This is a genomic window from Salinisphaera sp. SWV1, assembly GCF_052044155.1.
Taxonomy (GTDB): Bacteria; Pseudomonadota; Gammaproteobacteria; order Nevskiales; family Salinisphaeraceae; genus Salinisphaera.
On record NZ_JBQDYE010000030.1, the window covers coordinates 1 to 56,090 of the forward strand.

The following is a 56,090-nucleotide window of genomic DNA, read 5'->3' on the forward strand; positions in this document are numbered from 1 at the left end:
CCGCCCGAGCGGGTGCGGTCGGCTGGGGCGCGCCACTCCTGGCGCCGCCGGGCGCGGGTGTTTTCCAACGCCCGCTGCCGGTGCCGGCCCAGGCCACGGGCGCGCTCGATGCCGCCGGTGTCCGTCATTATCAACTCGCCGCAAGACCCGGTGCGAGCGAACTGGTGGCCGGTGTGCAGACGCCGACCTGGAGCTACAACGGCGCCTGGCTGGGCCCGACGCTGCGTATTCCGCGCCACCGGCCGGTCGCGCTGCATGTGCACAACGGGCTCGATCAGCCCACGACCCTGCACTGGCACGGGGCGCAAGTGCCCGGGCGCATGGATGGCGGCCCGCACAGCGTGATCGCCCCGGGCCAGACCTGGACGGCCACCTATACGCTCACCCAGCCGGCCGCCGCCCTCTGGTATCACCCGCACCCGCACGCCTATACCGGGCCGCAGGTGTATGCCGGCATGGCCGGCATGCTCTGGATCGACGACGATACGGACGCGCGGCTGGCGTTGCCGCGCACCTACGGCATCGACGACCTGCCGGTCGCGATCCAGGATCGGCGCGTCCACGCTGACGGCACGCTCGCCTACATGACGGCCGCACGCGACGTGATGGGCATGAAGGGCGATCGGTTTCTTATCAACGGCGTGGAGCAGCCCTACGCCGAAGTGGCCGCGGGCTGGCTGCGCCTGCGCGTGCTGAATGCGTCGAACGCCCGAATCATTAATCTCGCCTTCGCTGACGGCCGGCGCTTCTACGTCATCGCGGGCGACGCTGGCCTGCTTGCCGAACCGGCGCCGGTCGATCAACTGCTACTGGCGCCGGCCGAACGGGCCCAGATTCTGGTCGATCTGCGCGGCGACGACGGACGGCGCGTGGTGCTCACGAGCGACTCCGGCGCGGTCGTGCCCGATCTGTATCGCACGCCGATGGCGGTCGATATCCACGATCGCCGGGGCTTCGATCTGCTCGAGCTGCGGGTCGGCCCCTCGCTAGGGCTCGGCACGCGTCTGCCGGAACGGCTCGTCGAGCAGCCGAGCCTGCACGCCGACGGGCCCACGCGACGCTTCGTCATGAACGGCATGATCGTCTCGGACGCATTCGCGCGCATGCAGGCCGGCCACGGCTACGCCCCGCGTGCGGCCAACGGGCCCGGCGGCATGAGTGCGGGCGTGGGGGGCCGCGACCTGTTCGCCATCAACGGTGAAACCATGGACATGCACAAGATCAATGTCCGCGTGAAGCTCGGCGCCACCGAAGTCTGGCAGGTCACCAACGTGAGCCTCATGGCGCACCCGTTCCACATGCACGGTACGTCGTTTCTCATCCGCTCGCGCGACGGCCGCCCGCCGGCGCCGCACGAGCGCAGCTGGAAGGATGTGGTGCTGGTGCGCGGCGGCGAGACCGTGGCGCTGATCGCGTCATTCGATCAGCCGGCCGATGCTGCGCATGCGTACATGTACCACTGTCATATCCTCGAGCACGAGGACAACGGCATGATGGGGCAATTCGTGGTTGCATAGCGGTGCGGTGGCAGTCGCGCCGAATGCGGCGCGGTACATATCGGTGACGCAATCGCTGCGCGTCGGTGCCGTCAGACGATGCCGCTGAGACGATGTCTCTGAGACGGATGAGTTGCCGCCTCAAGCTCAGGGGGCGATCCCCCGCACTGCGTGGCCGGTTGGATGGGTCGCACGCAAGAGATCGTCGACACGACGGAATGGCCTCCGTAATATCACCCACCCGGACACGCGTTGTACGCCTTATGGTCCGGGCTCAGCCCGCGGGCGGTCGCGGGCGCTGGGTGTTTCGAAATTTTCGGAGGCCATGATGCGCCGATTGACCGATATATTGACCGTGTCTTGTCCGAGTCGCAATTGTGGGCACACCATGGAACGCTCGGCATGGTGGCTTTTGCAAAGCAACAGTCGGGTCGCCTGCCCGGCCTGTGGTTGCGACCTGTCGAAAGCGATAGAAAGCCAGCGTCTGGCGCTGTGGCAGGAAGGCTACGACGCCAACGCCCGGCGGCAGGCCATGCGCGATAACCCGCCCGTGCCGGAAACCGGCGTGTCGGCCGCTTCCTGACCGCCTGACGCCTGTGGTCTGAGGTCATCATGTCATACCGGATGCAGCTCGAGGCCCCGGTAGCGGCGAATGTGCGCCGCGTACTCGGGCAGCAGATCGACCGGGCCCGCCGTGATTTGACGGCGCACAACGCGGCCGAGGCGGTGCATCGGTTCCGCAAGCGCTGCAAGAAGATACGCGCCCTGCTTCGGCTGGTGCGCCCGGCTCTCGGCAAGCAGTTCCGGGTCGAGAACGATCGATTCCGCGACATGGCGCGCCGTGTCGCAGCTGCCCGCGATGCCCAGGTTCTGGGCGAGACGTTTGACCGCCTGCTCGATGCCTACGACGACGAAATCGATCGGCGCCACTATGTGCCGGCGCGACCGCGGCTGTCTGCCGGCGGCGAGTCCGGGCCCGCGCGCCCCGAGTCGGCTGTATTCGACGAACTGGATGCGGAATTGGCGCAAGCCAGGGCGGCGTTGGCCGAGTATCGGTTTTCCGCCGACGGTTTCGAGGTGATCGCTGACGGTCTGGCCCGGAGCTACGATCGGGCGCGTACCGCCATGAAGCAGGCCTGCGCGAATCCCACCGCCGAGGCGTATCATGACTGGCGCAAACAGGTGAAATACCATCGCCATCATTGCGATCTGCTGCGTGATCTGTGGACGCGACCGATGAAGGCTCGCGCATCCGAATTGCAGCGGCTGGCCGATTGGCTTGGCGACGAGCACGACCTCGCGATTCTTGCTGCCCGAGTCGAGGCCGGCCGGCAGGCGAACCCCGACAATCGCAGCCAGCAGGCCGTGCTGACGCTGATTGACCGTCGACGAAGCGATCTCCAGCGGGCGTGCGAACCGCTCGGCCGTTGTCTGTTCGCCGAAAAACAGCGCGCCTTCCGCAAGCGCATGGTGCAGTACCGGAAAGCCCGGCGCCGCGCGTGAAACGGCGGCAGGGCCGCGCCCGCGACCTGTCGACGTTTGCTGCGATCGTGTGCCCGGCCGTCGTTCGCGGCCAGTTGCCATGTCGCGCCGACGCTGCGGCCGGATCGGCCTGAGCGCCGGCTTCCCGGTCGCGCGCATCGACTGACGCGAACCGCCGGGGTGGCGCAAACCGTGCCGGGCGGTAGTCAAGTCGGCGGCGTATGGGCCTCGCGCCCGGCCGACAGCGTCTCGTCGGATGCCGGCCGAATCGCCGTGTGTCGCCATGTTCTCGGCCCTGCGGCGCCTCGATACGTCTCGGGTTTGTGCGCACAGCGCCGCGCCCGCCCGACTCAGAGTGCGGAAGCAGCGCTGACGGTGTTGCCGTAATGCTTGGCTTGCTCCTTGAGCAGGGTGATGACGGAGAGAAACGCGTATTCCGAGCGGTCGCGCGTATGCCGGTCCACACTCAGCAGGGCGCTGCTGGCCGAGAGCAAGGGGAATTCGGTTCGGCGGCCGCGCCGGTCCAGCCCGACCAGATACCCGGCCTGGCGATCCCCTTCGCTATACAGGGATTCGGCACTGGAGCGGAAATCGTCGAGTACGTGGCGCGCGGTCTGGGCGATCACCGGATAGGGTTCGTCCTGTACCGCCACGAAGAAATCGTCGCCGCCGATATGCCCGATGAATGCGCCGAGCATCGCGAAATTCTTCTGCAGGATCTCGGCGAACATGCGCAGCACGCGATCGCCCAGGCGAAAGCCGTAGGCGTCGTTGAAGACCTTGAAATTATCGAGATCGAAATACAGCAGCGCGGTGCGACAGTCGCTGACCTTGAGCTCGTTGATGAAGCGCTCGATCGAGGGATTGCCGGGCAGCTTGGTCAGCGGATTCTGATCGCGCGCCAGTTCCAGATTGCGTTCCTGTACCGCCAGTACCAGCGCCTCGGCGCTGAGCACCCCCAGATAGGCGCCGTCGTCGGTGATCACCACGCCGTCGCGGCTCGGGGTCACCGAATATTGCTCGAGAATGAGGTCGATGGCGGTGTGAACGTCGGCAACCGGGCAGCGACGCACGAACAGTTCAAGATATTCCTCGCGCCGTTTTCGCGCCAGCAGGTCGCGACCGTAGGGCGAATAGATGTATTCCTTGAGTTCGGTTTCCCGGATGATGCCGATGGGATGGCGGTTCTCGCCGAGAAACGGAAAGAACGAGCGTTCCGGGTGGCGGCGGAAGGCATCCAGGATATCGACCATATTCATGCTCACATCGAGCGCGGGCGCATGGTCGAGCTGCTCGTGCACCGATGTCGCGGTTTCGTGTTTCTTGCGCCGGTCGGCCGCGTGCATTTCGAGCACGCTCGGATAGTCGGGCCTGAGTTCCGACAATTGCCGGGTGGGCCGCTGGATGAGATACCCCTGAGCCAGGTCGCACCCGATCTCGCGACAGGTATAGAGCTCGGCCGTGGTCTCCACCCCCTCGGCGACCACGCGGATTCCGAGCGTCTTGGCGAGGCTCACCACATGCGAGACGAACAGTTTCTTGCGGCGGTCCTTGTCGATGTTGGAAATGAAATAGCGATCGATCTTCACATATTCGGGGTTGGTATCGTAGAGCAGCGACAGGCCCGAAAAACCGGTGCCGAAATCGTCGAGCGCCATTTGCACCGTGCTGTCGCGGTACTTTTCGAGAACCTGGTAGGAGCCCGCCTCGCGGTTGAGGTGATTGCGTTCTGACACCTCGAGTACCACAGACGAGGGCTGGAGCTTGTAGCGTTCGAGCGCCCAGACCGTTCGTCTGGGATTGTAGGCCGCGCTGCTGAACAGCCGATTGTCGATATTGAAGAACAGGCGCAGATCGCGCCCGAACGGCAGTCTGCTGAATTTTTCGAACGCGGCGCGCTTGAGCAGGGCGTCGGTTTCGATCAGCAGGTCGTGTTCATGCGCGAAATCGAGCACCGCGTCGATGCTGTTGACCCCGGTGTCTTCCCACCCTCGCATGAGGGCTTCGACGCCGTAACAGCGTCCGCTGTTGATGCTGACGATCGGCTGGAAGGCGTAATCGATGTGACGCGCGAGCCGGTCGACAAAGTTGGCAGGGTTCGGTGGACCGGGCTCTGCGCGTGTCGTGTCCTTGAGTTCAGAGGCCATGGGGAATGCGGTCACGCGAAAATCCTCGATTCATGGGCTCACGGCTTCATTATCGACCGCCGGTCGGAAAAGGCGAGGTCAATGCGCGAAAATTCAACAAATATTAATATTCGCTAATCCGGCCGCAAGCGGCACCAACGATCCAAGCTACGACCTGAATATGGCAGTTTCGTGTCGCCGGCGGCAACGGCATATGGCGCGGCTCGTCCGGCGGTGCAGGCGCGCCGGACGATTCCGGCCGCGCCATGGCGCGGGGCCCGAGACGCGGCGGTCTGCCGATTGCGAACGCTGTCGTTACACTAGGGCCCTCGTGTTTGTCAGGGCATGTATGAAAATCGTAGCGATCGGCGCCGGCGCCTGGGGCAAGAACATCATCAACAATCTCGAGGCGCTGGGCGTGTTGTCGGGTATCGTCGAGGGCAATAACCGGCGCCTCAATGCCTATGCCGCGGCGCATCCCGAACTTGCCCTGTATGCCGACTGGCAGGCGGCGCTGGCCTCGGACTGCGATGCGGTGGCGATCGCCACGCCCACGCCGACGCATCACGAGATCGCGCTCGCCGCGGTCCGGGCCGGCAAGGATGTGTTCGTCGAAAAGCCGATGACCCATAGCTCGGACGATGCGCGCGAAGTGGCCCAGGCGGCCGAGGCCGGCGGGCGCATCCTCATGGTCGGCCACCTGTTGATGTACCAGCCGGCCATTGCCTGGATCAAGGCGTACGTCGAGGCCGGCGAGCTGGGCGAGCTGTTCTCGATCCGGCACGAGCGGCTCAATCTCGGGCGTGCCCGCAGCGCGGAGAACGTGATCTGGGATATCGGCGTGCACGATATGGCGATCATGCTCTATCTCACCGGCGAGGCGCCCGAGCGCGTGCGCGGCACTGGCCATCGCATGCTCGGGCTGGCGGTCGAGGACGAGGTCCATGTGCACCTGGAATTCCCCAGTGGCATGCGCGGCAATATCCATACCTCCTGGCTGTGGCCCGAGACCACGCGGCGCACCCTGCTGCGCGGCTCACGCGGCATGCTCGTCTACGACGAAGTGGCCCAGACCGTGACGCATCACCGCAAGTGGATCGACGCCGATCTGCAGAACCACGACGAAGGCAGCGAAGTCGTGCACCGCGGCGACGCACAGCCGTTGCGGCTGGAACTGGCGCACTTCCTGGATTGCGTTAAAACGCGCCAGCGTCCGCGTTCGGACGGCGCGAGCGCGGTCACGGTGATCGAAACACTGGAGCGCATCAACGCGGCCGTCGCCCAATCGAGCCGTTACTGAGAGCCTGTTGGAATAGGCGCTTAAACGATATCGAAAGTACCCACGACCGGCACGTGATCCGACGGGCGCTTGCGCCCACGTTCGCCGACGTGGGCGCGGCAATCGGTACAGGCTTGCGCCAACGCCGGCGAAGCCAGAATGTGATCGATACGCAGCCCCGCGTTGCGGGCCCAGCCGCCGTTGCGATAATCCCACCAGGTAAAGCGATGCCGGCCTTCCTTGTCGGCTTCGAAGGCCGTCCAGCAATCAGTGAGCCCGGTGTCGAGCAAGGCCTGCAACGCCGCACGCTCGGGCGGTGAGCACAGGATACGGCCTTCCCACTTGTCGGCGTCGTAGGTGTCCTCGGGGCGGGGCGCGACGTTGAAGTCGCCGGTGAGCACGAGTTGGTCGTGGCTTTCGAGTTCGCGCGCGAGCCACAGGCGCAGGGCTTCGAACCAGGCCAGCTTGTAGTCATAGCTCGGGTTGTCCAGATCCTTGCCGTTCGGGCAGTACACCCCGATCACGCGCACGCCGTCCACGGTGCCCGCGATCACGCGCTTGTGGTCATCCTCGAAGTCCGGCAAAGCCGTGATGACGTCGGTGGCCGGGGTTTTCGACAGCAGGGCCACGCCGTTGTAGGTCTTCTGGCCCGAGAAGACACTGTGATAGCCGGCTTCGGTGAGTGCCTCGACCGGAAACTTGTCGTCGGTGAGCTTGGTTTCCTGCAGGGCGAGCGCATCGACCGGATTTTTCTCCAGCCAGGCGGTAACATGCGGCAGGCGCACGTTGAGCGAGTTCACGTTCCAGGTCGCGATTTGCATGGGCGTCCGTGTCGGCAGCAGTGAATGGCGGTGAATGGAGGCGGCGGGTGTAGCATCGAAACTCTCGAACGCGACGAGCGAGCGCCATGTCCCGTGTATTCGACAAGCTGATCCACAGACCGACCGTTGTCGCCATTGTAATGGCCGCGGGCCTGGCTGGCTGCGCCGCCGGCCCGCCGCAGCGGTTCAGGGTGGACAACAGCCATTTCACCCCCTGTGCCCCCGCGCCGCATTGCGTATCGTCCCAGGCCGCGCCGGATGATTCGCACTACGTCATGCCGCTCGTCTACAAGGGGTCGGCCGGGCGGGCAAGGCAGGCCCTGCTCGCGGTGCTTGCCAGCCAGGGCAACGCCAGAATCGTCGCGGCCGAGGGTCGTTTCATTCATGCGACCTTCACCACCACGCTCGGCTTTGTGGACGATGTCACGTTCATCATCCAGCCCGCCGAATCGATCATCGACGTCAAATCATCCTCGCGCATCGGCTACTACGATTTCGGGGTGAACCGCGATCGGGTGGCACGGATCCGCAAGGCATTCGAGCCGCGTGTCGGTGCGGTGATGTGAAAGCGGGCGCCATCCGGCCTGGCACCCGCGTGCTTGCGATCAGGCCGCTTTCGGCCCGCCCAGCCCGCTGTGGCGCAGCAGCGCGTCGATCGAGGGCTCCCGGCCGCGAAAGGCGACGAAGCTGTCCATGGCATCGCGGGTGGCGCCGCGTTCCAGCACTTCGGTGAGAAAACGGCGCCCGGTTTCAGTATCGAACAGGTCGGTTTCCTCGAACGCCGAGAAGGCGTCGGCCGATAGCACTTCGGCCCATTTGTAGCTGTAGTAACCGGCCGCGTAGCCGCCCGCGAAGATGTGCATGAAGCTGTGCGGGAAGCGATTGAACTCGGGCGCGGGCAGCAGGGATACCTCGGCGCGCACCTGGTTGAGCGTGTCCATCACGGCGGCACCCTGCTCGGGGTCGAAGTCGCGATGCAGGCGCAGGTCGAACAGCGAGATCTCTACCTGGCGCAGCATCTGCCAGCCGGCCATGTGGTTGCGGGCCGCTGCGAGCTTGTCGAACAGCGCCTGCGGGACGGGCTCGCCGGTCTCGTAGTGAGCCGCGAACAGGTCGAGTGATTCGCGGTACCAGCACCAGTTCTCCATGAACTGGCTGGGCAGTTCGACCGCGTCCCATTCCACGCCGGAGATGCCGGCCAGCGACGGCCGCGCCACGCGCGTGAGCATGTGGTGGAGGCCGTGGCCGAACTCGTGGAACAGGGTGGTGACTTCGTCGTGGGTGAGCAGCGCCGGCTTGTCGCCGACCGGCGGCGAGAAGTTGCAGGTGAGAAACGCCAGCGGTTTCTGCACGCCGCCGTCGTCCATGACGCGCCGGTTCTGGAATGGATGCATCCAGGCGCCGCCGCGCTTGCCTTCGCGGGCATACGGGTCGAGATAGAACACCCCCCGCGAGGTGCCGTCGGCATCGGTGATCTCGTAGACGGTCACGTCGGGGTGATAGACGGGCACGTCGTCACGGGCGTGGATATTCACGTCGTACAGGCGCTGGGTGACCTTGAACAGGCCGTCGATCACGGCCGGGGCGGGGAAGTAGGGCCGTAGGTCCTCGTCGGAGAAGTCGTAGCGGGCCTCCTTGAGTTTTTCGGCATAGTAGGCAATGTCCCAGGCGGCCAGTTCGTCGATGCCGTCCTCGGCGGCCAGGCCCCGCAGCGCGGCCAGTTCCTCGCGGGCGGGCGCGAAGCTGCGCTCGGCCAGATCGAGCAGGAAGGCTTCGATCTGGGCCGGCGATTCGGCCATCTTGCGGGCCAGTGAGCGCTCGGCGTAGTTGTCGAATCCGAGCAGGCCGGCGGCTTCGTGCCGTAGCGCGAGGATCTCGTCCATGACCGGCGAGTTGTCGTATTCGCCGGCATGCGGGCCGGCATCGGAAGCGCGGGTGGCGAAGGCTTCGTACACGGCATGCCGCAGCGCCCGATCCTCGGCATAGGTGAGCACGGCGAGGAAGCTGGGCGCGTCGAGGGTGATCAGCCAGCCGTCCATGTCCTTGTGGGCCGCGTTCTGTGCCAGCAGATCGAGCGCGGATTGGGGCAGGCCCTCCAGCGCGGCATGGTCGGTGATGTGCCGCTGCCAGATCTGGGTGGCATCCAGCACATTCTGTTCAAAGGTGGTGGAGAGCGCCGACAGGCGCTGCGCGATCTCCTTGTAGCGCGCCTTGGCGTCTTCGGACAGGGCCACGCCGGCCAGTTCGAAGTCGCGCAGGCGATCGGTGATTACGCGCTGCCGGGTCGCATCCAGCCTGGCGAACTCGTCGCCATCGCGAAGCGCCTTGATAGCTTCATAAAGCGCCGTGTTCTGGCCCACCTCCGAGGAGAAGGCGGTCAGTTTGGGCAAACAGGTCTGGTAGGCCTCGCGCCATTCCGGCGAGTCCATCACCGCGTGCATGTGTGCGACCGGGGAGAAGGCGCGTTCGAGGCGGTCTTCGGCGTCCTCGACCGGAGCGATGAGGCCGGCCCAGCCGCTGGCCGTGGCATCGGTCGTGCAGCGCTCGATCGCCGCCTGCGCCTCGGCGATCAGGGTATCGATCGCCGGCTCCGCATGTTCGGGCGACAGCTGTTCGAAGTCCGGCAGTTCGCCGGTTGCCAGCATATCGAGGAGCGGATTGTCGGCGGCTTCAGTCACTGCACTCATTTATCGCCTCGCGGGCCATTGTCGGTAATTGCATGATGATGCGGTGCAACCCGCTGCAATCAAGGGCGCGGTCGCGGCTGGCCGGGGCTGCGGCGGCGTGCCTACAATGCGGATATTCGATTGATTGATGGACCAAGGATCATGTCCGAGGCTTGTGACCTGCTCGTTATCGGCGGTGGCTCCGGTGGTATTGCCACCGCGCGTCGCGCCGCTGCCCACGGTGCGAAAGTCGTGCTCGTCGAGCGTGGGCGTCTGGGTGGCACCTGTGTGAACGTCGGCTGCGTGCCCAAGAAAGTGATGTGGCATGCCGCTGAATTCGCCATCCACGCGGCCCATGCCCACGACTACGGCTTCAACGCGGTGCCGCCCGATCACGACTGGTCGACGCTGGTGGCCAACCGCGAAACCTACATCAAACGCCTGAACGGCATCTACGACCGCAATCTCGACAAGAGCGTCGTGGAATACGTCGCGGGCGAGGCCCACTTCGTCGATACCCGGACGGTCGAGGTCGATGGTCGGCGGATCAGTGCGACGCATGTGCTGATCGCTACCGGCGGCAAGCCGCGCTGGCCCGAGATTCCGGGCGCCGCGCTCGGCACCGATTCGGACGGGTTTTTCACCTGGACGCAGCGCCCCGAGCGGGTAGCCATTGTCGGCAGCGGTTATATCGCCTGCGAACTGGCCGGCGTGCTGAACGCGCTCGGCAGCCGGGTCACGCTGCTGCTGCGCAAGGATCACGTGCTGGCGGGTTTCGACGCCATGCTCGGCGAGACGCTGATCGAGCGCATGCGCGCCGCCGGTATCGCGATCCACATGAAGCGCCCGGTAGCCGAGCTCGCCGAAGGCGACGGCGGTATCGTCGCGCGTTTCGAGGATGGCAGCACGATCGGCGGCTTCGACGAGCTGATCTGGGCCATCGGGCGCATACCCAACACCGAAGGCCTCGGGTTGGAAAACACCGGGCTGGAACTCCACGCCGACGGCACGGTGCCGGTCGACGAATGGCAGGACACGCCGGTCGAAGGCATACATGCCCTGGGCGACGTGACCGGCGCCGTCGAACTCACGCCGGTGGCCATCGCGGCCGGGCGGCGCCTCGCCGATCGTCTGTTCGGCGGCATGCCGGAGCGGCGGCTGAACTATCACAACATTCCGAGCGTGGTGTTCACCCATCCGCCGATCGGCACCGTCGGCCTGTCGGAAGCCGAGGCGCGCGCGGCCTATGGCGACGGCGCGGTGAAGATCTATACCAGTCACTACGTGGCGCTGTACCACGGCGTGCTCGATGAGAAGACACCGTCCGACATGAAGCTGGTCTGCGTGGGCGAAGACGAAAAAGTCGTGGGGGCGCATGTCATCGGTGACGGCGCCGACGAAATGACCCAGGGCTTTGCCGTGGCCGTGAAGATGGGCGCCACCAAGCGCGATTTCGACGACACCGTCGCCATTCATCCGACCAGTGCGGAAGAATTCGTGACCATGACGTGAGTCGGCCCGGCGCTGCCCTGTTCGGGCGCCTGGCGGCCATGGGCCTGCTGACCGGGCTGCGCGCCGCCTGTTCCGGCCAGTTCTGGATCAATGCCCTGGTACCGCGCTGGGGCTACGCCCGGCATTCGAACATCGCCTATGGCGATCAGCCGCGCCAGAAGCTCGATGTCTACGCACCGCGCAGGCCCGCCGCCGGCCGCCCGGTGGTGGTGTTTTTTTACGGAGGCAGCTGGCAGACCGGCAACAAGAACGGCTACCGCTTTGTCGGCGAGGCGTTGGCCTCGCGGGGCATTACGGCTGTCCTGCCCGATTACCGGTTGTACCCGAACGTCAGATTTCCGGCCTTCATCGATGACGGCGCCGCCGCCGTGGCCTGGACGAAACGGCACATCGGCGCCTACGGCGGCAACGCCTGCCATCTGTTCGTGGCCGGCCATTCGGCCGGCGCGCAGATCGCGGCGATGCTGGCCACGAATGCACGATACCTGGCCGATGCCGGTGCTTCGATCCACGATCTATCGGGCTTCATCGGCCTGTCCGGGCCGTACGATTTTCTGCCCATCACCGACCCCGTTCTGCAGAAGATATTCGCGCCGAAACTTAATGGGCCGAATACGCAGCCGATCCATTTCGTCAATGGCGACGAGCCGCCGATGCTGTTGCTGCACGGCGGGGCGGATACCACGGTGTTGCCGAAAAACACGACGAATATGGCCGCCCGGGTCAGGCAGGCGTGCGGATCGGCCGAAGTGAAAATTTATCCGGGTGTGAATCACGTGATGTTGATCGCGCCCCTGGCATGGGTGCTTCGCTTGGCCGGCGACGAGCTCGATCGCATCGCGGATTTCGTCAATCTTCATATCGCAGAAAGGCCCTGTTCAGCTTGACTGGGTAAAATCCCGCGCTCGAGAACAGCCGAGGGGCCGGATATGCGCCGAAAGGTATGCGCCGTTGCCTGTGCGGGCTTGCTGCTGCTGACGAGTTGTGGTGCGGCCAGTGCAGAATCCGTTGAGTGGAAAACGTTGAGCGTGGCGGCATCGGCCTACAACTCGGTGCCCGCCCAGACCACCCGGCACGACCCGTCGGTGGCGGCGTGGGGCGATGTGCTCAAGCCGGGAATGCACGCGATCGCGGTCTCGCGCGATCTGATCAAAAAGGGTCTCACCCACGGCACCAAGGTGAAAATCCAGGGGTTGCCCGGGGTGTATGTCGTGCGCGACAAGATGGCCGCGCGCTGGACCAACAAGATCGATATCTATATGGGTCACGATGTCGCTAAAGCCCGCGACTGGGGCATTCAGCACGATATTCACATTCTCTACGCCGACAACGGCAACAGCTGACCCGGCCCTCGCGCGATATTTGCGGCCGGGCCCCGGCCCGCTTGTGTCGGCGTCGCGGGCGCCGGCATGGGCGCGGCATTACCCGTGATGCTGCCAGTTAAGTTAATCTGCCCTCTCCGACGACAAGACAATCCAAGGAGAGGTCATGGCCGGCCAGCTGGTACTCCTGCGCCACGGACAGAGTCAGTGGAATCTGGAAAATCGCTTCACCGGATGGGTCGATGTCGACCTGACCGAGACGGGGCGCGACGAGGCAAAGCGGGCAGGCAGGCTGCTGGCGGACGAGAACATCCGCTTCGATATCGCCTTCACCTCCGTGCTGACCCGTGCGATCAAGACGTTATGGATCGCGCTCAGCGAAATGGAGCAGCCCTGGGTGGATGTCGAGCGCCACTGGCGGCTCAACGAGCGCCATTATGGCGGCCTGCAGGGGCTGGACAAATCGGAGACGGCCGAAAAGCACGGCGACGATCAGGTGCACATCTGGCGCCGCAGCTACGACACGCCGCCGCCCGAAATGGGCGTCGACGACCCGGGACACCCGCGCAACGATCCGCGCTATGCCAGGCTCGACGCCCGCGTGCTGCCGGGTACCGAATCCCTCAAGCTGACGCTCGAGCGCGTGCTGCCGTACTGGCACGATGCCATTGCGCCCCGTCTGAAAGCCGGCGACGACGTGCTGGTCGCCGCCCACGGCAACAGCCTGCGGGCGCTGGTGAAGTATCTCGACGGCATTGCCGACGATGAAATCACCGGTCTGAATATCCCCACCGGCATCCCGTTGCGCTACCAGCTCGACGACGAGCTGAACGTCATTGAATCGGGCTATCTCGGCGATGCCGACGCGGCCGAGAAAGCCGCCAAGGCCGTGGCCGATCAGGCCAAGGGCAAGTAGCCCCGGATCGTGTGAGAAGACGTAAACCGTCCGCAAATGAACGCGAATTAATGCAAATAAACGACAGCTAGAACGCGGACCAATAGCCACGCCATGGCCCGCCGGGATCACTGGTTTTGCTGGCTGTGTTATTTGCGTTCGCCGCTAGTTGCGGCGATTGCGTGAATTGGCGGACTGTTGTTTCCAGGCTACGGTGTGCCCAGCCGAGTCGAGCTCAGGCCTCGCGCAGGCCCGAGAGCAGTCGATCGGCGGCATCATCCAGCAAGCCCTGTGCGATCAGCCAGGCTCGCGCATCCTCGGCGTCGTCGGCAAACCAGGCGGCCGCGCTGCCGAGGCGGAAGGTATAGCCCCAGGCGTCCATGTCGGCGCACATCGTGGCCCGGTCCATGCCATCGATACGGTCGCAGATCATGATCTGCCAGTAGCACACGGCGTTTTCTTCGTCGTAGTCGCCGCCGGCATCAGTATCCAGTAAGGCCCGGCGTGCCGGGTCCATGCAGACGTAGTGACCGGCCTCGTGCAACGCGGAATGCAACGGGGTGTCGGGGCGCACCAGCAGCGTATCGCCCTGCAACCCGGCTTCGGCCTCGCCCCAGAAGCTGCCGGGGATCGGGGCGTCGAGCGGGACCTCGGTGACGCTGAGCTGAAAGTCGGCCAACAGCTGGCGCAGCGTCTCGGTCCCGATCCCGTCGACACGGGTGATATGGGCGGTCGGCGCCGGGCGTTCGCGTACAGTCTCGGGATTGTTCACGGCACGAGTCGCAAATGAAAGGGGCGCGCCGATGCTATCTCATCGGCTCATTGCTTGCGTTGGCGTTGGTTGTCGCAGGGTGCGCGTTGCATTCGGGGCGCACGGATCGGGCGGCCGCGCGGCATCTGGTGTCGGTGTATCAGGTCTCGGGACTGCTGGCCCAGGCCGCGCCCGCGGTGTCGGGGTCGCTCAATCGCAATCTGCCGCAGTCGGTTGCGCTGGGCCGGCGCCAGCAAGTGGATCGTCGGGTGAATCGGGCCTTTGCACCCTCGCCTTTGGTCGAACAGACCATCCGCCGCCTGGCGAAGTCGGCACGCGACCAGGGCCGGACTCGCGATCTCGCGCGGGCGGCCGAATGGCTGGACAAGCCGCTGGCGCGAAAGATGATCGCGCTCCGGCGCAAGGTGGGCCAGCCGGGATTCGCCCGCGGTTTCAAGCAATTCACGGACAAGCCGGCCGGTCATCAGCGAAAGCGGCGGTTGCGCCTCGTTGACCAACTCGCCGGCGACATGCGGCTGGCGGATCTGCAGACGCGCTTTAACGTGACCCTGCTGGGCGCCATGATCCGGGCGCGCAATCTCGCACTCGGCCCGTCCGGGCGGGTCGACGAAACACAAATTCAGCGTATCCTGTCGGATACGAGGAAAGGGCTCCGCCGCAAGTTGGAGCAGCGGCTGCCGCTGATGCTGCTCTATGTCTATCGCGATGTGGGCACCGATACGCTCGAGCGCTACGCCGCTCTCCAGCACCGACCCGCCATGGTCTGGGTCAACGCGACGCTCGTGCAGTGCATCGGAAAGACGCTCGAAGCGGCGGGCCGGAGTATTCCGGAGGCTTCAAAGACAAAGGATCAATAAGTGCCGATAATCACAGACGACGTCAGCATCCGAGAAATTCTGGCCCAGGCTCGTCGTATCGCCGTCGTCGGACTCTCGCCCGATCCGAGCCGTCCGTCGTACGCCGTGGCCAAGGGCATGATGGAAGCCGGTTACGAGATCATCCCGGTCAATCCGAACGCCGACCGCATTCTCGGGCTGAAGGCGTTTACCGATCTCAAATACGTTACCGATACCATCAATATGGTCACGGTGTTTCGCGATCCGCGGCATGTGCCGTCGATCGTGGAGTTGTGCATCGAGAAAGGCGTACGCAACCTGTGGCTACAGGAAGGCGTGGTGCATCACGAAGCAGCGCGCGAAGCGGCTGCACACGGCATCCACGTGATCATGGACCGGTGCATGTACAAGGAATTCAACCGGCTGCTCGGCTAGGGCCTGTTGCCGCTTCACGCAACGCCGCGTTGCGGCTCTGCCCCGTATTTCCTGATACGGTCCTCGAAGGCGCCTTGCCTGCCCGGCAATTACGCGCCATCCAGGCCCTCGCTTGCAACGAGGGCGCGGCATGGATGGGTGAGGGCATGATGGTTGGCCGCCGGCGTTGTTCGCCTGGCCCCGCGGCTTGTTGCACGAATCTTGCGTCGTGGATGCCTCGGCGGTGCGGCGGGCTGAGCCCGGCTGCGACTGTTGTCGCCTTGTCGGCGTTCAGCGAGCCGACCACTATGGTGTGGATAGTCCGAATTCGAAATCCCAGGAGATGCGCAATATGGCGAATCTGAGCCCGGTAGTCATGATCATCATTCTCGCCGTCTGCGTGGTCATCGCGCTGGTCATCGGCTATCTCGTCGGCAGCCGTGCCGGCAGCGACTACAACGAGGCCGCGGACAGGGAAAAGCAGAAGCACGATGATCTAAGGGCCGATGTGCGCGAGCATTTCCAGCAGACCTCGGCGATCATGTCGCGCATGGTCGACGACTACCGCGACATGTATCAACACATGTCGGAGGGCGCGCAGAAACTGGCGGACCTGAGCGACGAGAAGATGGTCGCACCGCCGCCTTCGCCGGAGAAGATCACCCAGAGCAGCGCGAGTGAAAAGAGCGCCGCCGCGCGTGGCGGCGACAAGGGCGACAAGCCGGCGGCCGGTGCCAACGATTCGAACACGGCGGGCAAGACGGCTGCGGCGGCGAGCAAACCCGCCGCTACATCGCCGTCCCAGTCGGGCGGTGCGGGGGGCCATGCCACGAAAAAGCCCAACGGCGCGAGCGCTGCCGCTGGCGGGGAACAGAAGCCGGCCGCCAACGCGGCCGATAGCAAGACCTCGACCGGCGGGGCCGGTGCTCGATCCGCGCCGGCCAACGGAGGAGGGCAGGCCGCCTCGTCCGCCGAGCCCAGGTCGGACCAGGCCCGGCATGTGCCCATCGGCAGCGCGAACAAGGGCAAATAGCCGGCCTCGAAATGGCCGGGCGGTTGCGCGAGCCCGGCCGGGTCAGGCGTCGCGATGGCGCATTCGATCGCTATCGGACACCATCGGGTCGCCTCAGGACGAGAGCCGATGCGCCGCCGAACGCTGGATCGTTTCCACCATGGAATACAGGCCGTTGCGGCGATTCATGGTGATGTGCTGCTCAAGGTTGAGATCGGCGAAGATCTGGTTGATATCGGTTTCGGCGATCTCGCGCGGCGTCTTGTCGGAATAGATCATCAACAGCACGCCGATCAGGCCGCGTACGATATGGGCATCCGAGTCACCGCGGAAATGCAGTTTGTCGTCATCGGCGTCGTCGGCCACCAGCCAGACCTGGCTCATGCAGCCACGCACCCGGGTCGCTTCGTTGCGTTCGGCGTCCTCGAGCGGCTCAAGCTTGCGCCCCAGGTCGATGATGTAGCGGTAACGCTCTTCCCAGTCCGGCAGCATCTCGAAAGTGGTCTTGAGCTGTTCGACGCGGTCATCCATGGCGTAATGTCGTTGACGAGAACTATCGCTACAAGGTTGGGCCGGAAAACCGGTCAGTCAAGCTTGAACCATGCATCTACGCCGCATTGCTAGACAATCGAAGGCCATGATCGGCCGGCTGGTGGTAGCGCTGTTGCGGGCGCCGATCCTGTTCTATCGCTATGCGATTTCGCCGTTGCTCGGCCCGCGCTGCCGGTTTGCGCCGACCTGCTCGGAATACGCGCTGACCGCGCTGTCGCGCCACGGCCCGATTCGCGGCAGTTGGCTGGCGATCCGCCGAGTCACGCGTTGTCATCCGCTCAACGAAGGCGGCTTCGATCCGGTTCCGCCGCGCGCCGGGCACGCGGGCCACGAGCATCACCACGGCGACGGTTGAGGCCCGGCAAGACGTCCGGCGATGCATGCGCGAGCGGCAGGGTTTATAGTGTCGCGCTCTGTAGGTTTTGGCGAGCGATGTTGGCCGGCACGGCCAGCGGCGCGTCCGATTTGAAATCAAGCGGTCGGGCCTTCGTGCGCCGCGCCCGTCTTTGTTCTCGTTTTCTACCAGTACGTTGAGCCATGAGCGGTTTTTCCGAGCACAAACCCCTGAACCTGCCGGCGGTCGAGACCGAGATCCGGCGCTGGTGGGAGGACGCCGGCGTATTCGAGGCCAGCACGGCCGCGCGCGCTAACGGCCCGACCTTCACTTTCTACGAAGGCCCGCCCACGGCCAACGGCCGGCCGGGTATTCACCACGTGCTCGGGCGCACCATCAAGGATGCGTTCTGCCGCTACAAGACCATGCGCGGCTATCGCGTGGATCGAAAGGCCGGCTGGGATACGCACGGCCTGCCGGTGGAGATCGAGGTCGAGAAGGAACTGGGGCTGTCCTCGCGCGAGGACATCGAGGCCTACGGCATCGACAAGTACAACGCCGCCTGTCGCGAGTCGGTGCTGCGCTACAAGAATCAGTGGGACGAACTCACCCGTCGGATCGGCTACTGGGTCGATCTCGATGCGCCGTATGTCACCTTCTCCAACGAATACATCGAATCGGTCTGGTGGCTGCTCAAGCAGCTGCATGACAAGGGCCTGCTCTACAAGGGCCACAAGATTCACTGGTACTCGCCGGGCTCGGGTACGGTGCTGTCCTCGCATGAGGTCAGCCTCGGCTACAAGGAAGTGCAGGACCCGTCGATCACGGTAAAGTTCTTCCTCGAGGACGAGCCGGATGTCGCGATCCTGGCCTGGACCACCACGCCCTGGACGATGCCGTCCAACGTAGCCCTGGCTGTGGGCCCGAACATCGAATATGCCAGGGCGCGCGCCGAGGACGGCTCGGTCTATATCCTGGCGAAGGCGTGCGTGGCCGCGACGCTCGGCGAGAACGCCGAGATCCTCGAGACGTTTGGCGCCGATGCGCTGATCGGCCGCCGTTACACCCCGCCCTACGATTGTTTCGCCGATCATCCCGAGGCGCACAACGCCTGGCGCGTGATCGCGGCCGACTTCATCACCACCGACGACGGCACTGGCATCGCGCACGAGGCGCCGGCCTTTGGTGCGGACGACTTCACCGTCACCGCGGCCGCCGGCATGCCGGTGTTCAACCCGATCGAGCGCGACGGGCGTTTCCGCGAGGATTTCCCGCTGGTTGGCGGGCTGTGGTTCAAGGATGCCGACAAGCCGATCGCGCGCGATCTCAAGCAGCGCGGCCTGCTTTTCAGTCAACAGGTCACGGTCCACAACTACCCGCACGACTGGCGCAAGGGCACGCCCTTGATGAACTACCCGGTCGAGTCCTGGTTCGTGGCGACCCAGAAACACAAGGACAAGCTGGTCGAGTACAACAACCGGATTCATTGGCATCCGCCGCATGTCGGTACCGGCCGCTTCGGCGACTGGCTGGCCAACAACGTCGACTGGGCGCTGTCCCGGCATCGTTACTGGGGCACGCCGCTGCCGATCTGGGTGAACGACAACAACCCGGACGATATCGTCGTGATCGGCTCGATAACCGAGCTGCGGAAATATGCGGGCGATCAGGTTGCCGACGACGACAGCCTCGATCTGCACAAGCCGCAAGTCGATCAAATCACCTGGACCGCCGCCGATGGCGGCACCATGCGGCGCGTGCCCGAAATCATCGACGTCTGGTTCGATTCGGGCGCCATGCCGTTCGCGCAGTGGCACTACCCGTTCGAAAACAAGGAAATCTTCGAGGCGAACTTCCCGGCCGACTTCATCTGCGAGGGCGTGGACCAGACCCGCGGCTGGTTCTACTCGTTGCATGCCATCGGCACGCTGATCCAGGACTCGCCGGCCTACAAGAACGTCATCGTCAACGGCCTGCTGCTGGACGCCAACGGCGAGAAGATGTCCAAGTCCAAGGGCAACACGGTCGATCCGTTCGAGGCCCTGGATACGCACGGCGCCGACGTCATCCGCTGGTACATGCTGTCCAACAGCCCGCCCTGGGACAACACCAAGTACGCCGACCGCGGCCTGCGCGAGACGCGCACCAAGGTGTTCGGCACGCTGGAGAATGTCTACTCGTTCTTTGCCACCTACGCCAACATCGACGGCTTCACGGCCGATACGCCGGCGCCGGCCGTGGCGGAGCGTCCCGAACTGGATCGCTGGATCCTGTCGCGACTGCAGTCCACCGCCGCGGAGGCCGCGGCCGCGCTCGACGACTACAACCCGACGCGGGCCGCGCGTGCGGTAGAGCGTTTCATCGATGCGCTGTCGAACTGGTACATCCGCCGCTCCCGGGCCCGTTTCTGGGCCGGCGCACGTGCCGATGCGAACGACAACGCCAGCGACGCCGCGGTGGCCGACAAGCGCGCCGCCTACCACACCACGCTGACCTGTCTGCGTGATACGGCCGCGATGATGGCGCCGATCGCGCCGTTCTTCGCCGACTGGCTGTACAGCCAGCTGGCCGCGCAGGAAGACGCGCGGGCCTCGGTGCATCTGGCCGATTTCCCGACGCCCGATCTGGCCGCGACCGACACCGATCTCGAACGACGCATGGCGCTGGCGCGAGCGATCGTGGCCAATACGCTGGCCCTGCGCAACGAGGCCGGGCTGAACGTGCGCCAGCCGGTGGCGCGGATTCTCGTGGTCGAGGAGCCGGGCGTGGCACGGGCCGACGTGGAAGCCGTGGCCGCCATCGTGCGCGACGAGGTCAACGTCGATGCCATCGAATATGTCGCCGGCGAAGGCGACCTGGTCAAGCGCCAGGCCAAGCCCAACTTCAAGCAGCTCGGCAAGCGCCTGGGCAAGAAGATGAAGGCGGTGGCCGCTGCCGTGGCCGAGCTGGACGACGACGCGATCGCGGCCTATCTGCGCGACAACGCACTGACCGTGACCGCCGACGGCGAGGCTGTGGCGCTGGGCGAGGGCGATCTGCTGGTTTCCGCCGAAGGCGTCGAAGGCTGGCTGGTCGGTCGCGAGGATGGCGTTACCGTGGCACTTGATAGTACACTTACCGATTCGCTGATCCAGCGTGGGCTGGCGCGCGAAGTCGTGAACCGTATTCAGCGGCTGCGCAAGCAGGCGGAATTTCACGTCGCCGATCGCATCCGGGTGGAATACCGCGCCGGAAACGATACGTTGGCGGCGGCGATCGCCGCGCACGGCGACTGGATCGCGCGCGAGACGCTGGCGCGCACGATGGCGACGGCCGAGACGCCGGCCGGCGATGTCCGGGCCGATTTCGAGGTCGGCGACAGCAAGCTGGCAATGGCGCTGACGCGCGAGTGCTAGCAACGAGATACACGAACAACTTCCACCAATCGCAAACGCGACGGTCTAAAGATCATGAAACAGGATATCCATCCCCAGTACCGCCCGGTCGTCTTCAAGGACATGGGTAGCGAGTTCGCTTTCCTGACCCGTTCGACCATCGACTCGAACGACACCATCGAGTGGGAAGACGGCAATACCTATCCGCTGATCAAGCTGGAAGTCACCAGCGATACGCATCCGTTCTACACCGGCAAGCAGAACATCATGGACACCACCGGCAAGGTTGAACGCTTCAACCGCCGGTTCGGCATGATGAAGAAGAAGAAAGCCTAAACCGGCTTTTTTCTCGTGCCGGTCGATGCCGGCACACGGATCGTTTCGTGTTCGAGGCATCGGCCGCACCGGCGGCCGATGCTTTCGTATGTCTGGCGTTCGCGTCTGACGATACGGCCCGGCACGTTACGCCGTATGCGACGGCCCGGCGCGAGCAGTGTCCAGGAAACCGGCGATTGGCGGCTCCTCAAGGCTGGCGCGCCGTGCGCCCAGATGGATCTGCTTCGCGATGCCGGCCGGCCCGAGCCGTACCGGTGTGATCGCCAGATCGGCCGCGTATTCATCGACCAGCCAGCGCGGCAGGGCCGACACGCCGCGTCCGGCGGCCACGAGCTGCAGCATGATGTCGGTGGATTCGAGCGTCTTGTGGCGCCTCGGTGTGACATGCGCCGGCCCGAGCAGCGCGGTGAAGATATCCAGCCGGGCCGGGTCCACCGGATAGGACAACAGCACTTCGTCGGCCAGCGCCTCGGCCGTGACGTAGTCGCGCTCGGCCAATCGATGGCCCGCGGCCACCACCAGGACCTGCTCGTAATCGAACACCGGCTCGAAGGTCACACCGCGCTTGGCCAGCGGATCGGGCGTGACCAGAATATCGATATCGTGGTTGAACAGCGCGGCCATGCCGCCGAAGCGAAACGCCTGGATCACATCGATATCCACCCCGGGCCAGGCCGCCAGATACGGTTCCACGATCTTGAGCAGCCAGCGATAGCAGGGATGGCATTCCATGCCGATGCGCAGCGTACCGTACTGCCCGGCCGCATAATCGGCCAGCACGGTATCCAGCCGCTCCAGCTGCGGCAGCAGGCGCTCGGCCGCGGCGAGCAGATAATCGCCGGCCGGCGTCAGGCGGATACGCCGCCCCTCCCGGCGCCAGATCGCCGTGCCGGCCTGATCTTCCAGTTTGCGTATGGCATGGCTCAATGCCGACTGGGTCAGATGCAGTGATTGGGCCGCGGCGGTCAACGAACCGTCGCGTTCGATCTGACGCAGGATGCGCAGGTGGATGCGTTCGATCATTCGTTGTATGAGCTGTCGTCATGTATCGATGCAAATATACCAATATTAGTCATGGGTGAGTCGTCCTAATATCTCGACTGATCGCCAGCGGTGCTGGCTCGGATAACGCAGGACAGGAGCGACCCACCATGACGACATCCCATAATCTCGGTTTCCCACGCATCGGCGAACGCCGTGAGTTGAAGAAAGCCACCGAAGGCTACTGGGCCGGCGATCTCGACCGTGCGGGCCTGGAAGCCGCGGGTGCCGCCATCCGGCGCGCGAACTGGGAAAAACAACGCGATGCCGGCATCGAACTGATCCCGTCCAACGATTTCTCCTTCTATGATCAGGTTCTGGATATGGCCTGCCTGGTTGGTAACGTGCCGGCGCGTTTCGACTGGGACGGCGCGCACGCCGATCTCGATGTGGCCTTCGACATGGCCCGCGGCACGGACAATGCCATCGCCTGCGAAATGACCAAGTGGTTCGATACCAACTACCACTACCTGGTGCCTGAGTTCACCCGGGACACGACCTTCAAGCTGGCCGGCTCCAAGGTCTTCGATGAATTCACCGAGGCCAGGGCGCAGGGCATCGCCAGCAAGCCGGTTCTGATTGGCCCGGCGACCTATCTCACCCTCGGCAAGGTCACCGACGGCTCGGAGCTGGACAAGTTCGCGCTCGCCGATCAACTGATTCCGGTGTATATCGAGATTCTGGATCGACTGGCCGCGGCCGGCGCCGACTGGGTCCAGATCGACGAGCCGATCCTCTCGCTCGACCTGAGCGCGGCCCAGCGCGCGGTCATCGAGCAGACCTATGCCGCGCTGTCGCGCGTCGGCGATCTCAGGATCATGGTCACGAATTATTTCGGTGAGCTGCGTGACAACCTCGACCTGTTCACGCGCCTGCCGGTCGAAGCTTTGCATATCGACGCCGTACGCGGCGCCGCCGAACTCGAGACCGTGGCCGCGCGGTTACCGGCGGGCGTGCGTCTTTCCGTCGGCATCGTGGACGGGCGCAATGTCTGGAAAACCGATCTGGCCCAGGCCAGGGCGGCGCTGGCGCAGGTGCGGGAGATCGTGGGTGGCGATCGTCTGATGATCGGCCCGGCCTGCTCGCTGTTGCACAGCCCGGTGGCGCTGCGAAACGAAACCAAACTCGATTCGCGGCTGGCCGACTGGCTGGCCTTCGCCGAAGAGAAACTGGCCGAGATCGTGGCACTGGCCCACGCGCTCGACGGCGATGTCGACGCGGCCTTGTTCGAGGCCAGCGCCCGGGCGATGGCGGGTCGCCGTGACTCCACACTCATCCACGACCCGTTCGTCACCAAGCGCGTGGCCGGGCTCACCGCGGCGGATTACCGCCGCAAGTCGAGCTACCCCGAGCGCGCGCGTAAGCAACAGGCCAAGCTGAAGCTGCCGATGTTCCCGACCACCACCATCGGCTCGTTCCCGCAGACCAGGGACGTGCGCCGCGCGCGTGCCGCGCACAAGAAGGGCGATCTGTCGGACGCCGACTACGACGTGTTCCTGAAACAGCAGATCGACGACGCCATCGCCCTACAGGAAGACATGGGCTTCGACATGCTCGTGCACGGCGAATTCGAGCGTAACGACATGGTCGAGTATTTCGGCGAGCAACTGGCCGGCTATGCCTTCACCAAGCTTGGCTGGGTGCAGAGCTATGGCTCGCGCTATGTGAAGCCGCCGATCATCTACGGCGATGTCTCGCGGCCGAAGCCGATGACGGTGAAATGGTCGAAATACGCCCAGTCGCGGACGAAAAAGCCGATGAAGGGCATGCTCACCGGCCCGGTGACCATGGTGCAGTGGGCCTTCGTGCGCGACGACCAGCCCCGGTCCGAAACCGTGAAGCAGGTCGCGCTCGCCATTCGCGACGAGATCGTCGATCTGGAAGCGGCCGGGCTGGCCGCAATCCAGTGCGACGAGGCGGCTTTTCGCGAAGGCCTGCCGCTGCGGCGTGCCGACTGGGATGAATACCTGGACTGGGCCGCGGCCGCCTTCCGGCTGGCAGCGGGCGGCGTGCGCGACGAAACCCAGGTGCACACCCATATGTGCTACTCGGAGTTCAACGACATCATCGAGTCGATCGCCGCCATGGATGCCGACTGCATCTCCATCGAGACCTCGCGCTCCCAGATGGAACTGCTGGATGCGTTCGTGAAGTTCCAGTATCCGAACGAGATCGGCCCGGGTGTCTACGATATCCACAGCCCGCGTGTGCCGAGCACCGACGAGATGGTCGCCCTGCTCGACAAGGCCGTGGCCGTGTTGCCGCCCGAAAAACTGTGGGTGAACCCGGACTGTGGGCTCAAGACCCGCGGCTGGGCCGAGGTCAAGCCGGCGCTGGAGCACATGGTCGAGGCCGCACAGCGGATGCGTCAGGCACGGGCTGCCTGATCGGCCACGGCCGGCTCAAGCCGCTCCGGTTATTGGGGCGGCTTTTTTTATGAGCGAGCGTCTATCAACGAGGCGTTATTCGCCCCGATAGACATGCTTTCGGTGTCCGATCTTGACGACTGTTACGATCAGTACATCGTCGGCGATTTCGTAAAGGATGCGGTAGACGCCCTGGCGGATTCGATATCGCTCCTGACCCGAAAGCTTCTCGCTCCCCGGCGGGCGTGGATCCCGCTGTAGCGCATCGACGCGTTGGAGAATACGCGCGACCTCATCGTTCGGAATGCCGCGCAGATCCTTTGCGACCGAGCGTTTGAAGACAAGCTTATAGCTTGCCATGCGCCTTCAGATCGTCCAGCAGTGCCTCATAGCTCAGGGTCGGTTCGGCGACGCGGTCGGTGAAAGCGGCTAAATCTTCCTGATCCTCGGCCAGCGCAGCACGAACGGCGTCGTTGACAAGATCCGACACGCTGCGATGCGTATGGGCGGCCTTCAGGCGGAGTGCTGCATGTAGCTGTTCGTCGAAATAGATGGTTGAGCGCTTTGAAGTTGTCATGGGAATGCCTCCTGATTGGAGTTTAGCATCACAACGTCATAACGCTATGATGGCGGGTGGCGCACATCCGTCGACGTCTTTTAAGCGCACAGCGCGACGTGCCGGTGATAGGCTCCCTGCGGGGACTATTGAGCATAGTGGCCGGCGGCTGAGGCAGAACGGCCAATCGCGCGGCTTGGCACCAGTCAGAGAGCGATATGAGCGATTCGAAGGGGCGCGCGGCGGCGCGGGCGCAGTTGCTGGATATGCTGCCGGCCGATGGCTCGAGCATCGGCAACCAGGCCATGCAGCAGGCATTGCGCGATGCGGGCCACGAGCTGGGCAACGACGGCTATGCGGAAATCAAGAACGCGCTCGTGGCCGACGGCGTGATCGGGAAGGGGCGCGGCCGCGGTGGGTCGATCTATCGAATCGCTGCCGACCAACCGAGCACCGCCGCGCCGGATTTCGAACTCAAGCCGCAGGCGGCCCCGGCCGAACTCGATTTCCATGCCGATAAGGCGCGTGCCAAGGCTCGGGGTAAAGCAGCCGGCCGGAAGAAAGCCGACCAGAAGAGAGCACACAAGCGCGCGTCGAAAGCCAGTGCAGATCGCCACGAAGTGCTGAGCTATCGCTACGACGACAAGCGCCGCAACAACCCGCATGTCGGCATGGTCGATACCAGCTCGGACGGCGTGGAAGACAGCGCCAACTGGGCCTACGACCCGCATATCGACCCGGCGCTGCAGTTCGACCCGAGCCGCGCCCAGATCGAAAGCCTCATCGACGACGCGCTCGCCTCGGATGACAAAGACGAAATGGCCGCTGCGCTGGAACAACTCAAGCGCATGCAGGCGGCCTACCTCAACTGGGCCGGCAAGGCCGAGCGCACCAGCTTCGAAGTCGATACCGTTTCGCTGCATGTGCACGAACGCATCGATCCGGCCACCATTCTCGCCGGCTTGCAGAAACGGGTGAAAGACAGCAAAGGCAAGGATACGCCGAGCTTTCAGGCTGATTTGTTCCATGCCCCGTTCGAAAACCTGCCGCTGCGCGAAGCCATCGACTTCTACAAGCACGACCGCGACTGGTCCAACCGCCTGATTGCGGGTGATTCGCTGCTGGTCATGAACTCCGTGCTACAGAAAGAGGGCATGGCCGGGCAGGTACAGATGATCTATATCGACCCGCCCTACGGCATCAAATACGGCTCCAACTTCCAGCCGTTCACCAACCGCCGGGACGTCAAGGATCGCAAGGATGAGGATCTGACCCAGGAACCGGAAATGATCAAGGCCTTCCGGGATACCTGGGAGCTGGGGATTCATTCTTATCTGACGTATCTGCGGGATCGGCTGCTCTTGGCGCGGGAGTTGTTGAGTGAGTCCGGTAGCGTATTTGTGCAGATTTCGGATGAAAATTTGCATCATGTACGTGAACTATTAGACGAGATTTTCGGTGAAACGAATTTTATTGCGCAAATATCATTTATTAAAACTACGAGTGCAACATCTCAATATCTGGCAAGTACAAACGATTACCTAATTTGGTATTCGAAGAAATTCGAATGCTTGAAATATAAAAACCTTTTTCGAGAAAAAAAGCTTGGAGCCGCTGGCACCAGCCAATACAACTGGGCAAGAACTCAGTTCGGCGAAGACATTAGCGTTAATAGATCCTCTAATCGAGAAGACGCGGTCTTCGCCGCTTCGGATCTGAAAGGTCAAAGCGGTGGCGTAAGCACACAATTCGCTGTAGTTCTACGAGGGAAATCTTTTGACTATGGAAAAGGCGGCTGGAAGACCAATAAGAAAGGGATTTCTAACTTGCTTAAGGCTTCTAGAATTAAGCCTATCGGCAATAGTCTCATGTATCGTCGGTACTTAAGCGATTTCTCTGTCTACAGCCTCTCGAACTCTTGGGACGATGTTCTTTCTACTGGGTTTTCGGATACGCGATACTACGTAGTTCAAACCGGCGAAAAGGTTATAGAGCGTTGTATTCTTATGGCTACGGATCCAGGGGATTTAGTTCTTGATCCCACCTGCGGCTCAGGCACTACAGCCGTAGTCGCCGAAAAATGGGGCCGCCGCTGGATCACCTGCGACACCTCCCGAGTCGCGATCACGCTCGCCAAGCAGCGGTTGATGACCGCGAGCTACGACTACTACGCCCTGAAATATCCGGGCGAAGGCCTGCGCGGCGGCTTCATCTACAAGACCGTGCCGCATATTACGCTGAAGTCGATCGCCAATAATCCGGAAATCGATACGATCTACGAACAACGACATCCGGCGATCGAGTCGGCGCTGGCGTCGCTGAACACGGCGTTGCAGGCCGCGCCGCCGGCACCGCTCAAGATCACTGAAGGCGCCCGCAAGGGCGAGACGATCGATTTCTCGGCGAAGACGACACGGCAGACATTGCCCAGCGAGGAAGTCGTCGCCACCAACGCGCTGTTGGAATGGGAAGTACCGTTCGAAGCGCCGGCTGACTGGCCGCAAGCTGCCCTCGAGGCTCTGGATGCGTTTCATGCCGCACGCCAGGCCATGCAGCAAGCATTGGACGATTCCATCGCCAACCACGCCGGCCAGGAAGTGCTCTACGACCAGCCGGAGGTCGATAAGTCCAAGCGTCGCATTACCGGCCCGTTCACGGTCGAGGCGGTGCCGTTTGCCACAGTGCTCGGGCTGGACGAAGCCGAGCAGCCGCGCGAGGCGGATGTCGCTGTCGCGCGTTCGGGCGAAACGTCGCGCCAGGCACAGTGGCGCGATGAATTGCTCAAGACCGGCGTACGCGGCAAGAACAACCAGAAACTGAAACTGATGGATCTGGATCCGTTGCCCGGCACGCGGTATATCGATGCGGTGGGCACCGTGGCCCATGGTGAGAATGGCGGCGAGCGGGTGGCGGTGAGTTTCGGCCCGGAACATGCCGCGCTGGAACAACGCCAGGTCGAGATCGCCATGCGCGAGGCGGGCGAGCTGTTTCCGTTGCCGAAGTTGCTGGTGTTCTGTGCCTTCACCTTCGACCCGGAGGCGGCCAAGGATATCGACAACATCAAGGGCGTTCAGGCGCTGAAAGTGCAGATGAATACTGATCTGCTGACCGAGGACCTGAAGAAGGGGCGCTCCAGCAATGAATCGTTCTGGCTGATGGGCCAGCCGGAGGTGGAGTTGCACACGCGCGACGACGGCCGTTACCAGATCGAAGTGCACGGCTTCGATTATTTCGATACCAAGACCGGCGAGTTGAAATCCGGCGGCAAGAAGAATATCGCTCTCTGGTCGCTGGATACCGATTACGACAACCGCTCGTTGTTCCCGCGTCAGGTGTTCTTTCCCATGGCCGGCAAGAAAGACGGCTGGTACAAGCTCAAGAAAGATATCCGCGCCGAGCTGAACGACGATCTGCTGGATGCCTTTCACGGCACGCTGTCGCTGCCGTTCGACGCCGGCGAGAACGAGTGCGTGGCAGTGAAGATCGTGGACGACCGCGGGATCGAGTCGTTGAAAGTCATCAACCTTGGGTGAGTGTGGCCATGTTCATCACCGCTTTGAAACTGAAGAACTGGCGGAACTTTCGCCAGGCGGAACTGAAGTTGGCGCGTGTGTCTTATCTCATCGGGCCCAATGCGTCGGGTAAATCGAACATTCTGGATGTCTTTCGTTTCCTGCGCGACGTTTGCAAGCCGGACGGTGGCGGGCTCCAGAAGGCGGTCAAGGATCGGGGGGGTATCACCAAGTTGCGCTGTCTGCACCACCGCCGTGATCCGGAGGTGCGTATCGAGTTGCGCCTCAGCGATACCATCGACGGTGATTCTGAGCGTTGGCGTTATGTTCTTGCCTTCAAGACCGAGGGCAAAGGCGCCCAACGCATCGTCGTGACCAGCGAGCAAGTCTGGCGCGATGATGAGCAGATTCTGGATCGGCCCGGCTCGGACGATAGCCGTGATCCGATGCTGCTGACCGAAACCCATCTCGAGCAAACACTCGCAAACCGCGAGTTTCGGTCATTGGTCGATGTGTTCTCCGATGTGACGTATCTGCATCTCGTGCCGCAGCTGCTGAAATACGGTGAGCATATCGGCGGTCATCGCCTGGAGGACGACCCGTTTGGCCAGGGGTTTCTCGAACGATTGGCCAAGACGCCGAAGAAAACGCGCGACTCGCGACTCAACCGTATTCAGGCGGCGCTGGCGGTTGCAGTACCGCAGTTCAAGGCGCTGCGATTCGAAAACGACGAGATGGGGCATCCGCATCTCGAAGCGCTGTATGAACATCATCGCCCGAATGCGGGCTGGCAAGGCGAAGAGCATTTTTCCGACGGCACGCTCCGGCTGCTCGGTATGCTCTGGTCCCTGCTCGATGGCAACGGTCTGTTGCTTCTGGAAGAGCCGGAGCTTTCGCTCCATCAAGCGGTAGTCGAACAGATTCCTTCATTGATCGACCGCGTTCAGCGTGGCCGTAAGGTGCGACGACAGGTATTGATCAGTACGCATAGCCAGGCGTTGCTCAGCAATCCGGGAATCGATCCGGCGGGTATTGCCATTCTCGAACCGAGCCGTGAAGGGTCGAAGGTTCGCTCAGTGAACCTGTCAGAAGCGGCGGGGTTGGATGCGGGCCTGAGTGCGGCGGATGTCGTTTTGCCGCAAACGCGGCCGAAAGGGGTCGAACAGTTGGGGCTGTGGTAGTGCGCCCCGTCTACACCGCGACGGAAGATATGCTCAGTGCTGCGGTGATCGAAAGATTGGTCGAGGAGGCCGCGGGTGATCTGCAGATTGCGGTTTCGATACCCGGCCAAGGCTATGGTGGATTGCAGCGCAAGCTGCCCGAGTTGATTCGGCTTGCTCATTCGTTGCCGGTCATTCTGCTAACCGACCTGGACCGCGGTACATGTGCGCCATCGCTTATTGCAAGCTGGTGTGGCCGCCAAGCCGTGCCGCCTGCGTTGTTGTTTCGGGTCGCGATTCGTGAGGTCGAAGCGTGGCTGCTGGCTGACGATGAGCGATTTGCAACATTCGCCGGAGTGCCGCGAAATAAGCTCTCGGAAGCCCCGGAGACGTTCGTTGACCCCAAGCAGACGTTGCTGAACCTCGTGTGGAGACACTCGCCTACATCGATAAAAGACGATATTGCGGTCTATCGCGCGGGCGGTCCGCGTCAGGGATTGAGCTATAACGATCGCCTGATCGAGTTCGTGCGAATGTCTTGGCGGCCCGGCGAGGCCGCCCATCGGTCCGATAGTCTCCGTCGCGCGTTTCAGCGAATTCAGGAGCTGGCCGCCGGGGAGACCGCCTGACTTGTTCTACGGCGCCCCCTCTTACTTGACGCGGTAGGCCTCGCTGGCAGTGCACGAAGGGTTCTGCTCACATCACGAGCCAGCTAGCTGGTCACACAAGACGGCGCGCTTCTCACATAAGCTCGGTAGCTCGTTACACAACGCCCTGCGCTCCATACCTAAAACGAGTGGCTACACACAAGGCTCAGCCGCGTCTCACGATTCAGGAATGTCACCGATGATCGCCCAATCGCTAATCATCAACTCCCCCTACGAAACCCCCAGCCGGCACTGGTCACAGGACGCCAACGGCAAGATTGCTCAGATCGCCGAAGGTCGGCGGCCGGCCGCCTACGAGATGTACGACACGCGCAACAACACGCGGCGGGTGGAGTTGCTGGAGACGGTCAATCGTGTTCGCCAACGTGTGGACGAGTGGCGGGCAGCGGGGTGGCCGGGGATCACGATGGTCACGCGCGCCCTGCTGGAGCACTGGGATGCTCGGGGCGAGTGGATTGCCGACGCCCGCCGCTGGCAGGGCGGGCCGCGCCAGTATCCATTCTATTTCTGCCAGTTGGAAGCGATCGAAACGCTGATCTGGTGGCTGGAAGCGCCGCCCGATTATCGTCAGGGCATCTTCCTGCCCGGCGACGGCGGCGCCTGGGAGCGTATCTGCAGCAAGATGGCAACCGGCTCGGGCAAGACGACAGTCATGGGCCTGATTGCGACCTGGCAGACACTCAACGCCCTGCAATATCCCAAGGACTCGCGTTTTTCCCATGCCATCTTTGTGGTCACGCCGGGTCTGACAGTGAAAAGCCGCTTGCAGGTATTGCTCCCGGGTGATGAGAAGAACGTCTACGACGAGTTTTCCATGTGCCCCACCGAGGCGATGCGCCAGCGGCTCAACCAGATGGAGATCCGGGTCGAGAATTGGCACACGCTGATGCCGCTGAAAGAGCCGGCGCGGTCAGTGGTCAAGAAAGGCAAGGAGAGCGATGAGGCATTCACTCGCCGTGTGCTGGGCCGGCTGGCGGGTTTCAAGGATCTGATCGTATTCAACGACGAGGCGCACCACGCCTATCGGCAACGCGCGGAGGTGAAGGTCGGCCGGAAACAAGCCGAAGCACTCGGTATCGATCTGGAAGAAGCGACGCGCTGGATCGAGGGGCTGGACCGGATTCACAAGACGCGGCGTATCCGGCGCTGCTTCGATCTATCGGCGACACCGTTCGCGCCGACGGGAAAGACCAACACCGAAGCCGGGCTTTATGAATGGATCATCTCCGATTTCGGCCTGAACGATGCGATCGAAGCGGGGTTGGTGAAGACGCCGCGGGTGGTGATTCGCGACGATGCACTGGCCAACGCGAAAAGCTACGCGAGCAAGCTCTATCATCTGTATCGCGAAGACGAAGTCCGCGACGACTTGAACCGCAAGGCCGACTCGACCGATCCCTTGCCGAAGCTCGTTAAGAACGCTTATGCGCTGTTGGCTTACGACTGGCGCGAAACCCAGAAGGCCTGGCAGGCCGAAGGGCATACGATTCCGCCAGTCATGCTCACGGTTTGCAACCGGACCGAGACGGCCGCGCGCATCGAGCGATTCTTCAACGAAGGCGACTGCATCATCGAAGGTACGCAGGCGCAGGAATACACGCTGCGTGTCGATTCCAAGGTGCTCGAGAAAGCCGAGCGGGGCGAGAAAGTCACGAAGGACAAGGAATACGCAGCCCGGCTGGAGCAGGTCATCAAGGCCGCCGGTTTGCCTGCCGATAAGCAGAACGAACTGTTGGCGCTCAAGCAGGAAGAGCAGTTGCGGGCGTTGGTCGATACCGTCGGCAAGCGTGGGCGGCCGGGCCAACAGCTGCAGAACGTTGTGTCGGTGGCCATGCTGTCGGAAGGTTGGGACGCGGCGAACGTGACGCACATCATGGGGTTGCGCGCGTTCACCAGCCAGTTGTTGTGCGAGCAGGTCATCGGGCGCGGTTTGCGACGCGTGGCGCACGACATGGATGAGCAGGGGTATTTCCTGCCCGAATTCGTCAATGTCTTCGGCGTGCCGTTATCGATCTTCCAGGAGGTGGGCGAGGGCGGCGAGACGCCGCCGGTGCCGAAGGCGAGCGTACGTATCGAAGTCGAGCCCGACCGTAATGGTTATGAAATTCGCTGGCCCAATGTGGTTCGGATTCAATCGGTGCTCAAGCCGGAGCTGCGGGTCGACTGGCCAGCGGTCGAGCCGTTGGCGCTCGACCCGAATGCCACGCCGATCAACGCCGAAATTGCGCCGTCGTTGACCGGTATTGTCAATCTTGCTCAGGCGTCTGCGATCGACCTGGAGAGTGCCGCACAGGATTTCCGGCTGCAGAACCTCATCTTTCGCGCCACGCGAAAGCTGTATCGCGAGCTCGATAGCGGCTTCGAAGGCGATACACAATACCTGGCGATCCAGCTGATTCGTTTGGTCGAGCAATTCCTGGCCAGCGACAAGCTCACGATTCCGGCGCAGTGGTACGCCGAGCCGGCTCGGCGGCGGTTGTTGATTGGCCTGAATATCGATGCCGTCGTGACGCACGTCAGCCGGTATATTCGCCAGTCGAATACGACGCGCCTCGAGCCGCTGTTCGATGAGCAGTTACCAATCGGTTCGACGAGCGCTATGCGGCCGTGGCTTACGACAAAGCCTTGCGAGCCCACCTCTCGTTCCCAGATTAGCCATGCTGTGCACGACAGCACTTGGGAAAAAGCGGTGGTTGCGGTGTGTGAGACAAGCGATGACGTTGCGGCGTGGGCGAAGAACGACCACCTCGATTTCGTTGTGCGTTATCTCTGGGAAGGCTCCAGCCGCCGGTTCGTCCCCGATTTTCTGATCAAGCTCAGGAACGGCCGAACGTTGGTGCTGGAAGTCAAAGGTCAGGATAGCGATCTCAATCGTGCCAAACGCGCTGCCATGGCCGAGTGGGTTGAAGCGATCAACCTGGCCGGCGGCTTTGGCTCGTGGTGCTTTGATACCGTATTCGATCCTGCTCGGACACGCGATGTCATCGCGTGCCATGCCGAGGCGCGTAGTGTCGCCTTGAGCCCCTGAACCCGAGAAATTGCCGGTTCGGCGGTGAGTCGGCGGGCCGGCTCGTAGTCTCGCGGCCTGCTTGTTCCGCCCTGACTAGATGCAAGGGCTTACAGCGTTGATGCTGAGCCTTCGGCGTCGGCGCGCTTGTTCTGCTTGTGGGCCTCCTCGTTGCTGCCGCGTTGCCAGTAGCTAGAGATATAAAGCTGCTGGCGCATCACGCCGCGATCGCCGCGTAAATGCTCGCGCAGGCGGCGCATGGTCGCGAATTCGCAGGCACACCACACCGACGGCGCGCCGGCCGGCCAGTCGAGCGCGGCCACGGCATCGTACAAGGGTGCGCTGTCGGCCCCGGGGCGCGGGTTGATCACCCACTGGATGGCCACGCCGTCGGGCGCGTCCAGTTGCTGGATGTCGTGTTCGTGCAGTACTTCAATGATGGCGTGCCCGGACATGGCGCGTGGCAGTGTTTCCAGGTTCGCGGAGATCGCCGGCAGGGCGGTCATGTCGCCGATCATCAGCACCCAGTCGGCGGCGGAGTCGACGCGCTTCTTCGGGCCCGGGCCGCCGATGTCGATGGTCTCGCCGGGCTGAACATCCTCGGCCCAGCGCGCGGCGGGGCCGCCGTCGCCATGGCGGACGAAATCGATATCGACCGAATCGTCGCGCTGCGAGCGGATGGTGTAGGTCCGCAGCAGCGGGCGCTCGCTTTGGGCCTGGGGGAAGCGCAGCTTGACGTAGGCGCTTTCCTGGTCGGCCGGGAAATCGGCCATGCCTTCGCCGCCGAGAGTCACGCGCAGCATGTTTGGCGTGATCTCGGTCTTGTCGAGTACGGTGAAGGTTCGGGGTGACGGTCTGCGATTCATGAAGCGCGATCCTGGGCGTGTTCGAGATTGGTGATCATGGCTTCGGCGAGATCCGTGAAACGGGCGAGATCGGTATCCGACAACCCGCCGGCCATGCGCGCGCCGGCACGGGCCTCGACGCTGGCGATGCGGGCCGCGAGTTCGCGCCCGGCATCGGTGAGTTCGAGCTGTTGACTGCGGTTGTCGTCTGGATGCGGTTGGCGTACGACCAGGCCTGCGGTCACAAGGCCCTTGATCAACCGGGCGATGCGGCCCTTGTCCTGGCGCATGCGCTCGGCGATGTGCCGGGCGGTGCCGTGCCGGCTGCGGGCGATGCCCTTGAGTACGCGAATCTCGCCGACGGTGAGATCGATATCGGCCGCGGCATAGCCGTCGCGCATGGCGCGCTTATAGGCATGGAGCAAACGGTGCAGCGTTTCGCCGGTAGGAGAATATTGAGCCATGATGAGTAGTTGAGAATGTCAACTAATACTCCATGTCTTGGTTGACTTTGTCAACTAATCTGATGTTATATCCTGTCGACGCGGCGTCAGCGTCCGGTATCGCCGGGCGTCCGACGAAGGCTCGGCAATCCAGACGGGATCATGGAGGGCGTGATCCGGCGGGCCCCGGTCGATGGATGGCTCGCCGGGCGGCGAAGGGCATCGTGAATCGGTTTCTGTTTTATCGTTATGCGTTACTCGGGCTGGTGCTGTGGTGGGCGGCCGTTGCATCCGCGGCCCCGCCGGCGACGTTGCAGCAGGTGCGCGTACATCACGCCGGCCGGCATACCCGTGTCGTTCTCACGTTTTCCCGGGTGCCATCGTTCCACGATTTTGTGCTCAGTTCGCCGGTGCGCGCCGTCATCGATCTGAAGGCCACGCATCGGGCGCACGCGGCGAGCGCCAACAGCGCGGGCGCGATTCGCAATATCCGCTGGGGGCGCCGCAAGCACGACACGCTTCGCGCGGTGTTCGGCCTGAAACCCGGCACGCATTTCGCGGGTGTCGAGCGCCACGGACACCAGTTGATCGCGCGTTTCGACAACGCCCGCGCGGCGCAGGCCGAGCCGGCGAGCGTGGCGCCCCGGAAAAAGCCGCTGGTCGTCGTGATCGACCCGGGCCACGGCGGCAAGGATCCGGGCACGTCCGGTCCGCACGGATTGCAAGAAAAAACCGTCACGCTGGCGATCGGGCGCATGGTCTATGCCAAGCTGGCCGCCACGCCCGGCATCAAACCGGTGCTCACGCGCCACAGCGATCATTTCGTCACGCTGGCCGATCGTGTCGCCATTGCCCAGCGCAAGCACGCGGACGTATTCGTCTCGATCCATGCCAATGCCTCGCCGGGGCATCCGCATGTCGCTGGCGGCACCTGCTACGAGTTGTCGGAGCACGGCGCGAGCAACGCCGAGGCCGCGCAACTGGCGCGTTTCGAGAACGGTCACGACCGGGAAGTGGCCGGCGTGCGGTTTTCCAGCGACGACATGACGCTGAACACGGTGCTGACACAGATGTTCCAGAGCCAGTCGATCGATGCCGCCGATCGCCTGGCGCAGCGCATCATTCACCAGTTCGGCAAGATCGAGCCGCTCTACCATGGCAAACCGCAGCGGGCGAATTTCGAGGTGCTGCGCGATCCGATGGTGGCGTCGGTGCTGTGCGAGACCGCGTTTCTCACCAATCCGACCCAGGCCCGGAAGCTGCACGGGCATGCGTTTCGGGCGAAGCTGGCCGATGCCATCTACCGCGGCATCGTGGGTTACCTGAAACACAACCCGCCCATGCACCCGTCGACCCAGTCGCCCGAGGTTTATATCGTGCGCAACGGCGATACCCTGTCGGGTCTGGCAAAACGCGCGGGCGTGACGAGCGCATTGCTGATGACGATCAACGACCTGACCAGTCGCGACATCGAGCCGGGTCAGCGGCTGATCGTGCCGGGTCTCCAGACGGCGTCGAAGCCGCACGCGGCGCATTATCGCGTGCAGTCGGGCGACACGCTGTATTCGATCGCGAACGCGCACAACGAGAGCGTGGCGGCTCTGAAGGCCGCGAATTCACTCGATTCCTCGACCCTGCGCGTGGGCCAGGTGCTGCGCGTGCCCGCCGGCGAAAGTCATCAGGAAAGCTGAGCCGTGATCCGATCCGGGCGGCGCGGGCCTCGCCGGTGGTCGGTTTGCGCCCTGTGCGGGGCTTTCGCGATGCCGGCACGGGCTCGTATGAAACGGTAACAGGCCCTAAAATGGCGGATTACGCGCTCGTATCGGTTGCAAGTCCTATGTCCGTCGTCACCCGCTTCGCCCCCAGCCCGACCGGTTATCTGCATATCGGCGGTGCGCGCACGGCGCTGTATTCCTGGCTACACGCGCGCCAGAACAATGGCCGCTTCGTGCTGCGCATCGAGGATACCGATCGCGAACGCTCCACCGACGAAGCCGTGACCGCGATTCTCGATGCCATGGCCTGGCTCGATCTCGAGCACGACGGCGAGATCTACTATCAGACGAAGCGTTTCGATCGCTACGCCGAGGTGATCGCCCAGTTGCTGGCCGAGGGCAAGGCCTATCGCTGCTATGCCAGCGCCGCGGAGGTCGAGGCCATGCGCGAGGCCGCGCGTGAGCGCGGCGACAAGCCCAAATACGACGGCACCTGGCGGCCGATGCCGGGCAAGACGCTGCCGGAGCCGCCGGCGGGTGTCGATCCGGTGATCCGCTTTGCCACGCCGCTGGAGGGCGTGACGGTCATCCCCGATCTGGTGAAGGGCGACATCACCATCGCCAACAGCGAACTCGACGATCTCATCATCGCCCGCGCCGACGGCACGCCGACCTACAACTTCTGCGTGGTGGTGGACGACATGGACATGGGCATCACCCATGTCATTCGCGGCGACGACCACGTCAACAATACGCCGCGCCAGATCAATATCTTCAAGGCACTGGTGGACAGCCAGATCGGCGGCAACAGCGAGCTGCCGCACTACGCGCATGTGCCGATGATTCTCGGCCCGGATGGCAAGCGGCTGTCCAAGCGTCACGGTGCGGTCGGCGTGATGCGCTATCGCGAACAGGGTTTTCTGCCCAGCGCGTTGCTCAATTACCTGGTGCGCCTCGGCTGGGCCCACGGCGATCAGGAGATCTTCACCCGCGAACAGATGATCGAACACTTCGACATCGCCAACGTGCAGGGCGGCGCCTCGATCTTCGACCCCGAGAAGCTGCTGTGGGTGAACCAGGAACACATCAAGGCGGCCGAGCCGGAAGAGCTGATCGACGAGCTGGCCTGGCATCTGGCGCGTCATGGCATCGAGGGCGTTGATCAGGATGATCTGATCGCCATCGCCAGCGTGCAGCAGGGGCGTTGCAAGACGATGACGGAGATGGCCGAGCAGAGCCTGTTTCTGTTCCGCGAGGTTGCCGAATACGAGCCGAAGGCGGTCAAGAAGCACATCAAGACCGCCACGCCCGATCTGCTCGCCCAGGTCCGGGATACGCTCGCGCGCCTTGAAGGCTGGCACGCCGAGGATCTGGCGGCCGCGGTCAAGGGCGTGGCCGAGGGCAATGAAGTCGGTATGGGCAAGGTCGCTCAGCCCATCCGCATCGCGCTCACCGGCGGGCCCGTATCACCGTCGATCGACGACACGCTGGTGCTGCTCGGCCGCGAGGCCACGCTGGCCCGGCTCGATCAGGCGGTCGACGCGTTCCGGGCCCTGAAGGCCGGGTAGCCGGTCCGTTGGCCGGCGGCAGGCGCTGCCGCCGGTTGTGTATCGCCGTCGGGTATGACCCATGTGATCGATAGCGGTTTGCTATTCGATCGCGCAATACCATAACGTTGGTCATATCGATACAATACTTATTCAATTGTAGAGGTCGGCATGGCCACAACCATCGATATCACGGTTCTCGGCGACGACCGCGCCACGCGCATGGCCGAAATGTTTCGCCTGCTGGGCGAGCCGAATCGTCTGTCGTTGGTCTATGCCTGTCTGGAACGCCCGCAGAGCGTCGCCAGTCTGGCCGCGCAAATCGACATCTCGATGTCGCTGGCCAGCCATCATCTGCGACTGTTGCGCTCGGCCCGTCTGCTGGCGGCCGAACGGCGTGGCAAGCAGGTGTTCTATGTGGCCGCCGACGATCATGTTCAGCGCGTGCTGCGCGACATGATCGAACACAGCGATGAATGAGGGCGGGCGATGAGCAGCGCGCATATGCACGATCACGATCACAGTCACGAGCACGCGCATCATGATCACGGGCATGACCACGATCACGAGCATGGCCTCGGCGGACATCACCATCACGGCAGCGGTAAGACGTTGATTTTCTCGCTCTGCTTCACGTTCGCCTTCGCGCTCGTGGAGGTCGCCGGCGGCTGGCTATCCGGTTCGCTGGCTCTGCTGTCCGACGCCGGTCACATGTTCACCGATACGTCATCACTGGCGATCGGTGCCTTCGCGGCCTGGCTGTCGCGGCGACCGGCTTCCAACTCGCATTCCTTCGGCTTGCAGCGGGCCGAAGTGCTGGGGGCGCTGGTCAACGCCGTGATGATGATCGGGGTGGTCGCCGCGATTGCGATTTCCGCCATTCAACGCTTCTTCCAGCCGGAGCCCGTCGCCGGCGGCATGGTCATGATCATCGCCGGCATCGGCCTGCTGGTGAACATCAGCATCGGCTATATCCTGTTGCGCGGCGAACAGACCATGAATGTGCGCGGGGCCTTGCTGCATGTGCTGGGCGACCTGATGGGCTCGGTCGCGGCTTTGGTGGCCGGTTTCGTCATCATGTTCACTGGCTGGACGCCGATCGATCCGTTGTTGTCGATCTTCGTCTGCGTGCTGATCTGTCTTTCGGCGATTCCGCTGCTACGCGAAGTCGTGCGCGTACTCATGGAAGGCGTGCCCAAGGGCGTGGACGCCGCGGGCGTGAGTCGTGCCCTGGCCGACGTGGAAGGCGTGCGATCGGTCCACGACCTGCATATCTGGAGCTTGTCCTCGAGCCAGCGCGCACTCGCCGCCCACGTCGAGATCGCCCGGCTGACGGATTGGAACTCGATTCTGCCGCGGCTGCAGCAGTTGCTGGCCGAGCGTTATTCGATCACCCACACCACGTTGCAGCCGGAAAATCGTAAAACCGCGCGCGAATGTGCTGTGGACACCAATTGCGGCGTGACGACGTAAAGTCACCCGCCGGCGGCCGCTCGGTGCAAAGCCGCGCGGGCGAGTGCCATGCGCGTGTTGCCGGGGAACGATATGCACATTCGTTGCAAGCGTATCTATGATCCGATCGAAGACGATGACGGGTATCGTGTGCTCGTCGACCGTCTCTGGCCGCGCGGTGTGGTCAAACGCGATGCCGCGCTGGACGCCTGGCACAAGTCGCTGGCGCCTTCCAATGCATTGCGTCGCTGGTTCGCGCACTGCCGCCAGCGCTGGCCGGATTTCTGCCGGGCGTACGAGCGGGAACTGGCCGACGACGAACCGGATGCCTTGAATGAATTGCGGCAGCGCGCCGCAACCCAGGGCGTGACATTGCTCTATGCCGCCCGGGACACCCAGTGCAACAACGCCGTTGCCTTGAAGCAGTACCTGGAGAAGACGCGATGAACGAAGCCGAGCGTCTGGCCATGGCCGAACGCATCCGCCGGGCCTGCGTCCAGGCGGCCAGGAATGGTTACGAGGAGGCCGCCATGGCCGGCCTGTGCGCGGAAGGCGCGCTCGAAGCGGCGCTCGGCGCCATCGAGCGTCTGGACCTGGAGACAATCCTGAGCGCGCCCGAGCGGCCCGCTGACGGTCCGCGCTGACCTGTTTCAGTTCGATCCTCACGATCTGCGATCGTTGTCATGCTCGGTGCCTCGATTCCGGCTGATATGTGGCCAGGCCCGGCGAGGGTGATGACGCGTCGCCCATCCACCCGGCCTGTTGCGCGTTGCCCCGCTGAGCGTTTGCCCTCGACCGCAATCAGCCTGAAGTGCTGACCGCATTGTCCGCTTCGGGCGTGCCAGATGCGATACCGTCGATGCGCGCGCGCAGTACGCTCGCCGAGTGCGCCAGGGCAGCGCGTTCGGGGCCGTCGAGCGCCATTTCGATCACCCGTTCGACACCGGCGCGCCCGACCACGCAGGGCACGCTGAGATAGAGGTCGGACACGCCGTAGGCGCCGTCGAGATTCGTGGAGACGGTGAGCACGGCGTGGTCGTCGTTCAGGATGGCCGCGCAGATGCGATCCAGCGATAGCGCGATCGCATAGCTGGTATGGCCTTTCGCCCGGATCACCTCGTAGGCCCCGTCTCGCGTGGCGCGGGCGATGTCTTCGCGTTGCGCGGCGGGCAGCGCCAACGGTGCGCCCGCCACCTGCGCATGGCTCCAGACCACGAGCTCGCTGTCGCCGTGCTCGCCGATGACGTGTGCATGGACGTGCCGGGCATCGACGCCGAGCACTTCGCCCAGCCCCCAGCGCAGGCGGGCGCTGTCGAGTACGGTGCCCGAGCCGATCACCTGACTGTTCGGGCGCTCGGCGTGGCGCGCCGCGATCTGGGCCAGTGTATCGACCGGATTGGTGGCGATCAGCAGCACGGTGTCCGGGCCCATGTGCCGCTCGGCGGCCGCGACGATCGAGGCCATGATTGCCCCGTTGCGCTCGAGCAGCGCCTCGCGCGACTGGCCGGGTTTCTGGGCGGCGCCGGCGGTAATGATCACGATGGCGGCACCGGCGCAGTCGGCGTAGTCACCGGCGCGCACTCGGGCGCCGCCGGCCAGGGCCTGGCCGTGTTGCATATCGAGCGCTTCGCCGCGGGCGCGTTGTTCGTCGATATCGACCAGCACGATATCGGGCGCCCGTTCGCGCAGATACAGCGTATACGCCGTATCGGCGCCCACCGCGCCGGCGCCGATGATGACGATGCGGGGTGTGCGGGAAACGGTCATGGCAATTCGCGGGCTTGTAGCAGTGCCCGCAGAGTAAATCATGGGGCCTGACGGGCGTTGATGCATATCAACCGACGCGGGCTCTTTATTACTCGCGAGTCACCGGTGTCTTGAATGCAGCGCCGTGCGTGTCGGAATACGCTAAATCCTGAAGTGTCGTATCTGTATTTCGTCCCGTTGTGCGGCGACGGTGCGCCCAGCCTGTCTGAGCATCGCCAAAGCGATGCGCCATTGTCATCGAATAGGTGGGCGCATCCCGCCGGCGCCACGTCTCGCCGTGAACCGGCGAAGCCGGCGCCGCGCCGGGTGCTCTTCTCTTGGTTACTTCTCTTGAGCAAGCAAGAGAAGTGACTCGCGCTGCAGCGCGAAACCGGAGGTCGGCGAAGACGGGTGGCTCGAGACTTTTATCAGGACTGGTTCGGCATTTCCGAACCAGTAAGCCGTCCATTCGTCCAGCGCCGTGCCTGAGCCGTCAGAATCCGCGGGCGTCATCGTCCGAAAATCTACGATGAACCACGAAAAAGCCCGGCCGGGGCCGGGCTTCGTGCGTGATCGCCCGCTGACGGATCAGGCGGTCTTGCTCTGATAGTAGTCCATCAGAATTTCGGCCACCTCCGGCCGCGAGAATTCCGGCGGCGGGGCGATGCCCTGACCGAGCATCTCGCGCACCTTGGTGCCCGACAGGATCACGAAGTCTTCCTTGCTGTGATCCGGGGCGTCGGACATCATCACGACGCGGCCGAGCTTCTTCGAGAAGGCGGTGTGATCGGCCTTGAAGATCTCGATCTCCAGCGCGTCGTCCGGCACTTTCTCGTCGAAGATGGCCTGGGCGTCGAAGGCGCCGTAGAAGTCGCCCACGCCGGCGTGGTCGCGGCCGACGATGAGGTACGAGCAGCCGGCGTTCTGGCGGAACACGGCATGCAGCACGGCCTCGCGCGGCCCGGCATACATCATGTCGAAGCCATAACCAGTGATCATCACCGAGTTTTCCGGGAAATAATGCTCGACCATCTTGCGGATGGCGGCATCGCGCACGCGCGCCGGCACATCGCCGGGCTTGAGCTTGCCGAGCAGCATGTGCACCAGCACGCCGTCGGCGCCGGTGGCCTCCAGCGCCATCTTGCACAGTTCTTCGTGCGCGCGGTGCATTGGGTTGCGGGTCTGGAAGGCCACGACCTTGTCCCAGCCGCGCTCAGCGAACTCGTCGCGGATCGAGGGTGCGGTGCGGAAGGTGTCCGGGAAGTCGTGCTCGAAGTAGGAGAAGTTCAGCACCTGGATCGGGCCATGCACGATATACCGGCCCAGGCCCTTGAACGTGGCCACGCCGGGATGCGCGTCGTCGTCGGTGCCGAAGATGTGCGTGACCATCTCGGTCATCTCGTCTTCCGAGATTGCCTCGATGCCTTCGACATCCTGCACCGCGATCGCCGGGTTGCCTTCGACGTTCGGGTCGTTCAGCGCGATGCGCGCCGCCCCCCGGATCGGTTCCGGGTCGGCCACGATATTCACGATCGGGATCGGCCAGAACAGGCCGCTGGTGGTGCGCATATCGCGCGCGACCGACAGCGCGTCGGCCTTGTTCATATAGCCGGTCAGCGGATTGAAGTAACCCGCGCCCAGCATCACCGCATTGGCGGCGGCCGCCGAACTCACCGTGATCTGCGGCAGCTCATGCGCTTCCTGGACGAGCTGGCTGCGCGCTGTCTCGTTGGCCACGAACAGCGGATTGAGCGTTTCCGAACCGTGGGGTTTGATCATGAGCATTCCGCGTGGGTGCCTCGCGGCCGAAGACCGATCGCCCGCGCCGGCTCTTTATGCCGGTGCGTTATGGCCGCGATTCGTGTTAAAGCGAAGGAGTCTAACGATGTGCCGAAAGGCACGGCAACCCGAAAGTCGGGTCTAACGTCATGCCGAAAGGTTTGGAGGCGCGCTGGATGGCGCCGGGCTACGAGTCTTTCTTGCGCCCGCTGGTGTCGTTTTCGCAGTTGGCGGCCTGGCATTCGCCGTAGAGCACGAGCGTGTGCTTGGACAGGTCGAAGCCGGATTTCTGCGCAAGATCGCGCTGGCGCTGCTGCATTTCGTCGTCGAAGAATTCCTCGATCTTGCCGCACTTCACGCAGATCAGATGATCGTGCGGGCCCTGCTCCAGCTCGAACAGGGCATGGCCATCCTCGAAATGATGACGGATGACGAGCCCCGCGTCCTCGAACTGGGACAGCACGCGGTAGATCGTGGCCAGGCCGATGTCTTCCTCGTTGTCGAGCAGCTTGCGGTAGACGTCCTCGGCCGATAGATGATCCTGTCGGTTCTGTTGCAGAACCTCCAGAATTTTCAGGCGCGGCAGCGTAGCCTTGAGGCCCGCCTTGCGCAGATCGCTGGTTTCCATACTCGACACCTCGAAAACGCTCACGTGACGTGGCGCAGGGCCGCGCCGGCGGCTGACGATTCAGCGGCGCGGGTGGCTGTCAGCGCCGATCGTAGCTCAACGCCTCGCCGATACAGCCTTGGCTAAGTTTACCGTCATGATACGCGGCTTGACCAGATACGAAAGTCGCCATGACCCGGGCATCGAAGGTGTGCCCGTTGAAAGGCGTCCAGCCGCACTTGGCCAGCACGGGTTCGTCGTCGACCACGGTGCGCGCGCTCGGGTCGACCAGGACCACGTCGGCCCAGTAGCCCTCGCGCAGATAGCCGCGTTCGGCGATATCGAATCGCTCCGCCACGTTATGGGCCATCTTCTGGACCAGTTGCTCCATGCTGAAATGACCGGCCGAGACCTGGTCCACCAGCGAGATCAGCGCATGCTGAACCAGCGGCAGCCCGGCCGGGGCCGAGAAATAGGGCTTGTCCTTGTCGGCGCGCACATGCGGCGCATGATCCGTAGCCAGGATATCGATGGTGTCGTTGGCGACGGCTTTCAACAGGGCGGCGCGGTCTTCGGCGCTCTTGATCGCCGGGTTGCACTTGATCAGCGTGCCCAGGCGCTCGTAGTCGTCCTGGGTGAAGAACAGGTGATGCACGCAGGCCTCGGCCGTGATCTGTTTCCCCGTCATCGGGCCGGGCGTGAACAGGTCCAGTTCCTCGGCCGTGGTGATGTGCAGGATATGCAGCCGGGCGTCGTGCCGCGTGGCCAGGTCGATGGCTTTTTTCGACGAGGCCATGCAGGCGGCCCTGGAGCGGATCACCGGGTGCTGGCTCATCGGTACGTCCTCGCCGAAGCGCGCGCGGGCTTTTTCCGCGTTCGCCTCGATCATGGGCGTGTCCTCGCAGTGCGTGAGGATGGTCAGCGGCGAGTGTTCGAAGATTGCCTCCAGCGCGGCCTCGTCGTCGACCAGCATCTTGCCGGTGGAGGCCCCCATGAAGATCTTGATGCCCGCCGCGCGGCTCACGTCGACCGACTTGATCGCCTCGATGTTGTCGTTGGTCGCGCCGAGATAGAAGCCGTAGTTGGCCGCGCAGCGGCCCCGGGCCATTTCCAGCTTGGCCAGCAGGGCTTCGTTGTCGATGGTCGGCGGCTGGACGTTCGGCATGTCCATGAAACTGGTGATGCCGCCGGCGACCGCCGCGCGCGACTCGCTGGCCAGGTCGGCCTTTTCGGTCAGGCCGGGCTCGCGGAAATGCACCTGGTCGTCGATCATGCCGGGCAGCAGATAGCAGCCCGCGCCGTCGATCACCCGGGCATTCGGCGGCGCGGCGATCTCGCCGTCGATGCGCGCGATGCGACCGTCGGAGATCAGCAGGTCGGCGATGAAGCGTTCGCCCTCGTTAACGAGGGTCGCGTTGGTGATCAGGGTGTCGGTCATGGTCGCACCGTTGCGATGAGTCGGTTGAGCGTATCAGGCGCGGGCGGCATGGCTGCGCGTCGCGATCGCGCCCTTGCCCACGCCTTCGTAGGCGCGCACCGCCACCAGGTGGCCGGGATGGCGTGCCGCGAGCTCGCCGGCGATATGGTCGGCGATGTTTTCCACGGTGGGCGGCCCGTCCAGCAGCACGCAGCGCGCGGCCGCGATGTCCAGCGCGAATTCGCCCTGCGGCGCGCTATAGCCGAAGCCCAGGCGTTCCGCATCGGCCGGCGTGGTCAGGTCGGCCCGATGGCCGATGAACACGCCCTGCCAGGCTTTGGCCCAGGCCTGGGCGATGTCGGCGCGGGCCACGCCGTCGATGGTCACCGCCAGCCGGCAGCGATGGCCGTGCGCCAGTCGCTGGCAGTTGCCATCGTGGGCCGCCAGGCCGTGCGTGTAGTCGTAGGCCGCGTCGCTAATGGATTCGGCGCGCAGGTCGATCTTCAGCGCTTCGACGTTGGCGGGCAGTTTCGGGCCGACGCGTTCCTCCAGCCAGCGGGCCAGCGCCCGGGGCTCGATCGCGGCCGTGTCGAACACAGTGGTCGCGCTCGCCGGCCCGGCATAGCGGTAACGATCACCCGAGGTGGTGGTGAAATCGATGCGATAGCCGTCGATCGTGGCGCCCGGTGCGCGCGCGGGCACCAGCAGACGATGATCGACCAGGGCATCGATCTCGGCCTTGAGCAGCCGCTTGGCCGGGCCGAAGTCGAACAGCATGCCGTCTTCGCCGCGCCGACCGGTGAGCGTGGCATCGACCAGCCAGGTGGCACCGCGCAGACCGGCCTCGGCGTCGAGCACGCCGCAGTCGATATGCGTGACGTGTTCGACGAACAGTTGCAACGAGTGATCGTTCGGGTTCACGACACCTCGGGCAGGGCAATGCCGCGCTCGGGCAGCATGATCGGGATGCCGTCGTCGATACGATAACCGGTGGCGCGGTCGCGGGTGACCAGCAGCGCGGCGACGCGTTCATTTACCGCGCTGCCGTCGGCGTATGCCGCCGAGCCGTTGTCGATGGCGGCATTGAGCGCGTCGATTTCGGCCGATTCCGCCAGCGACAGCGACAGTCCCGTCACCGGGCACACCAGAATTTCGAGCAGTTGCTTGTCCATGGGCAGGGCCGGCGTGGCTAGACTTGTGCCTAGTCTAGGGCCTGTTGCCGTTTCACGCGACACCGGGCCGGCCTCGGTGTCTGACTACATGCTGAGCTTGAGGCCGATCACGGCGACCACCAGCCCGGCGACCCATGCCAGCCGCGCCGGACGCGCCGATTCACCCCAGAACACGATACCGATGAGCGTGCTGCCGAGCGCGCCGAGGCCGGTGAATACGCCGTAGGCCACCGCCATCGGCAGATCGTTCATCGCAATATGCAGACACGCCAGCCCGCAGGAAAAAGCCACCCCGGCGATGAGCCCGCCCGAGACGCGGCGCCCATGACTCATGCGGGCGAAACCGACCACGCCCACGATCTCGCAGGCGCCGGCGACCATAAGCCAGAGCCAGGCCATGTCATGCCTCCGGCCGGCGGCCGCCGGTCTTTTTCAGCCCGACGATGCAGACCAGCAACAACACCAGGAAGCCGTAAGTCGCCGGATGCAGCGGCGTATCAAACACCACGGCTTCCAGGATCACCGTGCCGACGGCGCCAAGGCCGACGAATAACACATACACGGTCGTCGCCGGCAGATCGCGCGTCGCGCCCAGCGCCAGTGCCACGCTGGCCACGGCGCAAATGACCGTGGCCGCCCATGCCAGGGGCGATGCGGCGAGCTTCAGGCCGGCAACCCAGCCGATTTCGGTGCCGGCGCCCAGCGCCAGCCAGAACCAGGCTCTCATGATTCACTCCGCTAACGAACGGTCGGTAGTCTATCAGTTCATGAGTCGCCGCGACCCGTGTTCCGAGTGGCATCCGGCCGGACCGGTAAACAGCGGTTGGCATGCCATATGCCTTGCGTAATCGCGCCATCCGGGGCCAGGGCTTGAACGCCGAATGACCGCGCGCCGCGCCTCGGCCGACAGGATTTCGGGCCGCTCATAAAACCAGTCAGGGCGCCGATACGGCGTGGCGCGTCTTGTCTCGACGGACTTGCGGGCTCCGGCGTGGCACGTGTACGAAACGGCCACAGGCCCTAGAATGAGGCGATTGATGGTTATTCATTCTGTTACAGCGTGCGGTGGTCGCGGCGTCGCATGACATCCAAAACCCGCAAGGCCCTGCCATGAGCACTTCGCCCGCCTCCCGAGCTACTGTTGATCGTGTCCACGACATTGCATTGTCGTTGTTCGCCCGCCACGGCTACGACGGCATGAGCCTGTCGCAGCTCGCCAGCGAAGTCGGGATCCAGAAGCCGTCGCTGTACAACCACATCGAGAGTAAGCAGGCATTGTTCATGGCGCTGGTCGAGCGGGTGGAGACGGCGCTGTTCGCGGCGCTCGACCATAGCCTGACCCGGCATGCCGGCGCCGACGTGCATACGCGGTTGTTCGAACTGGTGTGTGATCTGTCGCGCTTCATCCTGGTCGAGGCGCAGGGCGTGTTCTACAAGCGCTACCTGCTGTTTCCGCCCGAGCCGCTGGCTGCCGAAGTGCGGGCCGTGACCGGGCGGGGCGAGGCGCGTATCAACGCCGCGCTGCACGATATCTATGCTCAGGGCGTGCGCGACGGCGTGTGGCCGGATCTCAGCGAGCGGGGCTTCCTCGATGCCTTCTACTGCCTGATGGACGGCCTGTTCAGCGAACGCTTCATGTACTCCGTGGATGAGTACGACCGCCGCGTCGCCTCGATCTGGCCGATCTTCTGGGCCGGACTGACCGCGCACCAGGACTGAATCGCCGGGCGCTATCCCCAGGGGCGATCCCCCGACCTGCCGCAATAGGGGTCGGCGGGGCGCGCAATATCGATTTACGTACGATACGTTATAATATAACATATCGAATTCAATTCATTTCCGGGGAGTGTCATGGGCGAGCGCCGCACTGCATTGATGGGGTCGATGCGGGTTATAAATGCAATGTTATTGCCTTTTATTTCCATGGGCGCGTTCGCGGCCACGGCGCAGCCGTCGATCACGCCCACGGCGCCCGCATCGCCCCCTGTAGCGGCCGATGCGGCCCATGCGGGGGAGGCGCAGGGTAGGTCGACGGCGCATTTGAAAGCGATTTCGGTGACCGGCGTCCCCATTCCCGGCAATCCGCTGTCCCAGGCGCCGGACGTGGATGTGGTGACTTCGAACGATATCGAAGCCACGGGCGCGGCCAATCTGGGGCAGGCGCTCGACGATCTGGCCGGCGTGGATTCCATCGGTACCGGCAACACGGCGGGCAAACCGGTGATCCGTGGCCTGTCGGGAGAGCGGGTGAAGATCCTGTCGAACGGCGTCGGCATTTCGAACCAATCGTTTGGCGTGCGTCACATGCCGGTGACCGATCCGTTCCTGCTCGACCGGGTGGAAGTCGTGCGCGGGGCGTCGAGCGTGCTCTATGGCTCGAGTGCGCTGGGCGGCGCGATCAATCTGCTGCCGCCGAAAATCGCCTACGACAAGACCGCCCGGGGCGAGGTCATGGGACGTTACGACAGCAACAACCGCGAGTGGGATACGGGCATCAAGGCGACCGGCGGCAACGGTCGGTTCGGCTATGCCTTCGGCCTGATCCGGCGCGACGGCGGCGATATCCATACGCCGGACGAGCCGACCTATTTCCCCGGGCCGAATGCGGCGACGCACCCCGATGCCCCGGCCTATACCGGCCGGTTGAAATACACCGACTTCAACCAGGTCAACGGCGATGTCGCTGTCGGCATGCGTGACGACACGCTTGGCGACTGGACGCTGCGCTACACGCGCTGGAACGACGAGCACAACTTTCTGCTGCCGCCGCCGGCCGGCATCAAGCCGCCGAGCGCAGGCGCCGAAGGCGTCGGTCAATACATCGACGATCGCCAGGTTCAGCTCGACGGCCGGTTCAACGCCGGCGGGATGATCTGGGAACCAAAGCTGATGTGGCAGAACAACCGGCGCCGCTCGAACGCCGCCGGCTACCCGCGCGATCTCGGCTTCGACGGCGATATCGATCTGCAGTTCAACCAGTACACCGCGCGCCTGGTGGGTCAGAACGGCCCGGTTTTCGGGCTGGACGGCGGCAAGATCGGCATCGAATACGTCAACAAGCAACAGGTCTCGCGCGGCCGGACCCAGCTTTCGCCCGGTGGCGAGGTGAACAACGCGGCGGTGTTCGCCTTTCAGGAAAAGGCTATCGGCAAGCTGACGTTGCAGGCCGGTGCGCGTTACGACTACCACGATGTCGAGGCATTGGCCGGCAAGACGGCCAATCCGTCGGCCTCGGTTCGCAATGCCCGTAAACAGACCTATAACGTCGTCACCGGGTCGCTGGGGGCGGTCTATGCGTTCACCGATCATCTGTCGCTGGCGGCCAACGTCGGCCGCGGCTTCCGCGCGCCGACACTGTTCGAACTCTATGTCGCCGGCCAGCACGGCGGGGTCGCGGCCTATCAGCGCGGCAACCCCGATCTCGATCCGGAAAAATCCATCGATACCTCGTTGTCGCTGCGCTGGCATTCGGACCGGCTACAGGCGAAGGCCACGGTCTATCGCAACCTCATCAACGACTACATCTATCTGCGCGATACCGGCCAGACGATCAATGGCCTGCCGGTGCTGGACCATGAGCAGACCAATGCCGAGCTGTACGGCGCCGAGGCCTCGATCAAGGCCGATGTGACGTCGTGGCTGTCGGTGCATGCGGCCGGCGAGGTCGTGCGCGGCCGGCGGCGTGATAATCACGAGGCGCTGCCGTTGATTCCGGCCGACAACGTTCGTCTCGGTGCCCGTTTCACGCCGCACGGTAACGACTGGCCGCGCCAGACGTATGCCTCGGTCGACGTGCGCTACTACGACAGCCACAAGGCTGCCCCCGGCGAGCCCTTCTCGCAGTTCGACAACGCGCCGTTCGGCCGTGCGTCGACCTCGGGCTACGGCCTGGTCGATGTGGGCGCCGGCATCGCGCCGAAGATCCATGGCCAGGAAATGCGTATCGACCTGCGTATCAACAACCTGTTCGACAAGGCGTATCGTGGTTTTCTGGACACTTACAAAGGCTATGCGTTGTCGCCCGGGCGCGATATCCGCCTGACCGCGCGGATTCCGTTCGACCTGTAGAGAGACAGGCCGGGGCGGTCGTCGTCGACTTGCGTCGGGCGGCCGCCCGGTATCCTCGGCAGGGTTGCGCGGGCCGGCACCATCGTTGCCGTGCCGTGCCGTGCCGTGCCGTGCCGTGCCGTGCCGTGCCGTGCCGTGCCGGTTTCGGTCGGCCGACCGACCGACCGGCAGTTTGCCGCGCGTGACACTCTGTCTCGTTGGGCGCGCAATCCGGCCCGCGCGGGCTCGAAACGGCATCAAGACACCTTCATTCCGACAGGTGAGGCGATCCATCATGCGTGTCAGGACCTGAAGCGCGATCAAGTGCGCAGAAGATCAATCCAGGCTCTCGTATCGAGTGGTCGACGCTGATGGCCAGCGAATCAAGGCCGGCCTGGTCGAAGCGGTATCACTGAACAGCCGGCAGGAGCGATGACGGGCCGATCGGGCGATCAGCGACCATCACCCGCAACGCCGAGGGGTAACCGTACGAGCCGGCGACTTCCCCGGCCGCCGGTTTGATTGCACGCGGATCAATTCGGGTTTCAGCAGGCACCGGATGGAGACGCGGCCATGCATGTTGTGCATCCGCACTACGGCGGCGACATGGCTGCTCCGTTGGGCATCCCCGCCCATGCCGCCGGTGCGGGCCGCGCCACGTTTGTTGAACCTTGAAGCGGGCGGCCCGGCCTGCGGCGAATCCAGGCGCCCGCCCTCTGCATCGATACCGGCGAAAACAGCGAAGCATCGGCGTCGCGTCGACGGGCCGCACGCCGTATTCGAGACACGCGGCTGGCGCGCCGCGCTTCGAGCGGCCGATGTCGGTTCCGGAGTCCTGCCGTACCGGCGCCATCGCGGCGAAACCGCGCCAAGTGGCCTACGGTCGCTCGGGAACCCCGAAGCGTGCTGCGCCGATGGTTCGGCTGCCTGCGACGCGCGATAACCGGGGCGGGCGCGTGGTCAACCAGGCCAGGGCGTAAACGGCGAAACTGCTGCCTGCGATCGCCGACGAGGCCGGCAGGTTGATGTAATAGGACGCGACGATGCCGCTCCAGGTTTCGGCCAGGGACAGCACCACGGTCAGCGCAAGGCCGCTGGCGACGCGTTTCGTCCACGCCTGGGCCGCCGCGGCCGGGCCAACGAAGATGGCAAAACTGAGCAGCGCGCCGATCACCGGCACCGCGACGGCGGCCATGGCCGCCAGCAGCAGGAGAAACAGCAGACCGATCAGGGCGACCGGGATACCGCGGGCGCGCGCGGAGTCGGGGTTGAGGCTGGCAAAGCGCAACGGGCGGAACAGCACCGCCAGCGCGCCCACGACGGCCAGCGACACGCCGGCGGTGATCGCCAGCTGGGTTGCGTTCACGCCGTACAGGCTGCCGAAGAGAATGCCGATCGCCGCGTTCGCGTTCGCGCTGTATAGATTGACGAACAGAATGCCGAGCCCGAGCGAGAACATGAGAATCATGCCCACGGACACGTCGCGCTCGCCCAGTTCGGTGCCGCCCAGATGCATGACCGCGGCGGCACCGAAGACGAACACGAACAGTCCCAGCATCGGATCGGCGCCGATCAGCGAGGCGCCGGCGGCGCCGGCGAAGCCGACGTTGGCCAGCGCATGGGCGGCGAATGCCTGCCGGCGCAGGACCACGAAGTAACCGATCGCCGAGCCCGCGATCGCCACGCAGGTGCCGGCGGCAAACGCGTGACGCATGAACGCCATGTCGAGAAAAACCGGCCAGCTCATGCTTGTTTGCGTTGTCGCGCGTCGACCGGCGCGCAGTCGCAGTCGAGGCGCGCGCAGTTGGCGCCCGGGGCTTCGTCGCGCATCACGAACAACCGGCCGCGATCGCGCACGACGTGCATGGGCACGCCGTAGAGCCGGCTGAGCCCGGCCGCGGTGACGACCTCGTCGATGGCGCCGATATGGCCCTGGCCCCCGGCCAGATAGAGCACCCGGTCGGCCACATCGGCAATCGGATTGACGTCGTGGGTCGAAAACAGCACGGCCAGTCCCAGCTCCTGGCGCAGCCGCTCGGCCAGGGCCACCACCTGCGCCTGGGCGCCCGGGTCGAGTTGCGCCAGCGGCTCATCCATGAACAGCAGACGCGGTGAATTGACCAGGGCCTGGGCGATCATCAATCGCTGGCGCTGGCCGCCGGACAGGCTGTTCAGGCGGCGATCGGCCAGCGCCTGGCCATCGACCAGCGCCAGCGCCGCATTCACCGCGCGCGCGGCGTCGCGCCAGCGCCAGGTCGGGCCCCAGCGATGACTGGCGTAGGCCGCGGCCACGAATTCCCGGCCACTGAACTGACCGTCGTGTGTCAGGCGCGTGCCTTGCGGCACATAGGCCACGCCGCGCCGTGCCTCCTGCGGTGTACGGCCCAGCACCCGAACATGGCCGGCGATCGGCGGCACCAGCCCCAACAGGGTTTCGAACAGCGTGGTCTTGCCACAGCCGTTGGGGCCGGCCAGTGCCGTGAAGCTGGCCGGGGCAAGATCGAAGTCGAGGCCCGAAAAAGCCGGCTCGCCGGCCTTGCCGGCGGCCAGATCCTGCACGGAAACCACGCTGTCCGCGGCATGGGCGGGGCTTGCGTCGGTCATGAGGATCGGGCCGCTGCCTGGTCGAGCGCCTGCTTGATCGCCTTGAGCTGTTCGATCTGCCACTGGGCGTAATCCTCGCCGTGCAGCGGAATGGCGCTCACGCCCACGGTGGGCACGCCGCTGGCGCGGGCCGTCTCGACCTCCTGATCGGTGAGCCGGTTGTGCACTTGGTCGTTATAGATCAGCAGATCGACCTTGTGTTGCTGCAGCGCCTGGAGGAAGGTCTTGACCTGCCGAGCGCTGGGCTGGCTGTTTTCCTCTGAGGCGTACTGGATCTTGCGATAAAGCTCGTGATAGCCGAGCAGCGCCAGCATGTAGTTGTAGACCGGCACGGTCGCGGTCACGGTGAGGTTCGGGTGTGCCGCGATCAGCGTCTGGACGGCATCGTAGACCGGCAGCATTTGCGCCTGGAACCGATCGAGGCCCTGGCGATAATCCGCCGCGTGATCCGGGTCGAGCCTTGCCAGCGCCGCCGCGACCCGGCTGGCGGTGGCCAGCACCGCCTGCGGCGAATAGAACAGATGCTCGTTCTTGTCCGGGCTCACGATGCCGCTGGCGGCCTCGGCCGCGCGCACGACCTGACGCTTCGGGTTTGAAGTCCCGGACAGCAGCGGGTCCATCCAGCCGTCGAAACCCAGGCCGTTCATGACCACGAGATCGGCCTGGCTCAGTTGACGCCCGATGCGCGGATTCGCCTCGAACTGGTGCGGATTGACGCTGGGGCTGTCGAGCAGCGACGTCACCTTCACATGCGAGCCGCCGACTGTCTTGACGATACTGCCGTAACTGCTTTCCGCGGCCACGACGTTGACGGGGGCCGCGAACGCGGCCGGTGCGGACAGGGCACAGGCCAGCAGTACGAGCCATTGCAGTACCGATCGGGCGGTTGCAGGTTGAGCCATGATTATCTCCGGATGACAAAGATACGTTATAGTATAACTCTCAAGTGGTCGCGGCAAGCGCTGTGCCATGCCTTGACGACAGCATGGGCGTGACGCACCCGGCGCGTTCGATCGCGTTGCGGTCGGGCGGGCGGGTTTGCGATACGCTGTGGGCTCGAACCGCCGTCGCGAGTCGTCGATCGTGCACGGCCCGTTATGCTGTGACAGGGGTTCCGCTGTTCATGGGGTGCCGGCAACTTTGGCTTTACTGATCCAGGCGCTGCCCCGGCGTGAGCGCGGCCCGTTTCCGCGCGCCGCCGGTAAGTACGGATTATCCGCCCGGCGCGAGGTTTGCCCCGAGGTCGCGCCGCGATGAGGCGGCTCCGCCGCACAACACGACTCGTGCTGTGGATCGCGGTCGCTGCCGTGCTCCTGTGCCCCCTGCCCGTGATCGGCATCCGTTGGCTGACGGCGGCGCGTGCGCCCCATTTCGACACCAGTTATCTCAGCATCCGCGCCGATCCCGGCGATGCGCATGTCTTTCATGGCGAGTGGGATATTTCCGTGCGCGATCTGAATTCCGTGTTCCATCTGGACGCCAATGCCGACGGCGACGTGACGTTCGACGAATTGAAACCGCATTTTCCCAAGCTGGCGCAATACGCTTATGCCCACCTGCGCTTCGGGGATGGGCATAACGCCTGCGCCATCCGGCCGGAGCAGGTCGAGGAGGCCAACCGAAGCGGCGCCGAGGAATACATGGTGCTGTTGTTCCGGGTTGTCTGTCGTGCCGCGAAACCGGACATCCTGTCGGTGGAATACCGGTTGTTTGTCGCTGCGGACCCGAGCCATACCGGCCTGTTGGTGTTCCACGACCGGGGCCATACGGACACCGCGCTTCTGTCCGCCGCCAACAAACGGGTCCGCCTCCATCTGCAGGCCGGGTCGGGAGGGCCGGGATGACGTGGCGCCGGTTGGCGCGGTGCGCCGTGTGCCTGCCCCTGGTGCTGCTGGCGGTACTGTGTCCGGCGCACCGGGCGCGCGCCGATACGGTCGTGAGTTTGTTGGGGAATTACACGATCAACCAGTTCGTGGCGCTGCATGTGGACAAGCACCGCGTGACCGCCCATTACGTGGTGGTGATGGGCCAGATTCCCGCGCTCAAGGCGCTGCACGGGGCCGATACCAATCACGACGGGGTGACGTCCGAAAGCGAGCGCAGCGCGTACCTGAAAAAAATGTCGCCCCGGTTCGCCCGCCACCTGCGGCTGCGGGTCGATGGCCGGCGGCTGCCGTGGCATCTGGTGTCGTGGCACACCGGCCTGCCGTCGGACGACAGCGGATTCTCGCTGCGCTTCGACGCCTATTACACGGCGTCCCTGCCGGCGGCGACGGGCCAGGGGATTCATCATCTGCGCTGTGCCAACACCAATTACGGCGGGCGCAACGGCTGGAAGGCAATCGTCGTTCGATCGGGAGCCGGCGTGTCGGTATTCGATACCAATGCCGCCAGCCGATCGCTCACCCATGCACTGCGTGACAACCCGGGCCATTTGCCGCCCGGCGGCCCGCTGGACGAGCGAAGCGTGCATCTGGCCTTCACCCTGGGCCCGCCGCCGGCCGGATCGGTGCCGCTCGGTGCCGAGCACGGACATTATGCGAACCCGGCGGCCAGTCATGGCGATGGGGCGGCCGCGGGGGCGAGCTGGTGGGGCTGGCTCGGGCGTCATGTCATGTTCGGTGCCTGGTCGCCCTCGACCGACGTCACGGCCGGATCGTCCGGGGGCTGGTTTCAGCGCGCGACGCGCCAGCTGACGCACCTGATCTCGCCCGCGGGTCAGGCCGGGCCCGGACTGGCCTTGCTGGCGCTGCTGTTCGCGGCGGTGCTGGGGGCGGCCCATGCCCTGTCGCCGGGCCACGGCAAGACGGTGGTCGGTGCGTATCTGGTGGGGAGCCGCGGTACGCCGCGGCATGCCGCGTTCCTCGGATTGACGGTAACCATTACCCACACGGCGGGCGTGTTCATGCTGGGCGGGGCCACGCTTGTGGCATCGCAGTACATTGTGCCGGAGCGGCTATTCCCGGTGCTGAGCCTCGTTTCCGCCCTCATGGTCGTGATCATTGGCGTCGTGCTGTTGATCGCACGGATTCGCGACTGGCGCCGGCAGCCGCGGAACATCGAGGCCCCGAACGCCGCCCCGCCGGGCCCGGTCTATCGATTCCAGCCACAAGGCGCGATGAGCCTGGATCATCGTCACGACCACGACCACGACCACGACCACGACCACGACCACGA

The 56,090-nt window shown here is 64.3% G+C and carries 51 protein-coding genes; 30 read left to right on the forward strand and 21 right to left on the reverse strand.

Annotated features, from left to right (window positions below; genetic code table 11):
* The 3 genes from ACS8YF_RS14090 to ACS8YF_RS14100 all read left to right on the forward strand — a co-directional run.
* Nucleotides 1–1,517: multicopper oxidase family protein (locus ACS8YF_RS14090; protein WP_440850780.1), on the forward strand; the 1,517-nt coding region annotated here is incomplete at its 5' end.
* A gap of 367 nt (nt 1,518–1,884) precedes the next feature.
* Nucleotides 1,885–2,079, forward strand: coding sequence for a hypothetical protein (locus ACS8YF_RS14095; protein ID WP_440850781.1), 195 nt, complete (start codon nt 1,885–1,887; stop codon nt 2,077–2,079).
* Between the two features lie 29 nt (nt 2,080–2,108).
* Nucleotides 2,109–2,999, forward strand: coding sequence for a CHAD domain-containing protein (locus ACS8YF_RS14100; RefSeq protein ID WP_440850782.1), 891 nt, complete (start codon nt 2,109–2,111; stop codon nt 2,997–2,999).
* 329 nt (nt 3,000–3,328) lie between these two features.
* On the opposite strand, the gene ACS8YF_RS14105 is transcribed toward ACS8YF_RS14100, so the two are convergent.
* Nucleotides 3,329–5,140, reverse strand: coding sequence for an EAL domain-containing protein (locus ACS8YF_RS14105; RefSeq protein WP_440850783.1), 1,812 nt, complete (start codon nt 5,138–5,140; stop codon nt 3,329–3,331).
* Between the two features lie 313 nt (nt 5,141–5,453).
* Between ACS8YF_RS14105 and ACS8YF_RS14110 the strand changes: the two genes are divergently transcribed.
* Entirely contained in the window at nt 5,454–6,404 is a 951-nt protein-coding gene (locus ACS8YF_RS14110) for a Gfo/Idh/MocA family protein (protein ID WP_440850784.1), read from the forward strand.
* A 20-nt stretch (nt 6,405–6,424) separates the two neighbouring features.
* On the opposite strand, the gene xth is transcribed toward ACS8YF_RS14110, so the two are convergent.
* Nucleotides 6,425–7,204: an exodeoxyribonuclease III gene (gene xth, locus ACS8YF_RS14115; protein WP_440850785.1), complete on the reverse strand. Its 780-nt coding sequence runs from the start codon at nt 7,202–7,204 to the stop codon at nt 6,425–6,427.
* Between the two features lie 86 nt (nt 7,205–7,290).
* On the opposite strand from xth, the gene ACS8YF_RS14120 reads away from it, so the two are divergent.
* Nucleotides 7,291–7,770: a DUF1499 domain-containing protein gene (locus ACS8YF_RS14120; RefSeq protein WP_440850786.1), complete on the forward strand. Its 480-nt coding sequence runs from the start codon at nt 7,291–7,293 to the stop codon at nt 7,768–7,770.
* Nucleotides 7,771–7,809: 39 nt separating this feature from the next.
* Here ACS8YF_RS14120 and ACS8YF_RS14125 read toward each other — a convergent pair whose 3' ends face one another.
* Nucleotides 7,810–9,891, reverse strand: a complete 2,082-nt coding sequence (locus tag ACS8YF_RS14125; protein ID WP_440850787.1) for a M3 family metallopeptidase — start codon at nt 9,889–9,891, stop codon at nt 7,810–7,812.
* Between the two features lie 141 nt (nt 9,892–10,032).
* Here ACS8YF_RS14125 and gor point away from each other — a divergent pair, with 141 nt between their 5' ends.
* From gor to gpmA, 4 genes are all read left to right on the forward strand, one after another.
* Complete coding sequence (gor, locus tag ACS8YF_RS14130; protein WP_440850788.1) at nt 10,033–11,382, forward strand: glutathione-disulfide reductase; 1,350 nt, start codon at nt 10,033–10,035, stop codon at nt 11,380–11,382.
* Nucleotides 11,379–12,269, forward strand: coding sequence for an alpha/beta hydrolase (locus ACS8YF_RS14135; protein WP_440850789.1), 891 nt, complete (start codon nt 11,379–11,381; stop codon nt 12,267–12,269). Before gor ends, ACS8YF_RS14135 begins: the two co-directional genes overlap by 4 nt.
* Nucleotides 12,270–12,311: 42 nt before the next feature.
* A complete protein-coding gene (locus ACS8YF_RS14140) occupies nt 12,312–12,725 on the forward strand; it encodes a 3D domain-containing protein (protein ID WP_440850790.1) in 414 nt (137 codons plus the stop codon).
* 145 nt (nt 12,726–12,870) lie between these two features.
* A complete protein-coding gene (gene gpmA, locus ACS8YF_RS14145; protein ID WP_440850791.1) occupies nt 12,871–13,620 on the forward strand; it encodes a 2,3-diphosphoglycerate-dependent phosphoglycerate mutase in 750 nt (249 codons plus the stop codon).
* Between the two features lie 214 nt (nt 13,621–13,834).
* On the opposite strand, the gene ACS8YF_RS14150 is transcribed toward gpmA, so the two are convergent.
* On the reverse strand, nt 13,835–14,323 hold the full coding sequence (locus tag ACS8YF_RS14150) for a hypothetical protein (RefSeq protein WP_440850827.1): 489 nt from the start codon (nt 14,321–14,323) through the stop codon (nt 13,835–13,837).
* Nucleotides 14,324–14,385: 62 nt separating this feature from the next.
* Between ACS8YF_RS14150 and ACS8YF_RS14155 the strand changes: the two genes are divergently transcribed.
* The 3 genes from ACS8YF_RS14155 (at nt 14,386) to ACS8YF_RS14165 (ending at nt 16,654) form a co-directional block, all read left to right on the forward strand.
* Nucleotides 14,386–15,228, forward strand: a complete 843-nt coding sequence (locus ACS8YF_RS14155) for a hypothetical protein (RefSeq protein WP_440850792.1) — start codon at nt 14,386–14,388, stop codon at nt 15,226–15,228.
* Nucleotides 15,229–15,642, forward strand: coding sequence for a CoA-binding protein (locus ACS8YF_RS14160; RefSeq protein ID WP_440850793.1), 414 nt, complete (start codon nt 15,229–15,231; stop codon nt 15,640–15,642).
* Between the two features lie 331 nt (nt 15,643–15,973).
* The gene (locus tag ACS8YF_RS14165; protein ID WP_440850794.1) at nt 15,974–16,654 is read left to right on the forward strand and encodes a ZapG family protein; all 681 of its coding nucleotides are present in this window, start codon (nt 15,974–15,976) and stop codon (nt 16,652–16,654) included.
* 93 nt (nt 16,655–16,747) lie between these two features.
* Here ACS8YF_RS14165 and ACS8YF_RS14170 read toward each other — a convergent pair whose 3' ends face one another.
* Nucleotides 16,748–17,164, reverse strand: a complete 417-nt coding sequence (locus ACS8YF_RS14170) for a SufE family protein (protein WP_440850795.1) — start codon at nt 17,162–17,164, stop codon at nt 16,748–16,750.
* A gap of 106 nt (nt 17,165–17,270) precedes the next feature.
* Here ACS8YF_RS14170 and yidD point away from each other — a divergent pair, with 106 nt between their 5' ends.
* From yidD to ACS8YF_RS14185, 3 genes are all read left to right on the forward strand, one after another.
* Nucleotides 17,271–17,540 (forward strand): membrane protein insertion efficiency factor YidD, encoded by a 270-nt coding sequence (gene yidD / locus ACS8YF_RS14175; RefSeq protein ID WP_440850828.1) that lies wholly within the window; start codon nt 17,271–17,273, stop codon nt 17,538–17,540.
* A 182-nt stretch (nt 17,541–17,722) separates the two neighbouring features.
* Nucleotides 17,723–20,914 carry an isoleucine--tRNA ligase gene (gene ileS / locus ACS8YF_RS14180; protein ID WP_440850796.1) on the forward strand — a complete coding sequence of 1,064 codons (3,192 nt, stop codon included), beginning with the start codon at nt 17,723–17,725 and terminating at the stop codon, nt 20,912–20,914.
* A 54-nt stretch (nt 20,915–20,968) separates the two neighbouring features.
* Nucleotides 20,969–21,229: a type B 50S ribosomal protein L31 gene (locus ACS8YF_RS14185; RefSeq protein ID WP_440850797.1), complete on the forward strand. Its 261-nt coding sequence runs from the start codon at nt 20,969–20,971 to the stop codon at nt 21,227–21,229.
* 126 nt (nt 21,230–21,355) lie between these two features.
* Here the strand turns inward: ACS8YF_RS14185 and ACS8YF_RS14190 are convergent, their stop codons facing one another.
* Nucleotides 21,356–22,252: a LysR family transcriptional regulator gene (locus tag ACS8YF_RS14190; protein WP_440850798.1), complete on the reverse strand. Its 897-nt coding sequence runs from the start codon at nt 22,250–22,252 to the stop codon at nt 21,356–21,358.
* A gap of 128 nt (nt 22,253–22,380) precedes the next feature.
* On the opposite strand from ACS8YF_RS14190, the gene metE reads away from it, so the two are divergent.
* Nucleotides 22,381–24,657, forward strand: coding sequence for a 5-methyltetrahydropteroyltriglutamate--homocysteine S-methyltransferase (metE, locus tag ACS8YF_RS14195; protein WP_440850799.1), 2,277 nt, complete (start codon nt 22,381–22,383; stop codon nt 24,655–24,657).
* A 75-nt stretch (nt 24,658–24,732) separates the two neighbouring features.
* Here the strand turns inward: metE and ACS8YF_RS14200 are convergent, their stop codons facing one another.
* Together ACS8YF_RS14200 and ACS8YF_RS14205 are read right to left on the reverse strand one after the other, a co-directional pair.
* Nucleotides 24,733–24,996 (reverse strand): type II toxin-antitoxin system RelE family toxin, encoded by a 264-nt coding sequence (locus ACS8YF_RS14200; RefSeq protein WP_440850800.1) that lies wholly within the window; start codon nt 24,994–24,996, stop codon nt 24,733–24,735.
* Nucleotides 24,983–25,213 carry a CopG family transcriptional regulator gene (locus ACS8YF_RS14205; RefSeq protein ID WP_440850801.1) on the reverse strand — a complete coding sequence of 77 codons (231 nt, stop codon included), beginning with the start codon at nt 25,211–25,213 and terminating at the stop codon, nt 24,983–24,985. Before ACS8YF_RS14205 ends, ACS8YF_RS14200 begins: the two co-directional genes overlap by 14 nt.
* Before the next feature lie 197 nt (nt 25,214–25,410).
* Here ACS8YF_RS14205 and ACS8YF_RS14210 point away from each other — a divergent pair, with 197 nt between their 5' ends.
* From ACS8YF_RS14210 to ACS8YF_RS14225, 4 genes are all read left to right on the forward strand, one after another.
* Nucleotides 25,411–28,725 carry a site-specific DNA-methyltransferase gene (locus ACS8YF_RS14210; RefSeq protein WP_440850802.1) on the forward strand — a complete coding sequence of 1,105 codons (3,315 nt, stop codon included), beginning with the start codon at nt 25,411–25,413 and terminating at the stop codon, nt 28,723–28,725.
* Between the two features lie 8 nt (nt 28,726–28,733).
* A complete protein-coding gene (locus tag ACS8YF_RS14215; RefSeq protein WP_440850829.1) occupies nt 28,734–29,885 on the forward strand; it encodes an AAA family ATPase in 1,152 nt (383 codons plus the stop codon).
* On the forward strand, nt 29,885–30,493 hold the full coding sequence (locus ACS8YF_RS14220) for a hypothetical protein (protein WP_440850803.1): 609 nt from the start codon (nt 29,885–29,887) through the stop codon (nt 30,491–30,493). Before ACS8YF_RS14215 ends, ACS8YF_RS14220 begins: the two co-directional genes overlap by 1 nt.
* A gap of 217 nt (nt 30,494–30,710) precedes the next feature.
* Complete coding sequence (locus ACS8YF_RS14225; protein WP_440850804.1) at nt 30,711–33,560, forward strand: BPTD_3080 family restriction endonuclease; 2,850 nt, start codon at nt 30,711–30,713, stop codon at nt 33,558–33,560.
* An 89-nt stretch (nt 33,561–33,649) separates the two neighbouring features.
* Here ACS8YF_RS14225 and ACS8YF_RS14230 read toward each other — a convergent pair whose 3' ends face one another.
* Together ACS8YF_RS14230 and ACS8YF_RS14235 are read right to left on the reverse strand one after the other, a co-directional pair.
* A complete protein-coding gene (locus tag ACS8YF_RS14230; RefSeq protein ID WP_440850805.1) occupies nt 33,650–34,405 on the reverse strand; it encodes a siderophore-interacting protein in 756 nt (251 codons plus the stop codon).
* Entirely contained in the window at nt 34,402–34,848 is a 447-nt protein-coding gene (locus ACS8YF_RS14235; RefSeq protein ID WP_440850806.1) for a MarR family winged helix-turn-helix transcriptional regulator, read from the reverse strand. The genes ACS8YF_RS14230 and ACS8YF_RS14235 overlap by 4 nt, the downstream gene beginning before the upstream one ends.
* A 203-nt stretch (nt 34,849–35,051) precedes the next feature.
* Here ACS8YF_RS14235 and ACS8YF_RS14240 point away from each other — a divergent pair, with 203 nt between their 5' ends.
* The 6 genes from ACS8YF_RS14240 (at nt 35,052) to ACS8YF_RS14265 (ending at nt 40,185) form a co-directional block, all read left to right on the forward strand.
* The gene (locus ACS8YF_RS14240; protein ID WP_440850807.1) at nt 35,052–36,518 is read left to right on the forward strand and encodes an N-acetylmuramoyl-L-alanine amidase; all 1,467 of its coding nucleotides are present in this window, start codon (nt 35,052–35,054) and stop codon (nt 36,516–36,518) included.
* A 146-nt stretch (nt 36,519–36,664) separates the two neighbouring features.
* Nucleotides 36,665–38,110 carry a glutamate--tRNA ligase gene (gene gltX, locus ACS8YF_RS14245; protein ID WP_440850808.1) on the forward strand — a complete coding sequence of 482 codons (1,446 nt, stop codon included), beginning with the start codon at nt 36,665–36,667 and terminating at the stop codon, nt 38,108–38,110.
* Nucleotides 38,111–38,260: 150 nt separating this feature from the next.
* Nucleotides 38,261–38,569, forward strand: a complete 309-nt coding sequence (locus ACS8YF_RS14250; protein WP_440850809.1) for an ArsR/SmtB family transcription factor — start codon at nt 38,261–38,263, stop codon at nt 38,567–38,569.
* Between the two features lie 9 nt (nt 38,570–38,578).
* Nucleotides 38,579–39,562 carry a cation diffusion facilitator family transporter gene (locus tag ACS8YF_RS14255; protein WP_440850810.1) on the forward strand — a complete coding sequence of 328 codons (984 nt, stop codon included), beginning with the start codon at nt 38,579–38,581 and terminating at the stop codon, nt 39,560–39,562.
* Nucleotides 39,563–39,634: 72 nt separating this feature from the next.
* Nucleotides 39,635–39,988 (forward strand): DUF488 domain-containing protein, encoded by a 354-nt coding sequence (locus ACS8YF_RS14260; protein WP_440850811.1) that lies wholly within the window; start codon nt 39,635–39,637, stop codon nt 39,986–39,988.
* Nucleotides 39,985–40,185 (forward strand): acetyltransferase, encoded by a 201-nt coding sequence (locus ACS8YF_RS14265; protein ID WP_440850812.1) that lies wholly within the window; start codon nt 39,985–39,987, stop codon nt 40,183–40,185. The genes ACS8YF_RS14260 and ACS8YF_RS14265 overlap by 4 nt, the downstream gene beginning before the upstream one ends.
* Nucleotides 40,186–40,342: 157 nt before the next feature.
* Here ACS8YF_RS14265 and ACS8YF_RS14270 read toward each other — a convergent pair whose 3' ends face one another.
* The 8 genes from ACS8YF_RS14270 to ACS8YF_RS14305 form a co-directional block, all read right to left on the reverse strand.
* Nucleotides 40,343–41,308 carry an L-lactate dehydrogenase gene (locus ACS8YF_RS14270; protein ID WP_440850813.1) on the reverse strand — a complete coding sequence of 322 codons (966 nt, stop codon included), beginning with the start codon at nt 41,306–41,308 and terminating at the stop codon, nt 40,343–40,345.
* Between the two features lie 567 nt (nt 41,309–41,875).
* Nucleotides 41,876–43,066 (reverse strand): sulfate adenylyltransferase, encoded by a 1,191-nt coding sequence (sat, locus tag ACS8YF_RS14275; RefSeq protein WP_440850814.1) that lies wholly within the window; start codon nt 43,064–43,066, stop codon nt 41,876–41,878.
* Nucleotides 43,067–43,253: 187 nt separating this feature from the next.
* Nucleotides 43,254–43,694: a ferric iron uptake transcriptional regulator gene (gene fur / locus ACS8YF_RS14280; protein ID WP_109993310.1), complete on the reverse strand. Its 441-nt coding sequence runs from the start codon at nt 43,692–43,694 to the stop codon at nt 43,254–43,256.
* 79 nt (nt 43,695–43,773) lie between these two features.
* Entirely contained in the window at nt 43,774–45,111 is a 1,338-nt protein-coding gene (locus ACS8YF_RS14285) for a dihydroorotase (protein WP_440850815.1), read from the reverse strand.
* A gap of 33 nt (nt 45,112–45,144) precedes the next feature.
* Nucleotides 45,145–46,011, reverse strand: a complete 867-nt coding sequence (locus tag ACS8YF_RS14290; RefSeq protein ID WP_440850816.1) for a 6-carboxytetrahydropterin synthase — start codon at nt 46,009–46,011, stop codon at nt 45,145–45,147.
* A complete protein-coding gene (locus ACS8YF_RS14295; protein WP_440850817.1) occupies nt 46,008–46,262 on the reverse strand; it encodes a Trm112 family protein in 255 nt (84 codons plus the stop codon). The genes ACS8YF_RS14290 and ACS8YF_RS14295 overlap by 4 nt, the downstream gene beginning before the upstream one ends.
* A gap of 84 nt (nt 46,263–46,346) precedes the next feature.
* Nucleotides 46,347–46,661, reverse strand: coding sequence for a DMT family transporter (locus tag ACS8YF_RS14300; RefSeq protein ID WP_440850818.1), 315 nt, complete (start codon nt 46,659–46,661; stop codon nt 46,347–46,349).
* A 1-nt stretch (nt 46,662) separates the two neighbouring features.
* Nucleotides 46,663–46,989 (reverse strand): DMT family transporter, encoded by a 327-nt coding sequence (locus ACS8YF_RS14305; protein WP_440850819.1) that lies wholly within the window; start codon nt 46,987–46,989, stop codon nt 46,663–46,665.
* 383 nt (nt 46,990–47,372) lie between these two features.
* Between ACS8YF_RS14305 and ACS8YF_RS14310 the strand changes: the two genes are divergently transcribed.
* Complete coding sequence (locus tag ACS8YF_RS14310; RefSeq protein ID WP_440850820.1) at nt 47,373–47,981, forward strand: TetR/AcrR family transcriptional regulator; 609 nt, start codon at nt 47,373–47,375, stop codon at nt 47,979–47,981.
* A 321-nt stretch (nt 47,982–48,302) separates the two neighbouring features.
* Nucleotides 48,303–50,330 (forward strand): TonB-dependent receptor, encoded by a 2,028-nt coding sequence (locus ACS8YF_RS14315; protein ID WP_440850821.1) that lies wholly within the window; start codon nt 48,303–48,305, stop codon nt 50,328–50,330.
* An 856-nt stretch (nt 50,331–51,186) separates the two neighbouring features.
* On the opposite strand, the gene ACS8YF_RS14320 is transcribed toward ACS8YF_RS14315, so the two are convergent.
* The 3 genes from ACS8YF_RS14320 to ACS8YF_RS14330 are packed head-to-tail and all read right to left on the reverse strand — an operon-like array spanning nt 51,187 to nt 53,815.
* Nucleotides 51,187–52,056, reverse strand: a complete 870-nt coding sequence (locus ACS8YF_RS14320) for a metal ABC transporter permease (protein ID WP_440850822.1) — start codon at nt 52,054–52,056, stop codon at nt 51,187–51,189.
* Nucleotides 52,053–52,913 carry a metal ABC transporter ATP-binding protein gene (locus ACS8YF_RS14325; protein WP_440850823.1) on the reverse strand — a complete coding sequence of 287 codons (861 nt, stop codon included), beginning with the start codon at nt 52,911–52,913 and terminating at the stop codon, nt 52,053–52,055. The genes ACS8YF_RS14320 and ACS8YF_RS14325 overlap by 4 nt, the downstream gene beginning before the upstream one ends.
* A complete protein-coding gene (locus tag ACS8YF_RS14330; protein WP_440850824.1) occupies nt 52,910–53,815 on the reverse strand; it encodes a metal ABC transporter solute-binding protein, Zn/Mn family in 906 nt (301 codons plus the stop codon). The genes ACS8YF_RS14325 and ACS8YF_RS14330 overlap by 4 nt, the downstream gene beginning before the upstream one ends.
* 351 nt (nt 53,816–54,166) lie before the next feature.
* Here ACS8YF_RS14330 and ACS8YF_RS14335 point away from each other — a divergent pair, with 351 nt between their 5' ends.
* Both ACS8YF_RS14335 and ACS8YF_RS14340 read left to right on the forward strand, forming a co-directional pair.
* Nucleotides 54,167–54,757, forward strand: coding sequence for a hypothetical protein (locus ACS8YF_RS14335; protein WP_440850825.1), 591 nt, complete (start codon nt 54,167–54,169; stop codon nt 54,755–54,757).
* The coding region (locus ACS8YF_RS14340) for a HoxN/HupN/NixA family nickel/cobalt transporter (RefSeq protein WP_440850826.1) at nt 54,754–56,090 on the forward strand (1,337 nt) is incomplete at its 3' end. The genes ACS8YF_RS14335 and ACS8YF_RS14340, both read left to right, overlap by 4 nt.

Excerpts from the sequence above, each read along its gene's own strand:
- ACS8YF_RS14095 (WP_440850781.1), top strand. The coding sequence starts at position 1,885 with ATGGAACGCTCGGCATGGTGGCTTTTGCAAAGCAACAGTCGGGTCGCC.
- ACS8YF_RS14100 (WP_440850782.1), top strand. The coding sequence starts at position 2,109 with ATGTCATACCGGATGCAGCTCGAGGCCCCGGTAGCGGCGAATGTGCGC.
- ACS8YF_RS14110 (WP_440850784.1), top strand. The coding sequence starts at position 5,454 with ATGAAAATCGTAGCGATCGGCGCCGGCGCCTGGGGCAAGAACATCATC.
- xth (WP_440850785.1), bottom strand. The coding sequence starts at position 7,204 with ATGCAAATCGCGACCTGGAACGTGAACTCGCTCAACGTGCGCCTGCCG.
- ACS8YF_RS14120 (WP_440850786.1), top strand. The coding sequence starts at position 7,291 with ATGTCCCGTGTATTCGACAAGCTGATCCACAGACCGACCGTTGTCGCC.
- ACS8YF_RS14125 (WP_440850787.1), bottom strand. The coding sequence starts at position 9,891 with ATGAGTGCAGTGACTGAAGCCGCCGACAATCCGCTCCTCGATATGCTG.
- gor (WP_440850788.1), top strand. The coding sequence starts at position 10,033 with ATGTCCGAGGCTTGTGACCTGCTCGTTATCGGCGGTGGCTCCGGTGGT.
- ACS8YF_RS14140 (WP_440850790.1), top strand. The coding sequence starts at position 12,312 with ATGCGCCGAAAGGTATGCGCCGTTGCCTGTGCGGGCTTGCTGCTGCTG.
- gpmA (WP_440850791.1), top strand. The coding sequence starts at position 12,871 with ATGGCCGGCCAGCTGGTACTCCTGCGCCACGGACAGAGTCAGTGGAAT.
- ACS8YF_RS14155 (WP_440850792.1), top strand. The coding sequence starts at position 14,386 with ATGAAAGGGGCGCGCCGATGCTATCTCATCGGCTCATTGCTTGCGTTG.
- ACS8YF_RS14165 (WP_440850794.1), top strand. The coding sequence starts at position 15,974 with ATGGCGAATCTGAGCCCGGTAGTCATGATCATCATTCTCGCCGTCTGC.
- ACS8YF_RS14170 (WP_440850795.1), bottom strand. The coding sequence starts at position 17,164 with ATGGATGACCGCGTCGAACAGCTCAAGACCACTTTCGAGATGCTGCCG.
- yidD (WP_440850828.1), top strand. The coding sequence starts at position 17,271 with ATGATCGGCCGGCTGGTGGTAGCGCTGTTGCGGGCGCCGATCCTGTTC.
- ileS (WP_440850796.1), top strand. The coding sequence starts at position 17,723 with ATGAGCGGTTTTTCCGAGCACAAACCCCTGAACCTGCCGGCGGTCGAG.
- ACS8YF_RS14185 (WP_440850797.1), top strand. The coding sequence starts at position 20,969 with ATGAAACAGGATATCCATCCCCAGTACCGCCCGGTCGTCTTCAAGGAC.
- ACS8YF_RS14190 (WP_440850798.1), bottom strand. The coding sequence starts at position 22,252 with ATGATCGAACGCATCCACCTGCGCATCCTGCGTCAGATCGAACGCGAC.
- metE (WP_440850799.1), top strand. The coding sequence starts at position 22,381 with ATGACGACATCCCATAATCTCGGTTTCCCACGCATCGGCGAACGCCGT.
- ACS8YF_RS14200 (WP_440850800.1), bottom strand. The coding sequence starts at position 24,996 with ATGGCAAGCTATAAGCTTGTCTTCAAACGCTCGGTCGCAAAGGATCTG.
- ACS8YF_RS14205 (WP_440850801.1), bottom strand. The coding sequence starts at position 25,213 with ATGACAACTTCAAAGCGCTCAACCATCTATTTCGACGAACAGCTACAT.
- ACS8YF_RS14210 (WP_440850802.1), top strand. The coding sequence starts at position 25,411 with ATGAGCGATTCGAAGGGGCGCGCGGCGGCGCGGGCGCAGTTGCTGGAT.
- ACS8YF_RS14215 (WP_440850829.1), top strand. The coding sequence starts at position 28,734 with ATGTTCATCACCGCTTTGAAACTGAAGAACTGGCGGAACTTTCGCCAG.
- ACS8YF_RS14225 (WP_440850804.1), top strand. The coding sequence starts at position 30,711 with ATGATCGCCCAATCGCTAATCATCAACTCCCCCTACGAAACCCCCAGC.
- ACS8YF_RS14230 (WP_440850805.1), bottom strand. The coding sequence starts at position 34,405 with ATGAATCGCAGACCGTCACCCCGAACCTTCACCGTACTCGACAAGACC.
- ACS8YF_RS14235 (WP_440850806.1), bottom strand. The coding sequence starts at position 34,848 with ATGGCTCAATATTCTCCTACCGGCGAAACGCTGCACCGTTTGCTCCAT.
- gltX (WP_440850808.1), top strand. The coding sequence starts at position 36,665 with ATGTCCGTCGTCACCCGCTTCGCCCCCAGCCCGACCGGTTATCTGCAT.
- ACS8YF_RS14250 (WP_440850809.1), top strand. The coding sequence starts at position 38,261 with ATGGCCACAACCATCGATATCACGGTTCTCGGCGACGACCGCGCCACG.
- ACS8YF_RS14255 (WP_440850810.1), top strand. The coding sequence starts at position 38,579 with ATGAGCAGCGCGCATATGCACGATCACGATCACAGTCACGAGCACGCG.
- ACS8YF_RS14260 (WP_440850811.1), top strand. The coding sequence starts at position 39,635 with ATGCACATTCGTTGCAAGCGTATCTATGATCCGATCGAAGACGATGAC.
- ACS8YF_RS14265 (WP_440850812.1), top strand. The coding sequence starts at position 39,985 with ATGAACGAAGCCGAGCGTCTGGCCATGGCCGAACGCATCCGCCGGGCC.
- ACS8YF_RS14270 (WP_440850813.1), bottom strand. The coding sequence starts at position 41,308 with ATGACCGTTTCCCGCACACCCCGCATCGTCATCATCGGCGCCGGCGCG.
- sat (WP_440850814.1), bottom strand. The coding sequence starts at position 43,066 with ATGATCAAACCCCACGGTTCGGAAACGCTCAATCCGCTGTTCGTGGCC.
- fur (WP_109993310.1), bottom strand. The coding sequence starts at position 43,694 with ATGGAAACCAGCGATCTGCGCAAGGCGGGCCTCAAGGCTACGCTGCCG.
- ACS8YF_RS14285 (WP_440850815.1), bottom strand. The coding sequence starts at position 45,111 with ATGACCGACACCCTGATCACCAACGCGACCCTCGTTAACGAGGGCGAA.
- ACS8YF_RS14295 (WP_440850817.1), bottom strand. The coding sequence starts at position 46,262 with ATGGACAAGCAACTGCTCGAAATTCTGGTGTGCCCGGTGACGGGACTG.
- ACS8YF_RS14300 (WP_440850818.1), bottom strand. The coding sequence starts at position 46,661 with ATGGCCTGGCTCTGGCTTATGGTCGCCGGCGCCTGCGAGATCGTGGGC.
- ACS8YF_RS14305 (WP_440850819.1), bottom strand. The coding sequence starts at position 46,989 with ATGAGAGCCTGGTTCTGGCTGGCGCTGGGCGCCGGCACCGAAATCGGC.
- ACS8YF_RS14310 (WP_440850820.1), top strand. The coding sequence starts at position 47,373 with ATGAGCACTTCGCCCGCCTCCCGAGCTACTGTTGATCGTGTCCACGAC.
- ACS8YF_RS14320 (WP_440850822.1), bottom strand. The coding sequence starts at position 52,056 with ATGAGCTGGCCGGTTTTTCTCGACATGGCGTTCATGCGTCACGCGTTT.
- ACS8YF_RS14325 (WP_440850823.1), bottom strand. The coding sequence starts at position 52,913 with ATGACCGACGCAAGCCCCGCCCATGCCGCGGACAGCGTGGTTTCCGTG.
- ACS8YF_RS14330 (WP_440850824.1), bottom strand. The coding sequence starts at position 53,815 with ATGGCTCAACCTGCAACCGCCCGATCGGTACTGCAATGGCTCGTACTG.
- ACS8YF_RS14335 (WP_440850825.1), top strand. The coding sequence starts at position 54,167 with ATGAGGCGGCTCCGCCGCACAACACGACTCGTGCTGTGGATCGCGGTC.